Source organism: Aureibaculum luteum (assembly GCF_003449015.1).
In the GTDB taxonomy this organism is placed as follows: Bacteria; Bacteroidota; Bacteroidia; order Flavobacteriales; family Flavobacteriaceae; genus Aureibaculum; species Aureibaculum luteum.
In genome coordinates this window covers 115343-173013 of the sequence record NZ_QRGD01000003.1, presented here as the reverse complement: position 1 = coordinate 173013, position 57671 = coordinate 115343, and the positions used below count along the sequence as shown (strand labels likewise).

41 protein-coding genes (2 of these 41 running past the window's edge) are annotated in these 57671 nt (G+C 32.8%); 21 read left to right on the top strand and 20 right to left on the bottom strand.

The features are described from left to right. From D3P13_RS09075 to D3P13_RS09045, 7 genes are all read left to right on the top strand, one after another. Positions 1-879: the 3' portion of a glycoside hydrolase family 88 protein gene (locus tag D3P13_RS09075; RefSeq protein ID WP_117881573.1), read on the top strand. Its footprint begins 360 nt before the window's first position; the window shows 879 of its 1239 coding nt (coding positions 361-1239); its start codon lies off the left edge, out of view; the stop codon is at positions 877-879. Positions 880-1807: 928 nt separating this feature from the next. Continuing rightward, positions 1808-4960 carry a SusC/RagA family TonB-linked outer membrane protein gene (locus D3P13_RS09070; protein ID WP_117881571.1) on the top strand — a complete coding sequence of 1051 codons (3153 nt, stop codon included), beginning with the start codon at positions 1808-1810 and terminating at the stop codon, positions 4958-4960. A 9-nt stretch (positions 4961-4969) separates the two neighbouring features. After that, positions 4970-6769, top strand: coding sequence for a RagB/SusD family nutrient uptake outer membrane protein (locus D3P13_RS09065; protein WP_117881569.1), 1800 nt, complete (start codon positions 4970-4972; stop codon positions 6767-6769). Positions 6770-6809: 40 nt separating this feature from the next. Continuing rightward, entirely contained in the window at positions 6810-9659 is a 2850-nt protein-coding gene (locus tag D3P13_RS09060) for a SusC/RagA family TonB-linked outer membrane protein (protein WP_117881567.1), read from the top strand. A gap of 21 nt (positions 9660-9680) precedes the next feature. Then, a complete protein-coding gene (locus tag D3P13_RS09055) occupies positions 9681-11408 on the top strand; it encodes a RagB/SusD family nutrient uptake outer membrane protein (RefSeq protein WP_117881565.1) in 1728 nt (575 codons plus the stop codon). 67 nt (positions 11409-11475) lie between these two features. Beyond that, the gene (locus D3P13_RS09050) at positions 11476-12498 is read left to right on the top strand and encodes a DUF5627 domain-containing protein (protein ID WP_117881563.1); all 1023 of its coding nucleotides are present in this window, start codon (positions 11476-11478) and stop codon (positions 12496-12498) included. A gap of 129 nt (positions 12499-12627) precedes the next feature. After that, a complete protein-coding gene (locus D3P13_RS09045; RefSeq protein ID WP_117881561.1) occupies positions 12628-14214 on the top strand; it encodes a carbohydrate binding domain-containing protein in 1587 nt (528 codons plus the stop codon). A gap of 466 nt (positions 14215-14680) precedes the next feature. On the opposite strand, the gene D3P13_RS09040 is transcribed toward D3P13_RS09045, so the two are convergent. Beyond that, a complete protein-coding gene (locus tag D3P13_RS09040) occupies positions 14681-17044 on the bottom strand; it encodes a glycoside hydrolase family 3 N-terminal domain-containing protein (RefSeq protein ID WP_117881559.1) in 2364 nt (787 codons plus the stop codon). A 219-nt stretch (positions 17045-17263) separates the two neighbouring features. Between D3P13_RS09040 and D3P13_RS09035 the strand changes: the two genes are divergently transcribed. The 14 genes from D3P13_RS09035 (at position 17264) to D3P13_RS08970 (ending at position 41180) form a co-directional block, all read left to right on the top strand. Then, on the top strand, positions 17264-20995 hold the full coding sequence (locus D3P13_RS09035) for a beta-galactosidase small subunit-related protein (protein WP_117881557.1): 3732 nt from the start codon (positions 17264-17266) through the stop codon (positions 20993-20995). A 661-nt stretch (positions 20996-21656) separates the two neighbouring features. Next, entirely contained in the window at positions 21657-23828 is a 2172-nt protein-coding gene (locus D3P13_RS09030) for a T9SS type A sorting domain-containing protein (protein WP_117881555.1), read from the top strand. 286 nt (positions 23829-24114) lie between these two features. Beyond that, complete coding sequence (locus D3P13_RS09025) at positions 24115-27507, top strand: T9SS type A sorting domain-containing protein (protein ID WP_117881553.1); 3393 nt, start codon at positions 24115-24117, stop codon at positions 27505-27507. Between the two features lie 159 nt (positions 27508-27666). After that, positions 27667-28356, top strand: coding sequence for an NUDIX hydrolase (locus tag D3P13_RS09020; protein WP_117881551.1), 690 nt, complete (start codon positions 27667-27669; stop codon positions 28354-28356). Positions 28357-28434: 78 nt separating this feature from the next. Further along, complete coding sequence (locus D3P13_RS09015) at positions 28435-30105, top strand: ribulokinase (RefSeq protein ID WP_117881549.1); 1671 nt, start codon at positions 28435-28437, stop codon at positions 30103-30105. Between the two features lie 4 nt (positions 30106-30109). Next, positions 30110-30811 carry an L-ribulose-5-phosphate 4-epimerase gene (locus tag D3P13_RS09010; RefSeq protein WP_117881547.1) on the top strand — a complete coding sequence of 234 codons (702 nt, stop codon included), beginning with the start codon at positions 30110-30112 and terminating at the stop codon, positions 30809-30811. Between the two features lie 16 nt (positions 30812-30827). Then, on the top strand, positions 30828-32336 hold the full coding sequence (araA, locus tag D3P13_RS09005) for an L-arabinose isomerase (protein WP_117882234.1): 1509 nt from the start codon (positions 30828-30830) through the stop codon (positions 32334-32336). A gap of 33 nt (positions 32337-32369) precedes the next feature. After that, on the top strand, positions 32370-33935 hold the full coding sequence (locus D3P13_RS09000; RefSeq protein WP_117881544.1) for a solute:sodium symporter family transporter: 1566 nt from the start codon (positions 32370-32372) through the stop codon (positions 33933-33935). A 322-nt stretch (positions 33936-34257) separates the two neighbouring features. After that, the gene (locus D3P13_RS08995; protein WP_117881543.1) at positions 34258-35259 is read left to right on the top strand and encodes a GntR family transcriptional regulator; all 1002 of its coding nucleotides are present in this window, start codon (positions 34258-34260) and stop codon (positions 35257-35259) included. A gap of 4 nt (positions 35260-35263) precedes the next feature. Beyond that, on the top strand, positions 35264-36748 hold the full coding sequence (locus D3P13_RS08990; protein WP_117881540.1) for a xylulokinase: 1485 nt from the start codon (positions 35264-35266) through the stop codon (positions 36746-36748). A 30-nt stretch (positions 36749-36778) separates the two neighbouring features. After that, complete coding sequence (gene xylA / locus D3P13_RS08985) at positions 36779-38095, top strand: xylose isomerase (RefSeq protein ID WP_117881538.1); 1317 nt, start codon at positions 36779-36781, stop codon at positions 38093-38095. 10 nt (positions 38096-38105) lie between these two features. Beyond that, positions 38106-39533: a D-xylose transporter XylE gene (gene xylE / locus D3P13_RS08980; RefSeq protein WP_117881536.1), complete on the top strand. Its 1428-nt coding sequence runs from the start codon at positions 38106-38108 to the stop codon at positions 39531-39533. A 331-nt stretch (positions 39534-39864) separates the two neighbouring features. After that, positions 39865-40281, top strand: coding sequence for a CBS domain-containing protein (locus tag D3P13_RS08975; RefSeq protein WP_117881534.1), 417 nt, complete (start codon positions 39865-39867; stop codon positions 40279-40281). Positions 40282-40421: 140 nt separating this feature from the next. Continuing rightward, positions 40422-41180, top strand: a complete 759-nt coding sequence (locus D3P13_RS08970; RefSeq protein ID WP_157972874.1) for a zinc-dependent peptidase — start codon at positions 40422-40424, stop codon at positions 41178-41180. A 2-nt stretch (positions 41181-41182) separates the two neighbouring features. On the opposite strand, the gene D3P13_RS08965 is transcribed toward D3P13_RS08970, so the two are convergent. The 19 genes from D3P13_RS08965 to D3P13_RS08870 all read right to left on the bottom strand — a co-directional run. Then, entirely contained in the window at positions 41183-41947 is a 765-nt protein-coding gene (locus tag D3P13_RS08965) for a sulfite exporter TauE/SafE family protein (RefSeq protein ID WP_117881530.1), read from the bottom strand. 30 nt (positions 41948-41977) lie between these two features. Then, positions 41978-42364 (bottom strand): VOC family protein, encoded by a 387-nt coding sequence (locus tag D3P13_RS08960; protein WP_117881528.1) that lies wholly within the window; start codon positions 42362-42364, stop codon positions 41978-41980. A gap of 93 nt (positions 42365-42457) precedes the next feature. Beyond that, the gene (locus tag D3P13_RS08955) at positions 42458-42913 is read right to left on the bottom strand and encodes a DUF1801 domain-containing protein (RefSeq protein ID WP_117881525.1); all 456 of its coding nucleotides are present in this window, start codon (positions 42911-42913) and stop codon (positions 42458-42460) included. A 31-nt stretch (positions 42914-42944) separates the two neighbouring features. Beyond that, positions 42945-43889, bottom strand: coding sequence for a 2-hydroxyacid dehydrogenase (locus tag D3P13_RS08950; RefSeq protein ID WP_117881523.1), 945 nt, complete (start codon positions 43887-43889; stop codon positions 42945-42947). A 149-nt stretch (positions 43890-44038) separates the two neighbouring features. Beyond that, positions 44039-44899 carry an ATP synthase F1 subunit gamma gene (gene atpG, locus D3P13_RS08945; protein ID WP_117881521.1) on the bottom strand — a complete coding sequence of 287 codons (861 nt, stop codon included), beginning with the start codon at positions 44897-44899 and terminating at the stop codon, positions 44039-44041. Positions 44900-44973: 74 nt separating this feature from the next. Next, complete coding sequence (gene atpA / locus D3P13_RS08940) at positions 44974-46551, bottom strand: F0F1 ATP synthase subunit alpha (protein WP_117881519.1); 1578 nt, start codon at positions 46549-46551, stop codon at positions 44974-44976. Between the two features lie 14 nt (positions 46552-46565). Next, positions 46566-47120 (bottom strand): ATP synthase F1 subunit delta, encoded by a 555-nt coding sequence (gene atpH / locus D3P13_RS08935; protein ID WP_117881517.1) that lies wholly within the window; start codon positions 47118-47120, stop codon positions 46566-46568. Continuing rightward, positions 47121-47615, bottom strand: a complete 495-nt coding sequence (locus D3P13_RS08930; protein WP_117881515.1) for a F0F1 ATP synthase subunit B — start codon at positions 47613-47615, stop codon at positions 47121-47123. Between the two features lie 70 nt (positions 47616-47685). Continuing rightward, positions 47686-47892: an ATP synthase F0 subunit C gene (gene atpE, locus D3P13_RS08925; RefSeq protein WP_117882232.1), complete on the bottom strand. Its 207-nt coding sequence runs from the start codon at positions 47890-47892 to the stop codon at positions 47686-47688. A gap of 57 nt (positions 47893-47949) precedes the next feature. Then, positions 47950-49029, bottom strand: coding sequence for a F0F1 ATP synthase subunit A (gene atpB / locus D3P13_RS08920; RefSeq protein ID WP_117882230.1), 1080 nt, complete (start codon positions 49027-49029; stop codon positions 47950-47952). Between the two features lie 116 nt (positions 49030-49145). Further along, positions 49146-49541, bottom strand: a complete 396-nt coding sequence (locus tag D3P13_RS08915) for a hypothetical protein (protein WP_117881513.1) — start codon at positions 49539-49541, stop codon at positions 49146-49148. Continuing rightward, positions 49538-49783, bottom strand: a complete 246-nt coding sequence (locus tag D3P13_RS22435; protein ID WP_117881511.1) for an AtpZ/AtpI family protein — start codon at positions 49781-49783, stop codon at positions 49538-49540. Before D3P13_RS22435 ends, D3P13_RS08915 begins: the two co-directional genes overlap by 4 nt. Continuing rightward, complete coding sequence (locus tag D3P13_RS08905) at positions 49734-50150, bottom strand: bactofilin family protein (protein WP_117881509.1); 417 nt, start codon at positions 50148-50150, stop codon at positions 49734-49736. The genes D3P13_RS22435 and D3P13_RS08905 overlap by 50 nt, the downstream gene beginning before the upstream one ends. Before the next feature lie 80 nt (positions 50151-50230). Next, the gene (porW, locus tag D3P13_RS08900; protein ID WP_449374874.1) at positions 50231-52474 is read right to left on the bottom strand and encodes a type IX secretion system periplasmic lipoprotein PorW/SprE; all 2244 of its coding nucleotides are present in this window, start codon (positions 52472-52474) and stop codon (positions 50231-50233) included. A gap of 291 nt (positions 52475-52765) precedes the next feature. Next, the gene (locus D3P13_RS08890; RefSeq protein ID WP_117881504.1) at positions 52766-53245 is read right to left on the bottom strand and encodes a hypothetical protein; all 480 of its coding nucleotides are present in this window, start codon (positions 53243-53245) and stop codon (positions 52766-52768) included. Position 53246: 1 nt separating this feature from the next. Further along, a complete protein-coding gene (locus tag D3P13_RS08885; protein ID WP_117881502.1) occupies positions 53247-53579 on the bottom strand; it encodes a PadR family transcriptional regulator in 333 nt (110 codons plus the stop codon). A 222-nt stretch (positions 53580-53801) separates the two neighbouring features. Further along, positions 53802-54497: an ABC transporter ATP-binding protein gene (locus D3P13_RS08880; RefSeq protein WP_117881500.1), complete on the bottom strand. Its 696-nt coding sequence runs from the start codon at positions 54495-54497 to the stop codon at positions 53802-53804. Between the two features lie 77 nt (positions 54498-54574). Beyond that, positions 54575-56053: a DUF5687 family protein gene (locus D3P13_RS08875; RefSeq protein WP_117881498.1), complete on the bottom strand. Its 1479-nt coding sequence runs from the start codon at positions 56051-56053 to the stop codon at positions 54575-54577. Between the two features lie 238 nt (positions 56054-56291). After that, a protein-coding gene (locus D3P13_RS08870; protein WP_117881496.1) for a ThuA domain-containing protein crosses the window boundary here: on the bottom strand, positions 56292-57671 show its end. It continues 1968 nt past the right edge of the window; the window shows 1380 of its 3348 coding nt (coding positions 1969-3348); the start codon falls outside the window, past its right edge; the stop codon is at positions 56292-56294.

Here is a 57671-nt window from a genome sequence, read left to right as displayed (position 1 = left end):
ATTACAAATTCACATGATGTGGGCTTTATGTTAGACTGTAGCTATGGTAACGGTTATGTGGTCACTAAAGAAAAAAGGTTTGAAGAGGTATTGGTGAAAGGAGCTCGCTCCTTAATAACAAGGTATAGACCTGAAATCGGAGTAATACAATCTTGGGATACGACACCAGATATGGGGTGGATTTCAGAAAGAGGGTGGGATGTACCCGTAATCGTTGATAATATGATGAATCTTGAATTACTGTATAAAGCTTTTGAATTTACAAAAGATTCCACTTTTTACAATGTGGCTACAAAACATGCATTAACGACCTTGAAAAACCATTTTAGAGATGATTATAGCAGTTTTCATGTGGTTGATTATGATTCAAAAACAGGAGCGGTAAGAAGTAAGCAAACGGCTCAAGGATATTCAGATCCGTCATCATGGGCTAGGGGACAAGCTTGGGGGCTATATGGTTTCACACAAACTTATGAGAACACAAAGGATACCATATTTTTAAATCAAGCCAAAGGCATTGCTAATTATATTATGGAGAGTAAAAAAGTTCCAGAAGATTTAATTCCATATTGGGATTATGATGCTCCTAAGATTCCAAATGAACCAAGAGATGCTTCTGCGGCGGCGATAACAGCTTCTGCTTTACTTTCCTTACAACAATATGTGCCAGAGAAAAGTGTGGCAATGAAATCTTATGCAGAAAAGATTTTAAGAAGATTATCAACTGATAATTATTTAGCGAGCTATGGTAAGAACCAGGGCTTTTTACTAATGCATTCTGTAGGTAATATACATACTGGTGAAGAAAATGACAAGCCTTTGAATTATGCCGATTATTATTATTTAGAGGCATTGACAAAATGGAAAAAGGTTGATTAAGGTTTAATTATTTGAAAAAATTAACCAGAAGAGTTCATTATTATTCGCAATCAAGATACTTTTTTGCAGTAAATAATGATCTCTTTTATATTTTACATCCATAATTCTAAAATTTTACGATCCTTTAAGGCTACGGAATTAAAACCTCTCATTTTTTCTTCTTATCATAACGTGATTGAAATAAGATCAACCTCCCCAAATAATCAATTTTTTAGGTTTAGTTTTAATATTGTGGTTAAACATAAACTACCCGCAACAATATTTTAATCACAAATCCAATTATAATTTTTTTAATACTATGACATGCTCTTAATTATTTTAACTGGAGATATTCGTAAATGATTTATTAATATTTTTTAAGAATATTTTTTAAGAATATTTTTTATGTTTTTTTGATAATAACCATGAATAAAACAATCAAAGGTTAGTAAAATATGATTTTTATAAGGTAAAGTTATGTTTTTAAATTCAAAGCTTTCATATGAAGGTCTTAATTAGGTATTCTTCTTAATCACTGTATGGCTCTGTGTTATTTGTATTAAATGATTGCTAAAAATAATGTAATAAAGTGATAAATATCATTGTTTACAAAACATAAGTGTTATAAGTACATTTTTTTTGTGAAATATTTGTTAAATATAAATTTCTTTTCTTACATTTGTAAATGTAAAAACTACATTTAATATAAAAGAAGTGCTTTATGTCGACTTTTATTTCATTAAGATATTTTTTGACATTTAGTATCCAATTAATAAATTGATAGTTTTCTTGAGTTTCTATATCAAATTTATTTCTCGATATAATAACTGATTTAACTATTAAAATAAAGTAAAATAATGTAGTTGGAGATGGGTTAAGTTTAGAGCAGGGTGTTTAGCCTTTTGAACTCTAAGAACCAATTAAAAGAAGTATCAACCAGATTTTAGAGATGAAAAAACGAATTCCTTACACAAAACAGCCTAATTCTAGTTTTAAGTACGTTATCAATATAATACTGTTTGTATTGTTGATCTTTATTTCCCATTTGACCGTTTTAGCACAAACGGATTCTCAGGAAACTATTACGGTGCATGGCACTATAACCGAGGCTGAATTTGGTCCAGTAATCGGTGCTAATATTATTGAGCAAGGAACACTCAATGGAGTAATGTCTGATCTAGATGGTACATTCAACATAACGGTACCTAAAAATGCAAAATTAGAAGTAAGTTTTATAGGTTTTGGTACGCAAGTCATTAGTGTTAATGGTCGTACGGAAATAAATATTGTAATGGTAGCTGAAGCATCTGCTCTTGATGAGGTGGTTATCGTTGGGTATGGTAAACAGAAAAAGGAAAGTGTGGTAGGGTCTATTGTACAGGTTACCGGAGATGTTTTAATGCAATCTGGTGGTGTGTCTACGGTTGGGCAAGCACTTACTGGGCGTTTACCTGGTGTAGTAACTGTTTCTTCTTCCGGACGTCCTGGTGATGAGAATCCTGCTATATATATTCGTGGACAAAGTACGTGGAACGGTGGTGGACAGCCATTAGTTCTTGTTGATGGTATAGAAAGGAGTATGAGTGATGTAAATGCTAGCGATATTGAAAGCATGTCAATACTTAAAGATGCTTCGGCAACTGCGGTATTTGGTGTAAAAGGTGCTAACGGAGTTATCCTTATTACTACAAAACGTGGGAAGAAAGGAAAAGCAAGACTTTCTATTTCTGCAACTTCCACAATAAAAGTACCTTCAAAATTACCCCAAAAATACGATTCTTATGATGGCATTATGGTTACGAATGAGGCTATAGAAAGAGTATTGCCAATTAGAGATGATTTATGGGGACAGTATACCCCTGTTGATATAGCAGATAGGTATAGAAATCCTAGAAACGAAACAGATCGCTACATTTACCCTAATGTGGATTGGAATGATGTTACTCAAAAGGATTTTGCGATGGATCACAAAGTGAATCTTTCTGTAAGTGGAGGTACTGATGCTGTTAAATATTTTGGTGCACTTACGTATCAACATGTCGGAGATATATTTGATGGGTCTGCTTTTAACAACGGTAGAGACTACGAAGCAAATTTTAATTATGATCGTTTTAACTTTAGAAGTAATATAGATTTTGATGTTACCAAGAGTACGCGTTTGTCTGTAAACCTTTCTGGTTATTATGGTGTGCAAAATGGAAATGATGCAGATAGTCAATTGCTTTATAGCAGTATCTATAATTTGGCACCAAGTTTATTTTATCCAATTTATCCTGATGGAACCTATGGGAGAACTTTAGTAGAGAATTATGAGTTGGCTAATCCAGCAGTAATACTATCTGCCAAAGGAGCTACAAAAAACCACAGGGTTCAGGTGAATACGGATTTTATTCTTACACAAAAATTAGATTTTATTACAGAAGGCTTATCTTTTAGGGGGTCTTTGTCTTATGATAATAATTTTAGAGGTGAAGGTGGTATTAAGGAGACTGACCCTACAGGAACTGATAATGTAATTTATAGAGTTTACCTTTCAGATGGTACTGAGCAAATAGTTTCTCCTTCAGGTACTAATCAATTTGATTATGTGATACAACCTTGGAACAGAGATGCTCTTCAGATTCAAGATTGGCAAACCAGCAGAAGACTTTTCTATCAGTTTTCATTGAATTATGACAAAACTTTTGCAAAAAAACATAATGTAGGCGTATTGGCATTGATGAACAGAGAAGAGTATGCTATTGGTGATATGTTACCAAGATATAGAGAAGACTGGGTAGGTAGGCTAGTTTATAATTATGATAATCGCTATTTTATAGATTTAAATGGAGCATATAATGGTTCTGAAAAATATGGACCTGGGTATAAGTTTGACTTATTTCCTTCTGCTGCCTTAGGATGGATGATTAGCAACGAATCTTTTATGGATAACGTTTCATGGCTAAATAAACTAAAAATACGCGGTTCATATGGTGTTGTTGGTGATGATGCTGCAGGAAATAGATGGGCTTATTTATCTCAATGGTCTAGTGGCGGTAGTGCTTATATGAATAACTCTAATGTTTGGGGTGTCCAATCACCTTATACGTATTACAAAGAAAGCGTTCTTGGGAATCCAGATTTACAATGGGAAACTTCTGAAAAGGCCAATATTGGTTTTGAAATGGCAGTGTTAGAAAATAAACTTTCATTAGATGTAGACTTTTTTAAAGAAGATAGACATGATATTATCATTCCTGCGGATAACCGAAGCGTACCTAGTTTCTTTGGGTTTGATCCAGCTGATGTAAACCTTGGCGAAACCAGTGTAAAAGGATTGGAAATAGCATTAAACTTTAAACAAAGAATAACTGATGATTGGGATGTGTCGGCTAATTTTGCCTATACCACAGCCAGAGACGAGGTGATATTCAAAGAAGATCCTGAACTTAAAGAAGCTTATCAAAAAGAGGAAGGATTTCCTATTGGACAAAATAGCACAACAATACGTGGAGATATGATGCAATCATGGGATGATGTTTATGGTTCTTCTCCTGTGGAAAATAATCAAGGAGCAGTGCGACCAGGGTCTTACGACTTGATTGATTATAACGGAGATGGTGTAATAAATGCCAACGATAATGTACCTTATGGGTATCCTACTCGTCCTCAAAACACCTATAACTTAACTTTAGGAGCTGGATACAAGAATTTTACATTTATGATTCAGTTTTATGGTGTTAGTAATACAACCAAACAATATCAAGATCGAACATTTGCAGTTCAAACACCTTTGTTTTTTGATGATAAATCAGACTATTGGAGTGTAAGTAATCCTAATGGAACAGAAATTCTTCCTTCTTTTGGAGGGGCATCTGGAGCTACGGATCCATATAGAGATTGGTATGACGCTTCCTTTCTTAGATTACAGAACATGGAAATTGCATACACCTTTGGATCAAAAGATGGTAGTCAATACAGAATATTTTTAAGTGGTAATAATTTGGCATTTTGGTCTGATCTTCCTGATGATAGGGAGGAAAATGTAGGTAGTCAATCTGAGTTTAGAGGTAACTACCCTACGTTTAAAAGAATGAATTTAGGACTAACAATTAATTTTTAATAAAAGACAATGAGAAGTTTATACAAATTAATCGGTTTATTAAGTCTAATTGGAATGATGTATTCTTGCGAGGACTATTTAGATAAAACCATTGAAACAGATCTCACAGTAGAAGAAGTATTCAAAAATTTTGAAAATGCTCAAGGTTTTGTAGAAGAAATGTATGCCATGATTGTAGATTATTCTGCTCCGTTCTGGTCGTATTACTCTTATTATGGAGAAGATTCTATAGGCGTTGAGACATGGATATTTGATTACTCCTCTGATGAAGGGAGATATTGGGATTGGCAAAATGATTTTAATTATTTTAGTGGAAATCCAAATACTAGTTCTGGTCTTCCATTTGACAAAAGTGCTGTATGGCCAAGTAGTTGGGCAGGTATAAGAAAGGCTAATATTGTTATTGCTAGTGCAGATTCTTTGATGGTAGATGCAACGCAACAACAAAAAGATGCCATTTTGGGACAGGCTTATTTTTTTAGAGGCTTCTTTCATCATGAAATCATGAAATTTTGGGGGCCTATGCCTTACATTGACCATGTATTAAAAGATGATTGGAAGTTACAAAGACCTACAGAATGGTCTGAGACTGCACTTAAAATTGACAAAGACTTTGATAAGGCCATTGCCTTATTACCAGAAGATTGGGATGATTCAGATTGGCAACCAGGTGTAAAAACCAACGGGCAAAATATGTTTAGATTAACAAAAGGTGCCGCTTTAGCTTTAAAGGCTAAAAATTTATTATTCGCTGCGAGTCCTTTAATGCAAAATAGTAATGATACTTATGGGTACAATGTAGAACTTTGTAAACAAGCTGCGGACGCTTTTGCAAAAGTAATTGATATTCCTCGCTATCAACTTGTTCCATGGGATGATTACGAATCTGTTTTTTATTCTACGGACGGAAAATATTCTTATAATTCAGAATACATTTTTGGGCAATCTGGATTTGTAGGATGGTTTGGAGGCTATATGGGAGATGCTTGGCAATTGGGTGCAATTGGCAACTCTAATGCTATAAATTCTCCTACACACAACTATATTCACAATTATTTTGGAATGAAAGATGGACTGTCTTGTGATGAAAGTCCGCTTTATGATCCTAATGACCCATGGGCAAATAGAGATCCTCGTTTTTATAAATGGATTGTTGTAGATGGAGATCAATTAGTTGATAATTTAGGAGCTGCTACTGGTGCTGATGCCGTAAATAGATATGCAGAGTTTTACGATGGCGGTGCCCACCGATACCCAGGGAAAAGCAATGGTACAAGAACAGGATATGTAGCAAAAAAATGGTATCCAAGATCATTTAATAAATATGATAATCAAGGTTTATTTGCTTGGAGAGTTCATGTAAGACTAACTGATGTGTATTTAATGTATGCAGAAGCTGCTGTTATGGGTTATGGAGTTAATGGAAAACCGAGTGGATTTAATCTTTCTGCTGTTGATGCTATAAATAAAATAAGAGAACGGGCAATGCCTGATGGTAGCCTAAATGTAAGTGCAGTAAACTTAACAAGCCCTAATGTATTTATGGAAGAAATTCGTCGTGAACGTGCTATGGAAATGTCATGGGAAAATCATAGATGGATGGACATAAGAAGATGGAAACAGGGAACTAACATGAAATATAAACTAAAAACAGGATTACGTTTTAATCGAAATGCCTCAGGCAAGCCAATTAATATGGTAGAAGAAGTTTTAAGAACTCGAGTTTTTGACGAAAAACATTACTGGTTACCCCTTCCTAAAAACGATACTGAATTGTATGAAGGTTTTCCTCAAAATCCTGGATGGTAACACTTAACTGTTTTCTGTATTTGATAATAACAACCAATTTATGATACACTTTATAAAACATAATAAATCACTTTTGTGCTTAGGAAGCTATTTACTGTTTTCTTACGCATTAGCTGGGCAAAATATCCAACAAACGCAAACAGATACTATTGCTATTGATAGCACTAAATTGGTGTCTAACTTTGATAGGGAGGTAAATTTAGGTTTTCAAATTGAAAAGAATGGTAACATAGTAGGTTCAGTATCTTCTATAAACCCTGATAAATTTTTGAAATTTGACAATACACAATGGGTAAGAGATGCTTTAAACGGTAGAATTACTGGACTTAAATACAGTAGCAATATCCGTGGTTTAGGTGATGCTCTTATTGTTGTTGATGGTATTCCGGGAAGATCCATTGACTTGCTGAATATGGAAGAAATTCAAGAAATTACGGTATTAAAGGATGCAAGTGCAGCTGCGATGTATGGGTCTATGGCAAAAAATGGTGTAATTGTCGTTACAACAAAGCGAGGTTCCAATAAAAAAGAATTTAATGTCAGTGCCAGTTCTGGAATTAAAAACCCAGTGGCGATGCCTAAATATCTGGATTCAGGTGAGTACATGAAATATTATAATGAGGCTCGTGCAAATGACGGTTTAAGTCAGACGTATTCAGATGACGAAATAGCAAATTTTAATAGTGGAATAAATCCATATAGATATCCAAATATTGATCTATACTCAAGCGATTATTTCAAATCTCAGTCATCGTTTACTAACGTTCTTGCAGATTTTTCTGGTGCGATGGAAGACACAAAATATTATATAAATGTTGGTTTTAAATCGGATAGAAGCCTACAAGATGTTAGTGATAATGATAAAGGAACGACACGTTTTAACGTAAGGGGAAATATTGACTTTAGAATCAATAGTTGGATAACAAGTAGCTTAGATGCGGTTGCCATTATTGAAAGAAATAAAAGTTCGTTAACTAACCTATACAATGCAGGCCAAACTTTTAGACCCAATCTTTATGCTCCATTATTGCCTGTAAGCATGATAGATTTTACGGGTAATTCTAATTTAGAAGGTATTGTTGAAGCAGCCAATAAGTATGATGGATATATTTTGGGAGGTAACCAATCATATAGTGATAATGTTCCATTGGCAAATGTCATAGCAGGAGGAGAGCAAACGAACATGACACGAATTAGTCAAGTAAATAATTCTATAGATTTTGATCTTAGTTCCATTACAGAAGGCTTATCAGCGAAAACATATTTAAGTTTTGATTTTTATAATAGCTATAACTTAACTGTAAAAAACCAGTTTGCTATTTATCAGCCCACTTGGAATGATGACAACAAAATAATTGATTTGGTAAATGTAGGGAGTGCAGACCGCAGAGGGCAAGAAGAAACGGTGGAAACAAATTCATTTGTTATTAGATATGGTTTCTTTGGTTTGTTAAACTATGAAAAGAAAATTAAGGAAGATCATTTTATTAAAGCGTCATTAATAGGTTTTACAAATAACACGTATGTAAAGTCTGTAAAACAATCTGAAAAAAATAGTAACGTTGCTTTAAGTTTAAACTATAGTTACAAAAATAAATTTCTACTTGATTTAAACGCATCTTATATTCATTCTGTTAAATTAGCTGAAGGTAATAGAGGGAAATTAGCACCCACAGTTGGTCTTGCTTACATTTTAACAGAAGAGCCTGCATTAAAGGATGTATCTTGGTTAAATTATCTTAAAATACGCACCTCGATGGGTACAATATATTCAGATGTGGGTATTCCAGGATACTTTTTATATGACGCCATATACCAACAAAATGGAGGTAGTTATTATTGGGGAGACAGGTACGGTTCAACTTCTTCTAATGGTTATACAACAATTGAAAGAGGCCAAAATAATAGTTTAGGAATGGAGAAAAGAATGGACTTTAACTTTGGTTTTGAAGGGCTTATTTATGATAAATTTTCGATAGAAGCTAATTACTTTCGTTCAAGCTTAAAAGAGAAAGTAACAAGAGTATCTACATTATATCCACAATATTATAATTCATTTCGACCCTATTCAAATTTTAATGAAGAACTACGCTCTGGTTTTGAACTAGGGATTAGATATACTGACAAATTTGGAGATTTAGCTGTAGATCTTGGAGCAAGAGTTCTATATACAGATTCTGAATTGACCAAAGTAGATGAAGTATACGAAGATGATTATCAATATAGAAAAGGAACATCTATTGACGCCTATTGGGGGTTAGAATCTTTAGGTTTCTTTGGAGTTGATGATTTTAATGCAGATGGTTCTTTAAAGGACGGCGTTCCTGCCCAATTTGGTAATGTGCAAGCTGGAGACTTAAAATATAAGGACATAAATAATGATGGTGTTGTAAATGATCAAGATCAAGTTGTTATTGGTAGATGGGATGCTCCTTGGACTTTTGGAACAGACATTAAATTAAACTATAAGGCATTTACTTTGTTTGCACTTTTAACGGCTCAAGTAGGTAGTGATGCACTTATTTCAGACAGTTATTATCGTCCTCAAGCAGGTGATAAATATTCTGAAATTGTTCGAGGACGATGGACGGAAGCTACAGCAAATACTGCTACTTTTCCACGATTATCCTCTATTGAAAATACCAATAACTTTGGCAAAACATCTAGTTTTTGGATGTATGACAACAGTAATTTTAAAATTGAACGTGTCCAGCTAACATATGATCTCCCTAAAACATGGGTGTCCAACCTTAATATGGAAGATTTTAGTGTGTACGCTAGTGGATCCAACCTTTTAATGGTTGCCAATAACAAGGAAATAAAACAATTAAGTTTGGGGTATGCACCATCGTACCGTTATTACTCATTGGGACTTAGAGTAAAGTTTTAACTGAAAAAATTAGATCTAGATATGAAAACTTTTATCAAATATACATTCCTTTCATTAATGCTTTTATCCGTCGTAGGATGTGATACTTTTGAACCTCTAGATGAAAATCTAGCTGGAGATGATAGACTAACTTCTGACCCAGCAATGGCAGAAGGTTTATTGTTAGATGCGTACGGAAGTATGTCCAATCAAGTATTATTTAACGATTCGGCAACTGATGATGCTGTTAACAATTATTTAAGTGGATTTCGTAGAATGGCTACTGGAGAATGGAATGCACAAAATCCCTTTTCCAATAGATGGTCTCAATATGAAAAAGTGCTTTATGTAAATAAATTTCTTAGTATCATTGATGAGGTTGTTTGGAAAAGAGATGAAGAAACGAACAATCTTTTTAAACAACGTATGTATGGCGAGGCTATAGCCATGAGAGCCTTAAGACATTTTTGGATTCTACAAGAACATGCTGGGATGGGAACTTCTGGTGAACTTTTAGGTATACCTTACATTACAGAATTTTTAGATTATGACGCTGATTTTAATTTGCCTAGACTTGGATTTGAAGAAACTGTAGATCGAATAAATGAAGATTTTAATGAAGCATTAGAGTATTTACCTATGGATTGGGATGGAAACTTGTCCAATCAACCGTCTATTTATAATGGAACAGATGATGATAGATATCAGTTTGTTTTTGGTAAAAATCAAGACGGACGTATAAATGGTCGTATTATTAAGGCTTTTCAAGCAAAGTTGAATCTTTTGGCTGCAAGTCCTGCCTTTATGAATGGTTCTGGTGACTATTATCAAAAAACAGCAAACATTCTTGCTGACTTATTAAATGATAATGGAGGAATAACAGGCTTAGATCCTACAGGTTATTACGATTTTTATGATTTCTCTATAGGTACACGTAATTTTCCAGAAGTACTTTGGAGAGACAATGTTTCCCCTTCGTTCACATGGTTAGAAAAACAACATTATCCACCATCATTAAATGGAGAAGGTAAATTGAATCCGTCACAAAATTTAGTAGATGCTTTTCCAATGCTAGATGGAACTCCTTTTTCAACAACGCATCCAGATTATGATGCAGCAAACCCCTTTGCTAATAGAGATCCAAGATTAAAAAAATATGTTTTATATAATGGAAACGATTTAAATAATAGAATAATTAAAACAGGTGCCGGTGGTGGTAATGATGAGATTGATAAAGTGCAATTTCGATCTACACGATCTGGTTATTATCTTAAAAAGTTATTAGATCCTAAAGTAACTATTAGTAGTGACGGTAATGTTTCAGCATCTGAAAAGATGAACGTTTTTTTAAGATATACAGATCTTTATTTGATGCTAGCAGAGTCAGCCAATGAATTAGGTGGCCCAGACAATATGGTGGGCGGTATGTCTGCAAGAATAATCGTTGAAGCCATTAGACAAAGAGCAGGTATCGGACTTGATTCTGGAGATAGCTATTTGGCAGGTATCAGTACAAAGGAAGGTATGCGAAGTCTTATCCGTAATGAAAGAAGGTTAGAACTTTGTTTTGAAGGGCATCGTCTATTTGATTTACGAAGATGGAATATGTTAGATGATATACCAGATATTATCGGTTCTAAATATGATGGTAGCAGCTATAATGAATTTGTAGTTGAACCAAGATTATATTTAGAAAACGCTAATTATGCACCAATACCTCAAAGTGAGTTAGTAAAATTTGATGCTTTGGAACAAAACATGGGATGGTAAGACAGCTTATCAATTAAAGATAAAACCCATTGATCATTAAAATAAATAATTGTAAATTTTTTACTCGATGAATACAAGAAATATAATTTTATTAATAAGTGCACTCATCGCGATGTCGTGTAGTAATTCTGAACCAGAATTTGATGATTATGACTTTACGGCAACTTATTTTCCATACCAAACTCCTGCACGTACGCTCATATTGGGTAAGTATGATCAGGGTTTAAATGAAACTGACAATGACCATAACTTTGAAATTACCGCATTAATGACGGGGATAAGAGAAAATGGGCAAGAGCGAAGTATCTATTTTGAAATAGATAATAGTTTGTTGGATAATGTGACGAATGTAAAAGCACTTCCAGCTGAATATTATACAATGGAAAGAATAAGTCCTGTTTTAATTTCTTCTGGTGATACCAAAGCTCGCATAAAAGTCCAGTTGCATGATGCCTTTTTTCAAGATACGCTATCTTTTGGTCCTGTAAATACTACGAATTACGTAATTCCACTAAGAATGACAAAGGCCGATAATATTGATAGTTTGCTTACTGGAGTAAGTATTGTCAATAATCCGGATAGGTTAAACCCTGCGGATTGGGATATTTTACCAAAAGATTATACACTTTTTGGTATTAAGTATATGAATAAATTTCATGGAAAATATCTTAGAAGAGGTGAAGATTTGATTACAGCTCCTACTAGCAGTGTGGGGAGAACATACCATGGGGAATATGTAGAAAATGATGAGGTAATTCTTATTGAAACTACTGGTTTCAATAAAGTGAAGTTAGAAAATTTAATTGGCCGAGGTGATGCATCTAGTCCAGGTAATGTGGTTATGGAGCTTACTTTTAATGACGATGGTACGTGTTCAGTTACTAGCTTTAAAGGTGATGAATATGGGATTACTGGATCTGGAAAATACGTTGAAGATGGTGACGAATGGGGAGGGAAAACAAGAGATGTAATTTATTTAGATTATTCGTATGCTGATGCCGCAAATGCAGAAACACATGTGGTAAAAGACACCCTTGTAATTCGTGATAGAACAGCCATTTTTGAAGAATTTGAGGTTGAACTTAAATAAAGTACAAGAACTAAAAAACAAGAAATGAAATTTAATTTTATGCATTCCTAAATATCTAAAAATGTTTTTTTAAACATTAAGGTTTTTGAATGTATATGTAATTTTTGACCATTAAAAAATTTCAAATAGATGAAACAAACAACAAATAATTCACGCTTCAGATTTGCATCTTTAATTTTTACAATTGTATTTGTAGCTATTTTGAGTTCTTGTGATAACGACGATGAACCTTTATCTAATTTAAGCAGAGTTTCAATGAAAACACTGCCACAAGTAAATTATGTACTTGGAAGTGAACTTAATTTGTCTGATATGGTTATAACATTAGATAAAGGTGGTGAAAATATCGATATACCTTTTGACTCTTTTGAACAAGAAGGTATTATTACCGAACCTGAAAATGGTAAAGTTTTAGAATTCTCTGATAAATCTGTAACTATAAAACTAGGCACTTCAGGTAAAGGTTTAATACAGACTATTAGTGTTACTAACGATGTTACGGCAATAGAAATCAAAAATGAACCTAAAAAAGGCTATGTCAGCGGTCAAAAATTAGATTTATCTGATATGGTGGTTACCTTAGTCTATGAGAATGGAGATAGAAAAGATTTTGATTATGATGATATCAAAGAGGAAATTACGACAGTTCCTGAGAACGAAGCGGTACTTGGCAGAGACAATAAAGAATTATTGGTTACTTATGTTCTCACAGAAGTAACGGTAGAACAAGAAATAAATGTAAAACCGTTTGCTCCATTAAAAGGTGTGCTTGTTACTGCACCTTTAAAAAGTGAGTATGTTGTAGGAGAGCGATTAGATCTTTCTGGTACGCTTATTCGAGTAACACTGCTTGATAATAGTGAAGTAGAGGTTGGCTATGAAGAATTTGAAAATTTTAAACTTACAACCAATCCCGCAAATGATGAACAATTAAAAGCTAACATTACTGATGTTAAGGTTTTACATATAACAGGAGAAGTAGTAAAAATTCCTATTACGGTAATACCATTGGATATAGTGGGAATGGACATTGAAACCAATCCTGAAAAATTAGTCTATCAAGATGGTGAAACAATAGATTTAGAAGGGCTTAGTGTTAAACTATCTATAAGTGGTAGTGATGACTTAATTGTTTTATTTGATCAATTTGAATTTTATGGCATCTCAACGAATCCAGTAAATGGTGACGTTTATAGTAATGGAACCTCTGAAATTGTAATTTCATATCCAGGTTTAGCAGATACAATTTCTATACCTCTAGGCTCGGAAATATTGTATGAATCTGATTTTTCTAGTGGCTTTGACGGATGGGTTTTGAACCAAAATGGAGGTGGATCAGCAAATGCGTACGAAGAGAACAGAACGATGGTAATAAAAGATATCCTTCCAGGGGCTAATTATTGGGATGTTCAATTTTACAAGCCCAATTTAACGCTGGTTAATGGTGGTAATTATAAACTGACAGTGGTGTTAAAAGCATACCCATCACAAGGAGACTTCTCATTCACACTTTCCGTGGGAGATGGAGATGGTAGAGATGGTTATCAACCGTATGATGGTGGTGGTTCAATATTTCTTGTAGACTCGGAATATAGTACCTATGAGAAAACGTTTACAATGACAAAATCAGACACGCCAATGGCTAGAATACTATTAGACATCGGAAACCAAACCAATGGTATTATTATACAGTCTGTAAAATTTGAAAAGATCTAAAATTTACTGTTGAAATTATTTTAGTTTGATAGTTAAGTTTTAATTTATATCTCTTTCAGCATTGTTTTAAACTTTATGTGCTGATTTTAAAAGAGGATAACTTTCATAGCTTGTTAGTAATTAGTATTAAGTTAATGCTGAAATGGTGATAGGGGAATTGTCTATTATTTATCCCTTTTAGCTTAACTTAATACTTGTATTAAGTTGATTTGATTTCTTTATTGAGCTTTTATAAAAGGTATTCTTTAAGAAATGAAAATGAACTTAATTTCTAATGAAATCATCCACTTCCATATAGACATTATCGTTCATTAAATAAATTTAAATATTTTATACGATTGTTATATCGTAAACACCTTGTCTATTTTATAAAATAGACAAGGTGTTTTTTTATTGTTTAATGAATTATAGAATAATAAATCGCCATTGTTGCAACATAAAATCGCGTTACAAATTATAGTAATAACTATTTTATGGAAATTGTTTTTTGAAGTCTAATGTCGTCAGAAGAACTACCTACCATTATATCGAATTCACCTGGTTCAATAATATAATTCATATCCTTATCATATAAACCAAATTCGCTCATAGGAATAGAAAAACTGATCGTTTTAAGCTCTGATGGATTTAAAGTTACTTTTTTGAACTCTTTCAGCACTTTTACAGGTGTAGTAACTGAGCTCACTTTATCGTTAAAATAGACCTGAATAACTTCTTTTCCAGATACTTTTCCTGTGTTCTTTATGTTTAAAGAAAGTACTATCATTCCATTCATATCAACACTGGTATCTTCAACTATTAAATCGGAATACTCAAATTCTGTATAACTTAATCCGTGACCAAAAGGAAATAGAGGGTCAGGCGATGAAAAAACATAATCTCTACCTGGTTTTTCTAAACTACCAGGATTTCTGTAAAAACCTCTCCCTGATGGTTTGTAATTGTAAAAAACAGGAACATGTCCCACGCTTTTAGGAACACTCACTGTTAGTTTTCCAGAAGGATTTACATCTCCAAACAGAACACTAGCAACAGCATTACCACCTTGTTCACCAGGATACCAAGCTTCTACAATTGCAGGAATATGTTCTTTTTCCCATGCAATAGAATACGCTCTCCCATGTACCATTACCAACACAATGGGTTTACCTGTTTTATATATCGCTTGTATTAATTCTGGTTGTACTCCTGGAGGTGTTAATGTAGTTCTATCAAAACCTTCACCACTTGTAGGGTAATCACCTGGAATGTCTTTTCCCCATCCTATACCAGACAGCACACTACTTGTACCACCAATAACCAATACGACAACGTCACTATTCTGAGCAACTTCCACCGCCGCTTGAATTTTACTTTGATCATTCCCCGTAATATTACATCCTTTTGCATAATTAACCGTAAACTTATTATCGGCATATTTCTTTATTCCATCCAAAATAGTTACACCAGATTCATTATCTTTTGTATAGGAGTAATCGCCATATTGTACTTGATCTGCATTGGGACCAATAACCCCAATTGATTTTATTTTTGAAATGTCTAATGGTAATACATTATTCTCATTCTTTAGTAAAACAATCGATTCTTCCGCAATTTCTCGTGCAAGATTAACCGCCTCTTCTGTATGAATTAAACTTGAAACTTTCTTAGGAGCCTTATATGCATTATCAAATAAGCCGGCTTTAAATTTGGCAGTTAATATATTTTTTACGGCGTTATCAATTAATGCAACATTAACCTTACCAGACTTTACTAAGTTGTTCAATTCAGAATACGCAAAACTTTTGGGAGCTTCTAAATCAATTCCTGATTCCAATGCAACAACGGCCGTTTCAGCAGCATCTTTGGTGACTTTTTGAAAATAGTTAAGCATTGCAATGGCTTCATAATCGGAAAAAACATAACCATTAAACCCAAGTTCATCTCTAAGAACATCTTTCATTAAATATTTATTGGAGTGCATCGGAATACCATTTACATCATTATAAGCTGGCATAACTGAATAAATATTAGCTTCTTGAATTACCTTTTTAAAAGGATACATATGTAAATTTCTTAAATCTCTTGGGCCCAATTCATTTGGACCTAGATTAATACCAGCAAAAGGCGTGCTGTAGGCTACGTAATGCTTTGCTGTAGCCATTAATTTATTCGCTGGTATACCTGTTTTAGTAATTTCAGGATCACCTTGCATTCCAATAACAAAAGCTTTCCCCATTTCTGCGACAAGAAAAGGATCTTCACCAAATGATTCTTCGGCTCTACCAAATCTAGGATCTCTAGCTAAATCAAATATTGGAGACAACGCTTGGTCAACACCAGAAAAACTTGCTTCTTCGGCAATAGTTGCTCCCATTTTTTTAATTAAATCAGGATTCCATGTGCTACCTTGACCTATGGTTTGAGGAAAAATAGTAGCTCCGAAAGCCAATTGACCATGTAAACATTCAGCAATCTGAATAGCAGGAATACCCAGTCTGGTATGCTTACGTAAATATGTATCTGCCGCTTCAGAAAGTTGCGATATTTCGTCAACACCTATAAAAGGGCTTTCTAAGGTTCCAATACTTTTACCTTGAAATAGAGAGTCTAAAGATTGCTTACTTATCCGTCCTTTTTTATCAACCTTTAAATCACTAAGGCTTAGCATATTCATTTGAGAAATTTTTTCCTCTAAAGTCATTCTATCCAATAAATCGTTTACACGAACTTCTATAGATAAGTTACTATCTTTATACAGAAGATTTTTATTATTTGCTTTTTGAGCATGACTAGTTGCTAATATTAAAAAAAAGCTTACTACTGCTATTAGTGGTTTCTTAATTTTCATAAGTTTTTTGTTTTATGTATTGCGTCTTTATTTAGTGATCAGAATTTGATTTTTTTATCTATAATATATAAAGTGTATAAAATACATTATATTTGGTAAATATATGAAAATGAAAACATTTTTCTTAAAAATTATTAATAAATTCACCTCATTTTAATGAGTATTAATTTGTTTTTTCAACAATTGAGCTGAATAGTTAGAATTATAAAAATACAAAATATGAATACATTATACAGAAACTCTTTCTTTGTTTTTTGCTTTATTATACTAAGCAATTTTTCATTTTCACAAGCTAAAAATGATTGGGAGAATCCAGAAGTATTTCAACGTAATCAGATGTTGCCACATACCAATTTAATGCCTTTTAATACAATTGAAGAGGCAATTAGCTTGGAAAAGAAAGCATCACCAAATTTTACGAGTCTTAATGGTATTTGGAAATTTAACTTTTCAGAAAACTTAGAACAAGCACCAGTTGATTTTTATAAAAATAGTTTTAATCGAAAAAAATGGGATAATATAAAAGTTCCTTCAAACTGGGAAATGGAAGGGTTTGGATATCCAATGTTTAGAAATATTGGTCAACCTTACACTTCTACACCACCGTTAGTGCCGAAAGAATTTAATCCAATCGGATCTTATTATAGAACTTTTACGCTACCTAAAAACGGGAAGGATAAACAACATTTTCTGCACTTTGAAGGTGTACAGTCGGCATCGTATGTTTGGGTCAATGGGCAAGAGGTAGGTTATAATCAAGGAGCTATGGAGCCCGCTGAATACGATATTACACCTTATTTAAAAAAAGGTAAAAATAGTATAGCAGTTAAAGTGCTTCATTATAGTGATGGTTCGTATTTAGAAGATCAAGATACATGGCGTCTTGCGGGTATTTTTAGAGATGTATACATAATGTCAACACCAAAAACGCATCTAAACGATTTTTATGTTACTACAGATTTAGATGAAAATTATAAAGATGCAATCTTATATATAGAAGCGTTTGTAACTAATTTTAATGAAGAAAACACAGAAGGATATTCCATTCGAGCACGTTTGTTTGATGATAAAAAGAAGCAAATTTTATCAAAAACTCTAAAAGTTGAGTCAGCAAAATTTGCAGGTTCTTATGCGATTGAAAACCCTAAAAAATGGTCGGCAGAACATCCTAATTTATATACATTGACCTTAGAGTTACTGGATAGAAACAATACAATTATTGAGGTTTTTAGCCATAAAACAGGCTTTAGAGAAGTTGAAGTAAAAAATAAAGCCATATATGTTAATGGAATGCCTGTAAAATTGAATGCAGTAAATAGTCATATGATGCACCCAAAAACGGGACATGCTATGGATGTTGAAACCATGCGTAAGGATTTAACTTTGATGAAACAATTTAACGTTAATTGTGTTCGTACGAGTCACTATCCACCAAATGTGGAGTATCTTGATTTAGCAGATGAATTGGGTATCTACATCATAGATGAAACGGGTGATGAAGCTCACAGTAACATTTATTTATCTAGTCAACCTGAATGGAAAGAGCAATATTTGGATCGTATGCGTAAAATGGTGTATAGAGATAGAAACCATGCTTCTATTATCATTTGGAGTGCAGGAAATGAAAGTGGTCCGGGTGAAAATATTTGTGCATTAATTGCAGAAGGAAAGAAAATAGATCCAAGTCGTCCCGCATGGATGTATGGTGGAAATAGTGATGAAGATCCAAAAACGAATCCAATAAAATGTGAAGATATTGTTGGTCCAAGATACGTAACACCATTTATGTTAGAGAAGCGTTTTGCATTAGGAGATGATGACAGACCTTCATTTATGGATGAATATTTGTCTGTAGCAGGAAATGCTCTTGGTGGATTGGATGAGTATTGGGATCTTATTTACAAATATCCACGTCTAACGGGTGGGGCAATTTGGGATTGGGTGAGTCCTGGTATTGATACACAATGGAGAACTACACCAGATGCTTCCTCAAATAACTTAATGGCATCTTTAATGAACAAAGCTCTTTTAAAAGAAGGTAAGTTTGGTAAAGCCCTCTATTTGAGTGGCCATGATGATTGGTTAGAGGTGTATAGAGATACCGCGTTAGATATTTCTGATAATAAACTTACGTTATCATTTTGGGTTAAACCAGAAAAATATAATGGAGATACCTATTTTATAACCAAAGGAAATTATCAATATGGAATCGTACAATCGAGTGATACAAAACTTCAATTCTATGTGCATACTGGTGAAAAGGTATTTGTAGAAGCTGATCTTCCTCAAAATTGGGTTGGTAATTGGCATCAAGTATCCGGTATTTATGATGGAGAAAAAATAGTCCTTTATATAAATGGTGAATTAGTGGCTTCTGAAAGTTGTACTGGAAATATCATCAATGGTCCCTATCCTGTAAATGTGGGAAAAACGGCTGATATTATTGATAATCATTTAGGATATTTAACCCATACAACAATTGATAACATTAGAATTTTTAATAGTGTTGTTTCAATTGAAGCCTTAGAAGCTAATAATGGAGAATGGAAAAAGTTGGCAGCTCTTTGGCTCGATTTTGAATCGGAAAAAAGTGAATCTCACTATTACAGTATCGGATTGCCAGGACGAACTTATGGATTGGTTTGGCCAGATAGAAGTGTACAACCTGAATTATGGCAATTAAAAAAATCGCCACAACCAGTAGATGTAAAGGTATTAAATTTAGCAGCAGGTGAGGTTGAAATTTTTAACCGTCATACTTTTACTAATTTAAATATGTTAAAAGCCAATTGGTCTTTAACAGCTAATGGAGAAAAAATAGAAACAGGTACGCTTAAAATTGAGCTAGCCCCTTTAAAAAAGGAGCATGTTACTATTCCTTATAAAACCAAAAATTTCAAGGAAGCTACACATTATGTGTTAGAGTTAAGTTTTACACTTTCTGAAGATACAAATTGGGCAAAAAAAGGACATGAAGTAGCTTGGGAACAATTTGAGTTTCCGTTCATTGAACAGAGAAGTGAAATATCCAGTACTGATGGGGTAACTATTAATGATACTGCCAATACTATTTTATTTAAGGGTGCCGACTTTACCTATACATTTAATAAAGAAAATGGTTTACTCACTTCGTTAATCTATAAAGAGAAAGAATATTTAAAACAAGGTCCAAAATTCAATATTTGGAGAGCTCCAGTAGCGAATGAATTGGATGCTTGGGGAACATTTTTCACCTCAATAGGACACCAAAAGAAGGGTATGGCAGTGAACATGTCTAATGGATGGTATGCGTTAGGTTTAGATAATTTGGAGCATGAAGTGGTATCAATGGAAATTATCAAAAATGAACAAGAGGTAGGCTTAAAAATAATTACACTTGATTCAAGTAATAAAGATGCGACTGGTTTTTATAATATATTTAAGTATTCTATTTCTAAGGATGGGGAAATAACATTGAAAACAAAATCATCACCAGCAGGAGAATTTACACATTGGATTCCGAAAATGGGATTGCAATTGCAATTACCAGATACGTTCCAAAATGTAAAGTGGTATGGTAGAGGTCCATATGAAACATATCCTGATAGAAAAACGGGAGCAAAATTTGGACAATATGAAACTACAGTAAATGATGATTACGTACCGTATATCATCCCTCAAGATTACGGTAACAAAACTGATGTGTATTGGACATCAATTAGTGATAACAATGGCAGTGGATTACTTATTAAAGGAGATCAAACTTTTAACACCAGTGCCCAAGTTTATGATACTGATAATATGACAAGAGCATATTACCAACGTCAATTAAAAGAGGTTGATTATGTAACCTTAAACTTAGACCACAAAATGTCAGGGGTGGGTGGTACAGCTATTTCTATACTAAATAAATATAGAGTGCTTCCTAAAGAATATGAATTTACGTTTTACATTAAACCATTTAAAAACTAAAGTTATGTAACTTTTTACTCTAGATTTACAATAAGAGTCTTCTAATATTATTTTATTAGAAGGCTCTTTAATTTAAACACGCTAAATATCAATTGTTTTAATAGGTTCTCACTATTAAGAATAACACTGGTTTTTTATTCATTTAAAATTTATTTTTTTTATTGAATTTTATTTTTTGTTAAAATAAATAATGTAAATAGCACACTTATTAAAAATATTTTCATATATTTATCATTGTTAAGTAGTTAGCTAATTATTTTTTAAATATTTTTATTGTAAAAATATTTTTAGGATTGTGTATTATCTTATCTGCTCAAAAACTATTTTCGATCTACTTTAGATTATTTATTGTAATAGGGGATTACTGTAAATAGACTAAACTAACATTAGTAATGGCTAATGCTTAAGGTTTACATTTTATTAGGAGTATAAAGTGTGAATATTTATCTATAATAACATTTCAGTTACTTAAAAGCATGCTGCTTTCGGCAGTCCAAGAATTTTTGTTGCATTTTTTATAAGTGTATATACGACAGTTAATAATTGAAATGTGAAATATTTTGAATATAAGTAGCTTCAAAAAATAAATTTAAAATCGTCTGCCTATGGTATAAAAATAAAACTAACAATAAAATTAATCTCAAACACTAAAATTAAATTTATGAAAACAAAATACTTTTTATTTCTTATTGGAATATTTTTTTCAGTTGCAATACAAGGACAAAATAGCATTTCACTGTTAAATCGTCCGACCTCAGTTGTCGCGGGTGATTCAATTGATTTTACCGTAAATTATTCAAAAGTTTTTTCCACAGCAAAAGTGATGGTAAAGTTTTTTGATACCAATACAAATAGTCAATTAAATTTTGATATCGTTTCAAATATAACGGCAAATTCGGGTACTTTAAATTTTAAAGTTTTAGCACCTTCAACGGTTGGTACTCATTACGAAATTAGAGCACAACTTTTAGAAGGTTGGGCTGGAAGAGCCGATGATAATGGGTCAGTCTCAGTGGTTGCAAATATACCTCCTCCAACAGGAAATTCAATTACTATTTTAAATCGTCCTACCTCAGTTGTCGCCGGTAATAATTATACTTTTAACGTAAGTTATTCAAAAGATTTTCCCACTGCAAGAGTATTAATAAAATTTTACGATACGAATTCAAACAGTCAATTAAATTTTGATGTTGAATCTTCACTAACGGCAGATTCTGATGTGATCCCGTTGACGATCCAGGCACCTTCAAACATTGGCAGTAATTATGAAATTCATGCACAGCTTTTAGAAGGTTGGGCAGGAAGATCGAGTGAGATTGCTGGTGTAACCGTTACTGATGAAAGCACACCGCCAACTGGTGAAAATACTTTAGAAATTGTTAATACATCTACTAATGCCATTAACAATGGAAGTATAAAGCGAGTAAATGTTCAATACAATGTTCTTCAGGCAAGTAGAATATTAGTAGAAGTTCGTGATAGTGATGTAGCTGCAGGCAGTAATAAAATTGGACAGGTATGGGTAGACGTAGCTGCCGGTTCAGATATTGTAGGAGTTGATTTAGTTGTAAATAGTGGTAACCCAGGAAGTACAAACCTTATTCAAGCGGTATTGTTTGAAGGCAATTCGTGGACTCCAATTACAATAGCAGAAGTTCCTCAGATTTTAGTTAATAAAGGTGACGGCACAATTACATATAGAGGTCAACCTTACACTGGAGGAAATGAACAAAATACAAAATTTGCAGAATCCTTGGGGAGTGGTTATTATACCAATTGGTTTGTTAATAATGGTTGGAAAGGAGATATTCAAGCTAATTTTGGTTCCGCGGAACAGGCTGCATGGGTAGATTGGGACAATAACGGTTTCCAATCAGGTCAAAGTCATGCTGAATTTGATATAAAAATACAAAAATATTCTTGGCATAACTGGAAACAACCATCAGTTGATCGTGGCTATCCAACTAAAATTGCCCTATTGAATAATGATGTTACCTGCACTGCCAATGGACAATGGGCATCTAATAGTGAAGGCCGTACCTTTTTAAATATGACAGCTTGGTTGTATAATGGAGGAGGTGATTTAAATAATAATACTTACTCTAAAAGCGATGTAATAGTTCATACATGGGATAATTCAGGTAATCTAGCTCAAAAATATGCGGCTAATCCTAATGATAATTTAGAACCTCTGGATACAATTCATAGTGGAGGTGTCGCCTATCACGTATTAAAAAGAAATACAGGTGGATATGGTGAAGCAGCTACATACAATATAGTACCTTATAACAATCCTAGAGATGGTATCTGGCAAACCACATTTAATACGAATCCTTTCAGTGTTTCTTTAAATATGAAAGATATTCTAGAGAAGTTGATTTCAGTTGATGCAAATAGCAGTATTCCTGTTTTAGACAATCAATGGTATATTCACGGGTTAGAGTGGACCTTTATAGGATCATCGGGTGATACTGTGGGCGGAGTTTTTGTCCAAGATAGTAATGCTAAATTAACGTTGTCTTCATATACCATTCCAAATTTAAACGGAGGTTCATCATTAAAATCGTCTAAAATTAAGACGACAAGTGTTGAGGAATTAATATACCCAAATCCATTTTCAGATTCATTTACATATCAATACAATGCCGCTGAAAAAGAAGCTGTAGTCTTAGAGCTATATTCAATGGACGGGAGAAGAGTCAAAACCGTTAGAAATAGTAACAATGATACAAATAGTATTACAGTTAATACAGGTAATTTAAGTAAGGGGATGTATGTACTTAGAATTACTTCTGGTGATTTAACACAAACCAAAAAGTTAATAAAGAATTAGTATTTTAATTATTTGAGGAAAAGAGTCGCTTAATAAATTTAGGCGGCTTTTTTTATTTTAATGTTTTTTGAATTAAATAAAAAATACGATTAACATCGCAAGGTCATTTACATTAATAGGCCTTATTAAAAATGGATCTTTCTGAAAGTCAGCTAGTATATACCTCATTTTTTTTAAATGTAATAGTTACATTTATATTAAAAAAATTGCTATATTTATCCAATTAAATGCTTAAAAGCATACCCAAAATAACTTTTAAAACTAATACTCAATTAAAAATGTAATTATGAAAACAAAATTACTCTTACTATTTTCAGTACTTCTTTTTGTGATATCCGTGCAAGGGCAAAACACTATTACCATAGTGGATCCGCCGACTTCAGTAGAGGCTAATACTAACGTTGACATTACCTTTAATTACACAATAGTTGAAGAGGCATATGCGTATATAAGATTTAAAGATGCAGGTAACTTGACAGAGATTTCTGCAAAATTTTCTATTGGTACAGGAACTGCAACATTAAGTCTTCCAATACCAGATGTGCCGCCAGGTGACAATTATAGCTTTCAGGCACAGCTTTTCTCAACTGGTTGGTCTCACTTGGCTACTGAAGATATAACTGGTATCACTGTAAAAGGACCGTCAAACTCAATATCAATGATTGATCCGCCAACTACAGTAATGGCGGGTACAGACGTTGATATTACTTTTGACTATATAACAGATCAGGCTGAAGCACATGTTTATATACGATTAAAAGATGCCGACGGTAACGTGTCAGAGATTTCCGATAAGGTAACAGACAATTCAGGAACGTTAACATTAAGTCTTCCAATACCTGCGGATGAACTAGGTACGGGTTATAGTTATCAAGCACAGATTTTTACAACTGATTGGACTGAATTGGCTAAGCAAGATATAGGAGGGATAACCGTAGAAAAGCTCTCAGCAAATTCTATAACTATTGTGGATCCTCCAACAACCGTAATTGTTGGTGAAATGGTTGATATTACCTTAAGCTATACAAAAGATATAGCTGTTGCTTATGCATTGATACGTTTTAAAAATACTGCAGGTGACAACTTGGAGCAAAAATACGTTGAAGTAACTGATGATGCTGGAAGTGTGACCTTAAGTCTTGAAGCACCCGTAGATGTAGGTAACGATTATAGCTATCAAGCACAGCTTATTTCAGGAGATTTTGACGAAATTTTAGATGCTGAAGTTGTCGAAGGTATAATTGTAAAAGTTGAAGGTGAGTCGAATTCAATAACTATGGTTGATCCACCAACTACTGTAACCGCTGGTACTAACGTTGATATTACCTTTAACTATACAACAGATTTGTCTACCACATATGCGTTTATACGATTTAGAGATGCTAATGGTAACTTAACAGATATTAATGATAAGGTAGATTTAGGCTCTGGGTCTAAAACATTAAGTCTTCAAATACCAGCGAGTGCTTTAGGTACTGGTTATAGTTATCAAGCTCAACTTTTTTCATCGACTGACTGGGGTACGAGTATAGCTGCTGAAAATATAGAAGGAATTACCGTAGAAACAGGTGTAACTGCACCTAATTCAATAACTATGGTGAATCCACCAACTACAGTAATCGCTGGTACTAACGTCGATATTACCTTTAACTATTCGACAGATTTGTCCACAACATATGCGTTTATACGATTTAGAGATGCTAATGGCAACTTATCAGAGATTAATGATAAGGTAGATTTAGGCTCTGGGTCTAAAACATTCAGTCTTCCAATACCTGCGGATGAATTAGGTACTGGTTATAGCTATCAAGCTCAACTTTTTTCATCAACTGACTGGAGTTCGAGTATAGCCACTGAAAATATAGAAGGAATTACTGTAGAAACAGGTGTAACTGTAACTAATTCAATAACTATGGTTGATCCGCCAACTACCGTAACTGCTGGTACTAACGTTGACATAACCTTTAACTATACCTTAAATATAGATGGTTCAGCGTTTATACGATTTAAAGATGCCAATAACTTGACGGAGATTAGCAAAGTATTGAGTGCAGGCTCAGGGACTGAAACATTAAGTCTTAAAATACCAGCGAGTGCTTTAGGTACTGGCTATAGTTATCAGGCACAGTTATTTGATCATAATAACAATTATGCTCATTTAGCAACTGAAGATGTAACTGATATCACTGTAGAGGCTTATGTGCCAACGGGTGAAAATACCTTAGAAATTGTTGACACATCAACGGATCCTATAAATAATGGAACGTTGAGACGCGTTAACATAAAGTACAATTTATTGCAAACCAGTAAAATATTAGTTGAGGTTCGTGATAATGAAGTGGCCGCAGGCAGTAATAAAATTGGAGAAGTTTGGGTAGAACTTCCTCCGGGTAACGATACAGTAGGGCTCGATTTAATAGTGGATAATGGTTGGCCAGGTGAAACAAATCGAATTCAAGCGGTACTCTTTGAAGGTGGTACTACTTGGGGAACTATCGCTATACCAGAGATTCCTTATATAGTAGTTGGAAAAGGTGATGGTACAATTACCTATAGGGGACAGCCAAGTGCAGATGTTAACACTCTTTTTTCACAAGATTTAGGTGATGGTTATTGGACTAATTATTACATCGCTGATGGATGGAAAGGACCTATACAAATGAATTTTGGTACTGTTGGTTCACCTTCATGGATAGAATATGAAAATCAAAATGTAATTGCGGAAGGACATAAAGAATTTGATATAAAAATTCAAAAATTCTCATGGCATGATGCAAAGGACACCTCTGTAGATAGAGGGTATCCTAAAGCCTTGAAAGATATTGATTTTCCACTTAACACAGCTATGGAAGGGCAATGGAGTCCAGAAAGTGGAGGTAAAGGTCAGCTTAATATGACGGCCTGGGTTACCGAAAATGGAGATATGAGTGGCAATAGAGTTGATATTATAGTTCATACCTTTCATAATGGTGGGAAAACAAGAATTAAATATGATAATAATACGGAGGTCGACAATCATGTTTTTAATAATATTGGTGAGTTTACAGCAAATAACGGATTGACGTATCAAATTTTAAGAACCTTGCCAGGTTATTTAGGAGAAGTAGCTTCCTATAATTTGGTTCCTGATGCCATAGTGCAAGCGGATCCTACTGCTGATTATACAACCGATATAATAACTGCTAATGTAGACATGAAAGATATTATTGATAACTTGATTGCAAAAGAAGCTGCCTATACGGGTACAAAGGTGTCAATAAATGATACTTGGCAAATTAACGGGTTAGAGTGGACGGTAGTTGGACAATCAGAAAATACAGATTCTGATGGTCAACTTATTCCAAGTGGCCATGGTAAATTTACCTTTAATAGCTATTTAATACCAGATTTAGTGAAGTCGTTAGGTACTGATGATTTTGATTTAACCCTTCAAAACTTAACCATTTATCCTAATCCTTTTACAGATTCATTTACTTATGAATATGACTCAAACTTAAGTGATGAGGTAACCGTTGAGTTATTTACAGTTGATGGTAGAAAGGTTAAAATGATTAAAAATAATGATAGATCTTATGGTAATAATAGAACTATAAATACGGAGCACTTGAGTAACGGAATGTATATCGTTCGTATTACTTCAGGTGATGTGCAAGAAACGAGGAAGTTATTAAAAATCTAATACTTAGCATATAACAAGAAAGAGTCGCCTAAAATTAAATAGGCGACTTTTTTTTTAAAAAGATGATTATATTTGATTAATTTGCGGATTTTACATGTGTTTTTGTATGATGCGATTTCTTAATCCATGTAAATTTGCTTATTTGTAGAAATTTTTTATATGTTAAATAATTATAGTAAAGAGGATAAAGTATTGTTAGCGGTAGACTGTATTATTTTTGGTTTTGATGGTCAAGATCTAAAAATTTTACTAATTAAAAGAGACTTTGAACCGGAAAAAGGCAAGTGGTCTTTAATTGGTGGGTTTTTAAAGAAAGAAGAAAATTTAGATGAGTCAGCAATACGTATTCTAAATCACCTTACGGGCTTACATGATATTTACATGGAACAATTTTACGCCTTTAGTAAAGTTGATAGAGATCCAGCAGAACGTACAATTTCTGTAGCGTATTATGCTTTAATAGATATTGCAACGAGCGAAAAAGAGCTAATTCATTTAAATTCAGCAAAATGGTTTAGTTTAGAGGATGCTCCGAAACTTATTTTTGATCACGATAAAATGGTTAAACGTGCAGTAAGCAGGTTAAAATATAGAACAAAAACTAAGCCTATCGGATTTGAGCTTTTACCTGATAAATTTACAATGTTGCAACTGCAAAATTTATATGAATCGGTTTTAAATAAAAAATTAGATAAGCGAAATTTTACAAGTAAGATAAATACCTTAGACATACTTATTAAATTAGAAGAAAAGGATATGGAATCTTCAAAAAAAGGTTCTTTTCTATATCAGTTTGATTTAGATAAGTATAACGAAAAATTGAAAGAGGGTTTCGTTTTTAAAATTTAATAGGCACTAAAATTAAAAGTGTGTCTCAAACACTTATAAAAATAAATCACTATATTTGTTTGATTAAATAATTAAGTAGTGAGAAATTATGTTATTGGTTTAGATTATGGATCTGATTCTGTTCGTGCAGTATTAATTGATACAGCAACAGGACAGGAAATAAGTTCTAACGTCCATTTTTACCAGCGATGGAAGGAAAATAAGTATTGTGATGCTTCAATTAATCAATTTAGACAACACCCATCAGATCATATAGAGGGATTAGAAGATGTTATAAAATATGTTGTAACACAAAGTAATGTTGAACCAGAATCAATAAAAGGTATTTGTATTGATACCACAGGTTCTTCTCCAATTCCAATCGACAAATTTGGTACACCTTTAGCGTTAACTAAAGGTTTTGAAGAAAATCCTAATGCAATGATGGTCCTTTGGAAAGATCATACTGCAATTAAAGAAGCTAACGAAATAAATGAATTGGCCAAAACTTGGGGAGGTGAGAATTACACTAAATACGAAGGTGGTATCTATTCCTCAGAATGGTTTTGGGCAAAAATTTTACATATAATCCGTCAAGATGTTGCCGTAAAAAATGCGGCATATTCATGGATGGAACATTGCGATTTACTAACCTATTTACTTATTGAGAATAAAGATTTAAAATCATTTAAACGCAGCCGTTGTGCAGCTGGGCATAAAGCCATGTGGCATGAATCATGGGGTGGATTACCATCAGTATCATTTTTAGAAAAACTAGATCCATATTTGGCTAAACTTCGTGATAAACTATTTACGAAAACCTATACTTCAAATGAAATTGCAGGAACTCTAAGTACTGAGTGGTCGAAAAAATTAGGACTTACAACAGATACAGTAATTGCAGTGGGTACATTTGATGCCCATGCGGGAGCACTTGGAGCAAAAATTGAAGAACATACCTTGGTAAGAGTTATGGGAACTTCAACCTGTGATATAATGGTTTCTTCAAAAGAACTTTTAGGCTCCAAAACGGTAAAGGGTATTTGTGGTCAAGTTGATGGCTCTGTAATTCCTGGAATGGAAGGCTTAGAAGCTGGTCAATCTGCTTTTGGCGATTTATTAGCTTGGTTTAAAGATATGTTGTCTTGGCCAATTGATAATCTCGTTTTAACTTCAGATGTTTTAGGTGAAGCTCAGAAAAGTGAATTAAAGGAAGAAATAGAGGCTAATTTTATAAAGAAATTAAGTGAGCAAGCGGAAAATATACCGCTGTCTGAAAGTATACCAACTGCATTAGATTGGATAAATGGAAGAAGAACACCTGATGCTAATCAAGAATTAAAAGCAGCAATGTCTAACTTAACGTTAGGTACTAAAGCCCCACATATTTTTAAAGCATTAGTAAATGCAATATGTTTTGGCTCTAAAAAAATAGTGGAACGTTTTGAAGAAGAAGGCGTTGCCATAAATAGCGTAATTGGTATCGGTGGAGTAGCAAGAAAATCTCCTTTTATTATGCAAACACTAGCCAATGTTTTAGATAAGCCGATTAAAGTGGCAGCTTCTGATCAAGCACCTGCATTAGGTGCAGCTATATATGCCTCCGTTGCTTCAGGAATCTACTCTAATGTGATTGAAGCAAGCAAAAAAATGGGGAGTAATTTTGAAGCAATCTATTATCCTGAAAAAGAAAAAGTTCCTGTGTATAAAAAACGGATGCAATCTTATAATGAACTGAGTTCTTTTGTAGAAAATATCACTAAAAAATAAATAAATGAGTTCAATCTATAGTGCACTTAAGCAGGAATGTTACGAAGCAAACATGGAGTTAAACGCTCTGGGTTTAGTAATTTATACATTTGGAAATGTGAGTGCGGTTGATCGGAAAAATGGAGTTTTTGCAATTAAGCCAAGTGGTGTTCCTTATGAAATTTTAACACCTGAAGATATGGTAATCCTTGATTATGAGAATACCAAAATTGAGGGGAAATTAAGACCTTCTTCTGATACAAAAACCCATGCCTATCTTTATAAAAATTGGAATGATATCGGGGGTATTGCACATACACATGCTTTGTATTCAGTAGCTTGGGCTCAGGCTCAAAAAGATATTCCTATTTTTGGTACTACTCATGCTGATCATTTAACCTCAGATATTCCTTGTGCTCCACCAATGAGTGATGAACTCATTAAAGGGAATTACGAACATAATACCGGAATTCAAATAGTAGATTGTTTTAAAGATAAAGGTCTTTCACATACAGAAGTTGAAATGATATTGATTGGGAATCATGGCCCTTTTGCTTGGGGTAAAGATGCCGCTAAGGCGGTTTATAACAGTAAAGTGTTAGAGACAGTAGCTCAAATGGCAACTTTAACATTGCAGATAAACCCTAATGCACCAAAGCTGAAAGAATCATTAATTAAGAAGCATTACGAACGTAAGCATGGCAAAAACGCCTATTACGGACAGTAAAAATATAAAATATAGTATGATAGATAGTTCAAAAAAAGAAATTTGGTTTGTTACAGGGAGCCAACATTTGTACGGTGATGATACCTTAAAACAAGTAGCGGAAAATTCAAAGGAAATTGTAAAAGGTTTTAATGCATCCTCGCATTTACCTATTAAAATAATTTATAAACCAACCGTGAAAACGCCTGACGAAATTACTAACGTATGTCAGGAAGCTAACATTTCAAAAAGTTGTATTGGTATTATTACTTGGATGCACACTTTTTCGCCGGCTAAAATGTGGATAAATGGTTTAACGATTTTAAATAAACCATTGTGTCATTTGCATACACAATTCAATGCCGAAATTCCTTGGAAATCGATAGACATGGATTTTATGAATCTAAACCAATCTGCACATGGTGACAGAGAATTTGGTTTTATGATGACTAGAATGCGTAAAAAACGTAAAGTTGTAGTAGGACATTGGCAAGATGAACGCGTTCAGAATAAGTTAGGTGTATGGTCTAGAGTTGTTTTAGGATGGGATGAGTTGCAACATTTAAAAGTAGCTAGAATTGGTGATAATATGCGTGAAGTTGCTGTTACGGAAGGTGATAAGGTTGCTGCTCAAATGCGATTTGGTTTTTCGGTAAATGGTTTTGATTCATCAGACGTAGTAAAGTATATCAATGACGTTACTGATACCGATTTAAACAAATTATTAGCAATTTATGAAGATAGTTATGATTTAACTCCATCACTGAAAAAAGGAGGAGCTCAAAGAGGTTCACTAATTGAAGCTGCGAAAATTGAGTTAGGCTTACGAGCTTTTTTAGAAGAAGGAGGATTTAATGCATTTACAGATACTTTCGAAAATTTAGGTGAATTAAAACAGTTACCAGGCCTTGCCGTACAAAGATTAATGGCCGATGGTTATGGTTTTGGAGCAGAAGGTGATTGGAAAACAGCTGCAATGTTACGAGCTATTAAAGTTATGAATGTAGGCTTAGAAGGAGGCGTTTCATTTATGGAAGATTATACCTATCATTTTACACCTCAAAAATCGTATGTGTTGGGTTCTCATATGTTAGAAATTTGTCCAACTATCGCCGAAGGGAAACCATCTTGTGAAGTACATCCGTTGGGTATTGGAGGTAAAGAAGATCCAGCCAGATTAGTATTTAATTCCACTACTGGAGATGCCATAAATATATCGTTAGTTGATATGGGCACTAGATTTAGACTTATTGTAAATGAAGTAGAAGCGATTAAGCCTTTGGAGGATTTACCAAATTTACCAGTAGCTAGAGTGTTATGGGATGCAAAACCGAGTTTAGAAGTTGCCGCAACGGCATGGATTTTAGCGGGAGGTGCTCATCATACTGTTTTTAGTCAATCTATAACTTCAGAGTATATGGAAGATTTAGCTGACATAGCAGGAATAGAATTATTAGTTATTGATGAGAACACAACCGTGAGGGATTTTAAAGATAAAATTAATGCAAACGAAGCATATTATCATATGTTTCAACATGGTTTATAATACGCATCAAACGAACACTTAACGAATTAAATTATGGGAATAATAACGTTTTTGGCTTTTACATTATTGGTTGCTGCTATCGCATGGTGGTCCACAAAAACAACGGATGAAAAGTCCTCTGACGGTTATTTTTTAGGAGGAAGAAGTTTAACAGGGCCCGTTATTGCTGGTTCTTTGTTACTGACAAACTTATCAACCGAACAAATAGTGGGTATGAACGGTGTTTCGTTTAGAGACGGATTACCTATTATGGCTTACGAAGTTGTTGCCGCAATTGCCATGGTCTTTACCGCATTCGTTTTATTACCTAAATATCTAAAAAGTGGTATTGCAACCATTCCACAATTTTTAGAAAAAAGATATGGTAAATCCACAAAAACAATCGTTTCCTTATTATTTTTATTGGGGTACGCAATATCTATGTTGCCAACAGTATTATACTCTGGTGCATTGGCCATTAATACCATGTTCGATATTCCTGAGGCTTTAGGGATGGGGCCAGAACCCGCACTTTGGGTTACCGTTTGGTCCATAGGAATAATAGGAAGTATTTATGCAATTTTTGGAGGATTAAAAGCAGTTGCAGTGTCTGATTCTATCAATGCCGTGGGGTTAATTGTTGGAGGCTCATTAATACCCATTTTTGGGCTAATGAAAATTGGTGATGGCAATGTTTTTACCGGTTTAAATAGGTTAACAACGGCACTCCCTGAGAAATTTGATATTATTGGTGGTCCCGATTCTGATGTACCATTTTGGACACTTTTTACAGGAATGATAATTGTTAACTTTTATTATTGGGGAACCAACCAAGCAATCATACAAAGAGCTCTTGGAGCTAAAAATTTAAAAGAAGGTCAGAAAGGACTTTTACTTGCGGCATTTATTAAAATTCTGGGACCTTTTATTGTAGTTCTTCCCGGTATTATTGCATTCTATATTTTTAATGGTGATTTAGCCAATCCTGATGAAGCATACCCAATGGTTGTTAAGGCAGTGTTACCTGTTGCATTCATTGGTTTTTTTGCAGCAGTATTGTTTGGTGCCATTTTAAGTTCATTTAATAGTGCCTTAAATAGTTCGGTTACTTTATTTGGTCTTGATTTTTATAAAGAATATATCAATAAAGAGGCATCTGAATTACAAGTTGTACGTGCAGGTAAAATATTTGGTATTGTTTTAGCTCTATTTTCTATGGGAATAGCTCCGTTACTTTACGGTGTTGAAGGTGGTATATTTACATACCTTCAGCAGTTAAATGGTACGCATAGTGTACCTATTTTAGCGATTGTAATTGTGGGTATATTTTCAAAACGTGTTTCTGCAAAAGCTGCAAATATTGCTATTTTATTTAGTGCAATTACCTATTTAATAACATTGTATGTAATTAAACCAGATATTAGTTTCTTGCACTTAATGGGTATCTTGTTTGTGTTAACCATTATAATAATGTTTGTTGTGAGTAAATTTGTGCCAAGAGAAACAGATTATGTTCAAGTATATACGAAGCAAGTAGATATAACCAATTGGAAATATTTAAAACCAGTAGGTTATGCTGTAGTTGCTGCAGTAATTGGAATCTATATTTATTTGTCCTAAAATCGAAGCCCTTAAAAGATATAAGAGTTGTTGATAATAGATCGCATAAAGTACTAATAATACCTATTCCAGACTTTTTAATAGATACATTCTTGTGTTAGTATGAAATATTTACTACAAATAAAGAGCTGGGAATAAAATAAGTGGTTACCCTTCTTATATTAACTATTACAGGGGTTCTCCTTATGTTTTCAATGTTATTCGATCATGCATACTCTTAATTATTGCTTTACATTTTTATGTATTCAATAAAAAAGAGCTATAATTTCTGTTAATTAGAAAATATTTTATTATTTTTACATAACGGAACAGAACAGAACGCATGTTAAAAGAAAATTTTACATTTAAGTTACTTCAAAACAGTGATATTCCAAAATATAAGCAGTTGGTTAATGCTATTAATGATGCCATTGCTAAAAATGATATTACAATTGGAGATTCACTTCCTTCGGTAAATGTAATGTGTAAGACGTATGAATTGTCAAGAGATACTGTTTTTAAATCCTATTCATTATTGAAGGAACAAGGGGTCATAGATGCTGTTCCCAATAAAGGATATTATGTTGCTAGCGATACCAAAAGAGTGCTTTTGGTTTTAGATACTTTTAAGGCATATAAAGAAGTTTTATACCATTCGTTTATAAATAATATGCCTAATAACATTATAACCGATGTTCAATTTCATCATTATAATATTGACAACTTTGAAACTATTATCAACAATAGTAAAGGTAAATATTACAAGTATGTAATTATGCCTTTTGATCATAAGAAAGTAGCTTCGGTATTATCAGATATAGAGGAGCAAAATTTACTTTTAATCGATTGGAATATGCATTCTAATCCATCCAATAATTATGTTTTTCAAGATTTCGGAGCTTCTTTTGAGCAAGCTTTAATTGGTGCTGTTACATTGTTTAAAAAATACAATGAGCTTCATTTTATTTATCCAAATTACACAAATCACAGTAAAGAATCAATTACTTTTTTTAAGAGTTTTTGTGATAAATATGGATTTAAATATAAAATAATAACCAATCCGAACGAGTTTATTATAGAAAAAAATATTGCATATATAAGTGTTAGTGATCGAATTTTAGGCAGTTTTTTAGAACAGTGTCGCGAAAGAGATTTTGAACCTGGCGTAGATGTTGGCTTTTTATCGTACAACGAAACGCCTATGAAAAAATTTATTTACAAGGGTATTTCTGTGGTTTCCACTGATTTTAAAATGATGGGTACAAAAGCAGCTGAATTTATCACAAAAGAGAAACCTATGCAATGTTATATACCAACAAAATTAACCATTAGAGAATCATTATAAAATTATGTATTACATCGGATTTGATTTAGGAAGTTCATCTATCAAGGCTGCTCTTGTTGAAATTTCAACAGGAAAGAGTGTTGGAGTTGTACAAGAACCAGAAACAGAAATGACTATGCTAGCATTAAAGAATGGCTGGGCAGAGCAAAAACCAGAAGAATGGTGGCAATATATTTGCAAAGCCACTGAAAGGTTAAAAAAAACTTATAATATTTCGAGAACACAAATTAAAGGTATTGGTATTGCATACCAAATGCACGGTTTAGTTGTTGTAGATAAAGCAGGGAAACCTTTGCGTAAAAGCATTATTTGGTGCGATAGTAGAGCTGTTGAAATAGGTAATAAAGGATTTAAAGATATCGGAAAAGAAAAATGTACTTCTCATTTACTAAATTCTCCAGCTAACTTTACGGCTTCAAAATTAAAATGGGTGAAAGAAAATGAACCTGAAATTTATAAAAACATTTATAAATTTATGTTGCCAGGAGATTTTATTGCTTTTAAGTTTTCAAACAAAATGACAACTACAATTTCTGGTCTATCAGAAGGTATATTTTGGGATTTTAAAAAGGATGCTGTAGCTAGTTTTTTATTAGAAAATTATGGAATTGATAACGCTTTAGTTCCAGATATTGTACCAACGTTTGGAGAGCAATGTGTGGTAAGTGAAAAAGGAGAGTTAGAAAGTGGGTTAGCAGCCGGAACACCAATTTTTTATAGAGCAGGAGACCAACCAAATAATGCATTGGCGTTAAATGTATTTAATCCTGGTGAAATTGCTGCAACTGGAGGAACATCTGGTGTTGTATATGCAGTTACCGAAAAATTATCGGGTAAAGAAAGTACAAGAGTAAACAATTTTGCACACGTAAATTATACAAAATCTAAACCTCGTATTGGTAAATTGTTAAATATTAACGGTGCAGGAATTCAATATAGATGGTTGCTAAACAACTTGGACGTTAATTCTTATGAAGAAATGAATAATTTGGCTTCAGAAATTCCTGTAGGGTCAGATGGCGTTTGTATGCTTCCATTTGGAAACGGTGCAGAAAGAATGTTAAACAATTTGGAAATAGGAACCAGATTAGTCAATGTAAACTTAAATAATCATCACAAAGCTCATATTTGTAGAGCTGCTTTAGAAGGTATTGCATTCTCATTTGTATACGGAATGGAAATTTTAACATCAGACGGAATAGATGTAAATGTAATTCGTGCTGGAAACGATAATTTATTTCGTTCAGAAATTTTTACAAACACCGTGGCTACATTAATACAACACGAAATAGAAATTTATAATACAACCGGTGCTATTGGAGCAGCACGTGCTGCTGGCTTGCATAAAGGAGATTTTGAAAGCTACGGAAAACTAATTATGGAAAACGATCATGTAATGACGTTTATGCCCTTTAAAGACAAAGAACCTTATTTAAAAGCATACCAAAATTGGAAAAAAGAATTAGAACTAATATTAAGTACAAAATAAAATAATTTATAATCATAAAACACACAAAAAATGGCAACAAAAGAATATTACAAAGGAATAGGAAAAATAAAGTTTGAAGGAAAAGAATCAGACAATCCAATGGCGTTTAAATATTATAACCCTGAACAAGTTGTGGCCGGAAAAACGATGCGAGAGCACTTTAGATTCGCCATTGCTTATTGGCATAGCTTCTGTGGTCAAGGTGGAGATCCATTTGGACCTGGTACTCAAAATTTTCCTTGGGATCAATCTTCAGATCCAATTCAAGCTGCAAAAGACAAAGCAGATGCCGCTTTTGAATTTATCTCAAAAATGGGCTTCGATTATTTCTGTTTTCACGATTATGACCTTATTCAAGAAGGTGCCACTTTTGCTGAATCTGAAAAGCGTTTAGCAACGATTACAGATTATATCAAAGAAAAGCAAAAAGAAAATAGTGTTAAATTACTTTGGGGTACAGCCAACTGTTTTTCAAACCCTAGATATATGAATGGAGCTAGTACTAATCCAGATTTTGATGTAGTTGCCAGAGCTGGTGGACAAATAAAATTGGCTTTAGATGCGACTATAAAATTAAATGGTGAGAACTATGTTTTTTGGGGTGGTAGAGAAGGCTATATGTCTTTGTTAAACACAGACATGGGTAGAGAATTAGATCATATGGGTCAGTTTTTAACTATGGCTAGAGATTATGCTCGTAGTCAGGGTTTTAAAGGAAATTTCTTTATAGAACCTAAGCCTATGGAGCCTATGAAACATCAATATGATTTTGATTCAGCAACAGCTATTGGTTTCTTAAAAGAATACGGATTAGATAAAGATTTTAAAATCAATATAGAAGTAAACCACGCTACTTTAGCTCAACATACTTTCCAACACGAAATTGAAGTTGCTGCAAAAGCGGGAATGTTAGGTAGCTTAGATGCCAATAGAGGTGATTATCAAAACGGATGGGATACCGATCAGTTTCCAAATAATATTCAAGAAACTACTGAAGCCATGCTTGTATTTTTAAAAGCCGGAGGTTTACAAGGAGGTGGTATTAATTTTGATGCAAAAATTAGAAGAAACTCTACCGATTTAGAAGATGTTTTCCATGCACATATTGGTGGAGCAGATACATTTGCTAGAGCTTTATTAATTGCTGATAGGATCATGACATCTTCACCTTACGAAAAGTTGCGTAAAGAAAGATATAGTTCTTTCGATTCTGGTAAAGGAAAAGAATTTGAGCAAGGTAATTTAAGCCTGCAAGACTTGTACAAAATAGCACAAGAGAATGGAGAGTTAACCTTAAGAAGTGGTAAGCAAGAATTGTTCGAAAATATTATCAATCAATACATTTAACTGACAGGCCATGCAAAAATCAACCAATTCAGCATATTTATTAAAATTAACATTAGTAGCCACCTTAGGAGGATTACTTTTTGGTTACGATACCGCTGTAATTTCAGGTACCGTAAGCTCATTAGATAGTTTTTTTGTCAAACCTTTTGGGTTAAGTGAAGTAGCAGCAAATTCTCGATTAGGGATGGTAGTTTCAAGTGCACTGATTGGTTGTATTATTGGTGGGCTTTTTGGAGGTGTAGTGAGTAAGAATCTAGGGCGTAAAAAAGGATTATTTTTAGCGGGAATATTATTTTTATTTTCCGCTATAGGATCCTCCATGCCTGAGATCTTTATGAAGCCTATTGGAGAAGGAGATCACAACTTTATTTACATTTTTGTAGTATACAGAATTATTGGAGGTATTGGTGTTGGTTTAGCATCAATGTTATCACCGCTATATATTGCAGAAATTGCTCCTGCCAAGGTTAGAGGTAAATTAGTTTCAATGAATCAGTTTGCGATCATTTTTGGTATGTTAATAGTTTATTTTGTAAACTATTATATTGCGAAACAAGGAGATGATAGTTGGTTAAATACAATTGGATGGCGTTGGATGTTTGCATCAGAAACGATTCCAGCAAGTTTATTTTTATTGATGCTGTTTTTTGTTCCTGATACACCAAGATCACTGGTGTTAAAGAATCAAGATGAAAAGGCCTTGGATGTTTTGACTAAAGTAAATGGAGTAGAAGAAGCTAAAAAAATATTTGGAGATATTAAAAATACAGTTGTAAGTCATTCGGGAAAATTATTCTCTTTTGGAACTGCTGTCATTGTAATTGGAATTTTATTGTCCATATTTCAACAATTTGTAGGTATCAACGTGGTATTGTACTATGCTCCAGAAATATTTAAAACTATGGGGTCAGGAACGGATACCGCATTACTGCAAACAATAATAGTTGGAGCCGTAAACTTAGCGTTTACAGTACTGGCAATTATGACTGTAGACAGGTTTGGTAGAAAACCTTTAATGATTATAGGAGCATTGGGCATGGCAATCTCTATGTTTGCCTTAGGGGGAGCATTCTTCGGGAAGTCCGTTGGTGCATTTGCACTAATATGTATGTTAGTATATGTGGCAAGTTTTGCGATGAGTTGGGGGCCAGTAACATGGGTTTTATTATCTGAAATTTTCCCTAATAAAATACGTGGTCGTGCCATGGCAATAGCAGTAGCAGCACAATGGATTTCTAATTACTTGGTTTCTTGGACATTCCCAATGATGGATAAAAATAGTTATCTGTTAGAGAAATTCAATCACGGATTTGCCTATTGGATTTATGGAGGAATGGGACTGTTAGCGATGTTCTTTGTTTGGAAATTTGTACCTGAAACCAAAGGGAAAACCTTAGAAGAAATGGAAGGTCTCTGGAAGAAAGATAAAGACAAATAGCTTTTAAAGCTGATAATGTAGAATGTAAATATATTTTATAAAATCTTCATTGCGTATATTATAAATAATAAATCCTCCGCATTTTCTATGGAAAAGATTAGCGGAGGATTTATTTTTTAAAAGATTGTAGTCATTTCTGTCAGAATACTTAAAGAGTACATCGTTATTCATACAAATAACGAAATATGTTGTTTGTTAGATAATTTACTTGGTTTTCTTCTCAAACATAAATAATAATTAAATCTAATATTATTCATTACTGATATTTATCATATTAATTTGGCTTTATTTTTAAGATATTTAACTAATAAACAATAAAGGTTAAATCATTATGAAACATAAAGAACCTGTATCTAGAATTATGACACAAAATGTAGTTGTCATCAAACAAAATGCAAAATTACCAGAAGCTGATAAATTATTCAAAGAACATAAAATTAGACATGCACCTGTAGTAAAAAACAAAAAAATTGTTGGCATGTTAAGTTTGACTGATTTATCTCGAATTAGTTTTGCTGATAATTATGATGATAATGAATCTATTGATGATTCAATTTATAGCATGCTTTCTGTAGGTCAAATTATGGCTAATAATCCAGTAATAGTTTCTTCCGAAACCATAATTAAAGATGTGGCATCGTTATTAATTAACAAAGAATTTCATGCTCTGCCCGTGGTAGATAATGATCAATTAGTGGGCATAGTTACCACTACAGATTTGTTAAAATATTTGGTTGATAGATGCTAATAAGGATGTGAAACTTAGAAAAAAGCACTCTTTTTTGCTAAAATAGTCGTATTATAGCGGTAGAAAAGAAAGAATACTTTAAAAGTTAACGCTATGCTATGGGTTAATTTAGAAGAAATTGCTATTTAAAAACAACTATTTTGATAGAACTTGTAAGCCTTGTCTTTGGTGCAACTAATTTGAACCGTTTTGTGCTTTTTCCAAATTTTATGTTTGGAGCACAGAGGGCTATTATTGCCGATAATTTCCCTTTTTATAATAATTTATCTATTATTGATAAACGTTGTTTTGAACATAGAGTATTAAAATTTATTGAAGCTCACAATTTCATTGGACGCGATGGTATTAAAATAACAAAAAAAATGGAATTATTAATTGCCTCTACTGCGGTAATGTTAACTTTTGGAATGAGAAGATACTTGTTTTCTCAGTTTGATAATATAGTTATTTATCCTGAAAATTATGTTTCTAAAGTAACCAATAGACGTCATCAAGGAGAAACGAACCCAAGATTGGGTACAATTGTTTTTTCTTGGGATAATTTTATGGATGGAATAGAAATTGAAGAAAACAATTTAAATTTAGGTCTGCATGAATTAACCCATGCTATGCATTTTAGTTTTTTAAAAGAAAGTAGTTTTACTTCAGTTGTGTTTTTAGATCATTTTACTGCATTATTAGATAGAATGAAAGATAAAAAATTACAACGAAAAATTGTAAAGTCAGGTTATTTAAGACAATATGGTTTTAAGAATCAGTTTGAGTTTTTATCTGTAGTGGTTGAGCATTTCTTTGAAACACCACATGAGTTCAATCAAAAATTGCCAGAAGTGTACAAGATGGTGAAGCAAATGATGAATTTAGATACATTGAAAATGTCTTCTAGGCGTTCCGCTTAGGTTTATTTAAATAACATTACCAAAGCTCCTATTGTCGTTACAATGAGAATAAATTTTCTATAATTTAGGTTAGATATTTTTTTAACAATCATCACACCTATAAAAAATCCTAAAACTACAGCAGGTATAAGAATGGAGTTTAAAACCAGTGATTCTTTCGTAACCGTTTTCCATACAAAAAAGTGAAACGGTAATTTAAAAACATTTATTATAAAAAACAGCCAAGCTGCTGTACCTATAAATTCATTTTTAGGCAGTTTAATAGCTAGAAAATATATATTTGATATTGGTCCAGCTAAATTACCTATCATGGTTGTAAATCCCGCTAAAAAACCTGCAGAACTGGAAAAAGCAATATGTGTGGGGATTGTTGAAGACTTTCTTTTTTCATTATAAAATAAAATAAGCACAGAAGTTATAATAATGATAGCCATCAGTCTTTTAAAAAGCAATTCAGAAATATCATTTCCAACCCATACACCCACAAGAACTCCAACGACCATCCATGGTAATAGTTTTTTTATATATGTCCAATTGGCATGTCTATTATAATATATTACAGCGAATATATCAGCAAATATGAGCATTGGCAACAATACACCAGTCGAGGCTTTTTCGCCAAATACAAATGCTAGAATTACTACATTAAGAATACCAATACCTTTAATACCAGATTTAGATAAACCTAATAAAAATACGGCTAACAGTATAAAGATCCATTGTTGTGCGGACAGTTGATAAGCATTAATAATTTTGAGGTACGACATTAATTGAAAAAGTTCATTTTGGTAATCGATTTATAAAAATGCTGCATCTTTCGGTTCCCAAAGTTCAATTTTATTACCATCTAAATCGAGAATCCAACCAAACTTTCCATATTCAAATTCCTCTATTTTGTCAATGACTGTAACGCCTTCTTTTTTAAGTTCATCCAGTAATTCAACTAAGTTTTCTACCCTATAGTTAAGCATAAAGTCTTTTTTAGAAGGCTCAAAATAATTCGAGTCTTGCTTAAAAGGACTCCATTGTGTAGAGCATTTATTCCCAGCAGCATCTTTCCACCAAAATGTACAACCCCAATCATCTGTATTAAATCCTAAATGTTTGTTATACCAGTCTTTTGTCGCATTTGGGTCATCAGTTTTAAAGAATATACCGCCAATACCTGTTACTCTGTTTTTCATCTGTTGTGTTTTAATAGTATTAATTTGTCAGATGGAATGCCATAATTATCATTTCCTTAGTTTTCTAAACTTTGGTTATGGCATTTCATAATATTATTTATTTATTGTATTTTCATAAGTTTTTATCCACTCATCAACAGTCATTTTCTTAGCTAATTTTCCAATAAGTTCATAGGGAATTTCATTGGTGTTCTTAAACCGTATACAACTTTTACCCATATCTAATTTTCGTTTACAATAGTTGGGGTATTCAGAAACAAACCAATCAAGCAGCTCTTTTTTAGCATAAATACCACTATGATATAAGTTGATTGAATTTTTCTGTGATGCTAAATTTATAAAAGGTAAGGGCAATTTTGGGTCGCAATGATAACCATTGGGATAGATAGAATGTGGAATGTAATACCCAATCATTTTATAATTAATTCCTTCTTCAAACCCTTTTGGTAGATTTTTTAATAAAACTTGCCTTAATTTTTTAAGAGGTTCTTTTCTGTTTTCTGGTATTTGGTCGATATAATCTTCAACCGAATTGGCTTTATAATTCATAATAAGTTGTTAATCATAAATAGCGTACAAGTTATGAAAAATTTGCTTCGACCTTATCAACTATGGTTTGTGCTAACTTTTCATTACTTTCAAATGTCCAGCCGGCAACATGGGGTGATAGAATCACATTTTCTGCTTCAATCAAATATTGAAAGGCTTCGGGCATGTTTTTATCAGTAAATAAATTTTCAAAAGATGATTTTTCATATTCTAAGACATCTAATCCTGCTCCTAAAATTTTACCTGATTTTAAGGCATCTACCAAATCTTTAGTAACTACACTTTTCCCTCTGGCAGTATTTATAAACCAGACCGGCTTTTGAAAGGCGTTAATAAAATCTTTATTCACCATATTAAGAGTTAATGGCGTTTGTGGTGTGTGTAAACTAATAACGTCAGTTTTCGCTTGAAATTCAGCTAAGGTGACTTGTTTGCAATTGTTATCACCAACATTAGGTTTAATATCGTAGCAAAGGACTTCTATATCAAATCCTTGTAGTTTTTTAGCAAAAGCTTTGCCCATATTTCCATAACCTATAATGCCGACAGTTTTACCATCTAGTTCCAAACCACGGTTATCTTCACGAAGCCATTTTCCTTGTCTTACTTCTCTATCTGCTTTATTAAGTTTGTTAAATAAAGAAAGTAACATACCTAAAGCATGTTCACCAACGGCATTTCTATTGCCTTCTGGGGCGGCTACGAGTACAATGTTTTTTGATTTAGCATAGTTAACATCAATATTTTCCAATCCAGCACCAACTCTTGCTATAAACTTTAAATTTTCAGTGCTATCAATAAATTTTTTATCGATTGTAAAACGACTTCTAATAACCAAACCTTGGTACTCTTTTATTTTGGTTTCAATACTTTCTTTTGAGGAAGTAAAATCTTCGTCACAGATATAGCCTAAATTTTCTAGACCTTTTTTTAGTAGCGGATGGTTGCTATCAAGAAATAATACTTTTTGTGTCATGCTTATAAATAAAAACACCCAAAGATATTAAATCTTCGGGTGTTTGTAAAAGTTATTAATCAGTTTCCGCAGTAATAAAGAAATTTAGCTACGCTTAATTATTTAGTGCTTCTGCACTGTTTAAATATTTGACTTCGCTATCGCTTCGTCTAATTGTTCAACGCTTCGGCTCCACCAACAATTTCTAAAATTTCGTTAGTAATAGCTGCTTGACGTGCTTTATTATATGTCAATTTCAATTCGTCACGTAATTCAGTCGCATTATCAGTTGCTTTATGCATGGCTGTCATACGAGCACCATGTTCTGATGCATAAGAATCTCTTACGGATTTATACAATTGTGTTTTTAATGATTTAGGAATTAAACCTTCAACAATTTCAATTTTAGAAGGTTCAAAAATATAATCTAAATTCACATTTTCATTACTAACTTCAGAAACAATTGGTAAAAACTGTTCGTTAGTCGTAATTTGTGTTGCTGCGTTTTTAAATCTGTTGTAGACAATTTCTATACGGTCATAAGATCCGTCAGAATATTGCTCCATTAAAGATTCTGCAATTTTCGCAGTATTGTCAAATGTTAAGTCGTCAAATAAATCACTATGATTAGCAACTACATTATGTTTTTTTGACAATAAATCATTTGCTTTTTTACCAATAGTTATAACATCCACTTTTTGATTAGCATACGTAGTATGAATAATATCAAGAGCTTTTTTTATTACAGAAGTATTGAATGCACCACAAAGACCTCTATTGGAAGTTACCACAACTAAAAGCACCTTTTTCACCTCTCTTTTTTGAGCATAAACGCTTCCAACATCACCTTCTAAGGTAGCACTTAAACTTTGTAGCAATTCAGTTAATTTATTGGAATAAGGACGCATAGCAGTAATTGCATCTTGGGCTTTTTTCAATTTTGCAGCAGATACCATTTTCATGGCACTCGTAATTTGCATGGTTGAACCAATAGATGAAATTCTGTTTCGTATTTCTTTTAAATTTGCCATTTGTTTTTAGTACAAAGTATAAAGGTATTAAGTAGTAAGATGCTAGCATCTTACTACTTAATACACATCTCTAATTAAATGTATTTTTCTGATAATTCTTTAGCAGCATTTTCAATAACTGAAATTGCATCTTCAGTTAATTTACCTGCTTTTAAAGTATCTAAAGTATCTCTATGTTTAGTGTTTAAAAAGTATAAAAAATCTTTTTCAAATTCTTTTACTTTTTCAACGGGTACATTTCTTAATAAGTTTTTAGAACCAGCATAGATAATTGCAACTTGATCTTCAACAGTAAAAGGATCGTTTTGAGCTTGTTTTAAAATCTCAACATTACGTTTACCTTTTTCAATTACATTCATTGTTGCAGCATCTAAATCAGAACCAAATTTTGCAAAAGCTTCCAATTCACGATATTGTGCTTGATCTAGTTTTAAAGTACCTGCTACTTTTTTCATTGATTTAATCTGAGCATTACCACCCACACGAGATACAGAAATACCTACGTTTATTGCTGGTCTAACACCTGAATTAAATAAATCAGATTCTAAGAAAATTTGTCCATCCGTAATAGAAATTACGTTTGTTGGTATATAAGCAGAAACATCACCTGCTTGAGTTTCAATAATAGGTAATGCCGTTAAAGAACCACCACCTTTTACTAAATGTTTTATAGAATCAGGTATGTCATTCATTTGCTGTGCAATAGTATCATCATTGATCACTTTTGCAGCACGTTCTAATAATCTTGAGTGTAAATAAAATACATCACCAGGATAAGCTTCACGTCCCGGTGGTCTTCTTAATAATAAAGAAATCTCACGATACGCAACGGCTTGTTTAGATAAATCATCAAAAACAATTAATGCAGGACGACCAGTATCTCTAAAAAATTCACCAATTGCAGCACCTGCCATTGGAGCATATACTTGCATAGGTGCAGGGTCAGAAGCATTTGCAGCTACAATAGTTGTATACGCTAATGCACCACGTTCTTCTAACATATTTGCAATAGCCGCTACGTTAGATCCTTTTTGACCTATAGCAACATAAATACAATATACTGGCTCACCAGCGTCAAAAAATTCTTTTTGATTTAAGATCGTATCTAAAGCAACAGTTGATTTTCCTGTTTGACGGTCACCAATAATAAGTTCTCGTTGACCTCTACCAACAGGAATCATAGCATCAATAGCTTTAATACCAGATTGCATAGGCTCAGTAACAGGCTCACGGAAAATTACACCAGGAGCTTTACGCTCTAATGGCATTTCGTAAGTCTCACCTGTAATAGGTCCTTTACCATCAATTGGTTCACCTAAAGTGTTTACAACTCTACCTACAATACCTTCACCAACTCTTAACGAAGAAATTCTTTCTGTACGTTTTACTGTAGCTCCTTCTCTAATATCAGTTGAGTCTCCTAATAATACAACACCAACATTATCTTCTTCAAGGTTAAGTACCATACCTTCCAATCCGTTTTCGAATTCTACGAGTTCACCGTATTGTACATTGGCTAGACCGTAAACACGAGCAATACCATCACCTATCTGTAAAACAGTACCTACTTCATCTAAAGAAGCGTTACCATCAAAACCTGCTAATTGTTGTTTTAAAATTGCTGATACTTCAGCTGGATTAATTGTTGCCATTTATTTAATTTTTATTATAACTTTGGTACGTAATGATTATGTTCAAATTCTCTACGTAAATTATTCATTTTTCCTGTAATACTAGCGTCAAATTGTTTATCGCCAACACGTAAAATAAATCCCCCAATGATTGATGGATCAATAATATTTACGATACTAACTTTTTTACCTACAATTTCTTTAACCTTAATGAGTATTTTTTCTTCTAAAGCTTTAGTTAAAGGAATCGCCGTAGTAACTTTTGCTACTTCAGAACCTTTATGAAGGTCGTAAATTAGTATGTATTGTTTTGCGATTTGCGATAATATAGGTAATCTTTTATTCTCAATAAGTTGATCAATTAAACTGATTGATATTTTATCAAGATTTTTAAATACTGCTAACAAAGCAGATTTTTTAATTTTTGATTTTATTACAGGACTGCTCAACATAATTTGCAATTCTTTACTACCCTCCATAGTAGAAGCAATAGATTGCATATCTTCATTAATAGTGTCGGCTTTTTTTAATTCTAACGATAGACTTAAAACAGCTTTGGCGTATCTTATGGCAGCTCTTGAATGCTTCATCTAGTTCAATTTTACATCGTTTAACATACTTTCAACCAGCTTTTCCTGTTTGTCTTTGTTTGAAAGTTGTTCTTTTAAGACTTTTTCTGCAATGCCTATTGAAAGATCAGCTACTTGATTTTTTAAATCAGTAATAGCTGCTAATTTTTCGTTTTGGATACTAGTTTTAGCCTGTTCTATAATTTTATTAGCTTGAGTTTTCGCTTCTTCTTTAGCTTCAGAGATTACATTATTTTTCATCTCACGAGCATCTTTAAGCATAGCATCTCTTTCTGCACGGGCTTCTTTTAAAATCTTTTCATTATCAGATTTTAAATTTTCCATTTCTTGACGAGCTTTATCAGCTTCTAACAAAGCATTTTTTATAGAGTCTTCTCTTTCGCCTACTGCACCTAAAATAGGTTTCCAAGCAAATTTTCTAAGAATAATCAATAAAATAATAAAGGTGATACCAGTCCAAACAACAAGTCCTAATCCAGGAGTTACTAAATCCATTTTATATTTTTTATATATTAATTTTAAACAAAAATAAAAGTGCAACCAACCGTTACACTTTTATTTCTTTTTACTTAAGAAATGATACTACCACTGCAAACAATGCAACCGCCTCAACGAAGGCAGCTAAAATTAAAGCAGATGATTGAATCTTTCCATGCATTTCAGGTTGACGTGCCATAGCTTCCATAGCTTGTCCTCCAATTTTACCAATACCGATACCAGCTCCAATAGCTGCTAAACCAGCTCCAATAGCTGCAATAGATCCTACGTCCATGGCCTCAGTGGCTTGTAATAATGCTAAACTCATAGTTTAAATATTTAAAATTAATTATTAATGTTCTTCTTCTTCAGTTGCCATACCAAAATAAAGGGCAGACAATACTGTAAATATGTAGGCTTGAATAGCCGTTACTATAATCTCAATAACCGTAATAAATAATGCAAAAGCAATTGATACAGGTGCAACAGCAACTGATTTAAATACGAATATTAAAGACATTAATGCTAATATAATAATGTGACCTGCTGTAATGTTAGCAAACAAACGAATCATTAATGAGATTGGTTTCACCATCATTCCTATTAGTTCAATAGGCATTAAGAAAATTTTCATGGGTACAGGAACTCCCGGCATCCAGAAAATATGTTTCCAATAATTTTTATTACCTACCAAAGTTGTAATAATAAACGTGAATAGTGCAAGGGTAAAGGTAAATGCAATATTACCACTTACGTTAGCTCCGTTTATAATAGGTATTAAACCAAATATATTATTAATCCAAACAAAGAAGAAAATGGTTAATAAATAAGGCATATACCTTTTATATGTTTTTTCGCCAATCATTGGTACGGCAATCTCATCTCTTACAAAAACGATTAAAGGTTCTACAAAACTTGCAATACCTTTAGGTACAAAATTTTCAGATTTTTTATAACGTCTAGCAGCACCAATAAAAATAAATAATAGTACCAATACAGAAACCCACATCATAAATACATTTCTAGTAATGGAAAAATCATAAGGTTTTACGGCGTTAGTCGGATGGTGTTCAGCATCAAATGCAACAGTTGTTTCACCATCATTTAGCTGATATACTTTTTCATGTAGATTAACAAATTTACCGCCATTCTTCTCAACAATATGCGTTCCTGAGTTATCATGATGAAATTCAGATGACATAAAAGTAGTCAATCCATTATCCGTCCATAATATAACAGGAAGGGAAATAGAAACTGGGTGTCCGTCCCAATCCCAAAGATGAAAACTATGAGCATCCTTTACGTGATGCATAATCATTTCTTTAGGGTCGAACTTTTCGTCCCCAGTTTTTTCTTCGCCTGAGGCGAATCCGCTAAGGGAAATGGAGAATAACAATCCTAATAAAAAAAATCTAAAGGTGTTGATTTGCATTACGTATTCAATTAAAAATATATCTCTTAAAATTCCGTGCAAATGTAAGGACATTTAATTAAATGGCAAATATTATTTTATTATAAATTTTAAGTAAAAGTTTTGTATATGAAAGGTTATTTTCCTTTCAATAAATCACTTATATATAAGACTTCAAATGCTAAAAATAAAAAATACGGAATAAAGAAATTAAAAACATCTGGTTTTTTATTTTCAAAATCAGAAAGTAGTAATGGTAACAAAAAAACAATTGCGATTATCATTTTGAGCAATGTGCTAACCATAAATATATTAAAAACTTGAGTATTACCTTCTGAATGTTTGTAATTAATAATGCCATAAATAGCAAAGGTTACTAAACAATGAAAAGCATATATTTGCCATAGTGGGAAGAAAAGATTTCCATCATAAAAATAATGGATTAAATAACTATGTACCGCAAAAAGGACTATTGTAAAAAATAATAGTTTTAATAAAAAAGAACCTTGTCTTTTCTTAAAAATTGTATTCATTTATCTTTAGATGAGTGCGTTATCTGTCTAATAACGATATATATCGAAATTAAAACAGACGCCAAAGATAATACAATTGTATAGATATTGTGTGTGTTTGGAAAATGTTCGTCCAACTTTACCCCAGCATACGAACCAATACCTATGATAGCAAACATTTGAATGGCTATACCAGAAAATTTAGCGTAAGTATTAAGCTGTTTTTTCGGCTTTTCTTTGTTGTTGGCTTTGTTGCTGCTCATTTCGTAGTGCTTTTACGTTACCTTTCATATTACAAGAAGCATTGAAATTTGCACCAGGTTCTACAGAAAGTTTTCCTAATACAACTTCTCCGTTAATAGTAGCGGTTGATTTTAATGATAACAATTCGTCAACATTTAAATTGCCAGAAAATTTACCTTCAATATCAGCATTACTGCAATCAATAGTTCCATCAACAGAACCTTCTTTACCAATAACAACTCTACCTGATGTTTTAATAGTACCTTTAACGTTACCATCAATTCTAAAATCGCCATCAGATTTTATATCACCTACAAATGAAGAATTTTTACCAATAATATTTCTCTCTAATACTTGTCCTGGATTTGTCTTTTTTTCAGAAAACATAATTTAATTTTTAAATTTAAACTTCATTTAACTTTTTATTACTTGTAGGGGAGCAATAAAATTCTCTTTCTTGTTACTACTTACTGACCTGAATTTGCTGAGTCACTATCAAAATTCTCTAAAATTTCAACAGCACGTTTACCTTCTTCAGTATTCGGATAACTTAAAGCAACAAAACTTAATGCTTCTTTAAATGCTTCAGTACCTATAGTTTTCATTAATATATGAGCTTTTAACAACTCTAGCTTCGGAATAATAGGTTCGTCCTTGAAACGTTCTATAGCTTTTTTCGTTTTTTGATAAGCTTCAACATAATGCTGAAAATCATAATTACAATAAATGTCGTTATATATTGCTTCTGGTGAATTAGCATCATCATAAGCTAATACTTTTTCTGGGTTTAGAATGATTTTCGCATATCTAGACTCCGGATAATTAGAAACTACAACGTTTTTGTATTTATTGCTTTTCGTTTCATCAAAATTAGCATAAATTTTATATAAATGATAATTTATAGGAAGAATTAATTTTTCAACAGGATTAAATGTTAATAGTTTTTCTAACCGTTCTGCAGCCAAAGGGTATTCTTTAAATTGTTCTTTATAAATTATTCCTAAATTATAATAAGCATCATTTCGTAAAAAGGTAATACTGTCCAACTCGCTTTTTTTAGAAGGAATTCTACTGATATAATAATCTAATTCGTACTTTTTAGAGGTGTCAAAATTATCTTCAACAGCTAACAGTTCGGTTTTCTTAGTGTTATCCCTCGTAGCTTTCTTCGCAGATATTCTCCAATTGTCTTCTAAAGCTCTATTACCCCAAGATCGCTTAAATTCTTGTTTTCCAAAACCTGCAACATTGTTATTGTAAAAGTAAAATTTACCACCTTTAGTACTACTTTTAGAAGAATCGTCTGATAGATTTCCAAAACCAGTGGTGCTCACTAAAGCATTTTCTAGTTTTATTTTAGCCAATTCATCAACTTTTTTAATACTGTCTATGTATCCTTGATAAAAAGCTTCTTGCTCTGCTTTAGGTAGTGCGGCTATTTTTAGAATACTATCATTTGTGTTTGCCAGAGCTTCATAGGTAATTACTTCTTCAAGGCTTTCACGTTTTCTAACCAAACGTCTAATACGTTTTTCATTTTTATTTTTGGTAATACCTATAATACTATCATAGTAGGCACCAGCCAATTCAAATTTAGCTTTATCAAAATAAATATTACCAATGGCTTCATAGGTCAATTCCCTTTGGTATTCTATTCCGTTTACTGCTCTTAATGATTTTTCAAAATCTTCTAAACCAATTTTTATACTATCATTTTGAGATTCTATGAGTCCCTTGTGATAATACAATTCATCTAGAAAAGGTCTATTATCTCTATTTTTAATTAGTTTTTTAAATCGTGCTAAAAACAAAGCCGTACTGTCTTCTTTTGTATAGTTTTTAGCTCTATCAATCTCTGCATGTACTTGATAGCGTAGCGGAGCTTTTTTGAAATTCATCAATTTCTCAAAATAGAGATTTGAAGAATCAATTTTTTGCTCGTTTCTGTAAACTTGACCCAGAATGAATAGGTTTCGGGATTTTTGCTTAGGATCTACAGAAAATAATACAGCACTATCTAAATGCTTTATTACTAAGTCAGTACTGTCTAAAGCTTGATATGCCATTGCCATTGTGGTATGACCATCTTCAACAAGCTCTAACGGTAAGTTTAAGTTTTTTAATAAGTATTGCAGGGTTTCAATTGCCAGTTCTTCATTTTGCAAACGCACTAATGTTTTCGCTTGCCAAACTCGAGTTTGGTCTTTTAGGTCGTTTTCAGTATAGTTTTCTAGTACAAAATTAAATGCTTCTAAAGCAGGAACAAAACGTTGTGAGTAATATCTCGACTTTCCTAGCAATAAATAAGCATCGTCAATTTGTCTATTTCGTTCCTTACCATGAATGTCCATTCCATGTTTTTGAATGGCTTTTACAGATTTTTCTTCTGCACGTTCAAAACCAGTTGCTGTACTTTCTGTATCGCCATTGTTGTCTTTAGGTGGTGATGAAGGATTAATTAAAATGTCCTTATCATCCTCTTCAATTTTTAGTGGCTCAATTGGAAGTAACTCCCAAAAGTTATCATCATATTTATCGTCTAATTGTAATTTGGCTTGATCATAAGCAACTTGCCCATTGTATAGCACATTATACTTGGTAGATAGTGCATGCATGTTTCTACTTACCAGATTATTCTTTTTAGTTGAGCAACTAATGAGAATAAGTAAAAATGCACTAATGAAAAGCCAGAGGGGAAACTTTTTAATCAAAATTCGAATTTGTCTAGTAGTGTAACTACAAATTTAAGGGATTATTGTCCTTTGGCATTGAAAAATTCAAATTTTATGAAATTGGTTGATATTCTGGATAATTTTTAACCATATATGTTGACATTTTTTTTGGAATAATTTTTATGGCAATAAATAGAAAAATACCAAAACAAACAATGACCGTTGCTGTTACCCATTGTCCCCAGTAATTGATAGTAATATTATCGTTAATATAATTGAAGATTTGTAAGGGAAATATACTGAAGGCAAAGCCTATGCCTCCCAAGGAAACTAATGTGTTCTCAAAAAGCCATTTTTTTTAGTGATTTTTTGTTTACTTTTAATTTTTTTGTAACTGTAAAAAACAAATATTAATTCAATAAGAGCTAACAATACTAAGGAAATTACTATAAAGGTTTCTTTGTCATGTAAATAATCAAGAATAGAAAAGTAAGAAACTATTAAAAAGGCGGTAAGGATTATTTTAGGGAGACTAAAAAATAATTTAAACTCTTTTAGAATTAACTTCCAATATTTAAGATTAAGAGCCTTTTGTCGTTTTTCAACCACACTAGAAAAACCCATTACCCCAAACTTTTTAAAAGATTTGTTTCGAGCTTCTGTAAATGTTAAGTTAGGTTCTTCTTTCCATATTTGTTCTATATCATTCGCTAAGTGATCTACCAATTCGGTTTGCAGGTCATACCATTCTACATAATGCTTTTCTGTGAAAGTAAAGAGTGATTCTATATGTTCTTTGGTTAACTCCATATTAAGCCAATTTAGGATTAATAATAGTTTGCATGGTCTTTAAAAAAGTCTCTAATTCGGCCAAACGATTTACCGTTTCTTTAGTGCCTTGTTCCGTAAGCTTGTAGTATTTGCGAAGTCGATTGCCAATATTAATGATTTCAACATCTAACAAGCCTTCAGCTTCTAATTTGTGAAGAGCAGGGTAGAGGGCACCTTCCGTAATTTTTAATTCACCTTTGGTTATTTCTTTTACCTTTTGGGTAATTTCATAACCATACATTTTATCCTGTTGTTCTAATAGTTGTAGGATAATGGTTTGTAGTGTACCTTTATATAATTTCTGATTTCCCATATATCAATTATACATAAATATTTTATATACATAAGAAAATTAGGTATTAAAATAAAGATTAATTTTTATTTAAAAACAGGAAACCTATTTGAATGTCTTTTGTAATGTAAACACCCCTAAAGTCCCCTCAAGGGGACAATTATATGTTTAATATTAGATGAGGGACTAAATTAGTTTCTAGAATAAGCTCCGTTTCCTTCGGAGAGGGCTGGGGATAGAATTTTATACTGAAAAATGACCTTCTAATTCTTTTAAAGTAGCTTCTGAAGTTTCAATATCCTTGATCAATTCACCTTTTTCCAACACCACAATACGTTCACAAACTTCAGTAACATGACCAAGGTCGTGACTAGAAATTAAAATTGTAGCTTTATTTTCTTCTGTTAAAGACTTTAGTAGCTTTTTAAGACGAATTTGTGTAGTTGGATCTAAATTAGCAAAGGGTTCATCTAAAATTATAACTTCAGGGTTTCCAATTAAGGCAGCTACAATACCGGCTTTTTTCTGATTTCCTTTAGATAAATCACGTAAATATTTACGTTTACCTATAATTTCACCATTAAATAATTCTTCAAAGGGTTCTAAAAAAGTATCTACATCGGCTTTATTCATACCACGTAATTCACCAATAAAGTAAAAATATTCTTCAGGGGTTAGGTAACCAATTAAAAAGCTTTCGTCAATAAAAGCTGCTGTAAAAGGTTTCCAATCTTCACTTTTGTCAACTTGAATTTCATTATTTGTAATAGCACCTGTAGTAGGTTGTATTAAGTCTAACAATAGATTAAAAAAAGTAGTTTTTCCAGCACCGTTATTGCCAACTAATCCAAACGATTGTCCTTTCGGGATTTCTAAATTCTCTAATTGTAAAACCGTGGTTTGTACGTATTTTTTTGAAATATTTGTTACTTGTATCATGTCGTGTAAATTTTAATATGCCTTAATTTTGCTACTGCTACTGCTACTGCTACTGCTACTGTTACTGCTACTATCTGCTAGTTATCTTGATCAAAGGCATTAATCATTTTATATTTTGTGTCTATATATCTTTTGGTAATACCTTTCATTATTTTTTCATGAAAAACAATTCCAATAATTCCTAAAATGATAAGGGTTGCAATACCTGCTTCAAAATTGATAAACTTATAAGGAATGTAAAAGAAAATCATCGGAATAATCATTAAAGGAAATCCGATAATCCATTGAACAGCTCCTGTACCTTGGTAATTAAAAGCAGCTCGTTGGGTTAAATCAATTTTTTTACGATTAAAAGAACCTCCATATAAAAGCACATGCGTGTTAACTCCAATGTTATAGATCATAGCAGCAAAATGAACCACTAATACTTTCCAACCAAAATAAACATAAGGTATGCTGATTACAAACATTAAAATGGCACTCATCATCATTAACGTATATTTTGAATTGAGGTATTCTTTGTATTTAATGTTTTGACTCATCAGTAATTTGTAATAACCACTATCCCAGGCAGGAATGAATTGACCAAAATTGATCATAAAAATTCCAGTTACAAAAATCCCTACAAAAACATAAAAACTAACCATATTTTGATATACAGGGTTCGGGTAAAAAATCAATCCATAAAGCAAACCAATGGCCACAATAAAAACTGAAGAACGGGGTCTTTTGTTACGCCATAGCAATTTTAAATCAAGTTGTAAAAAGGGAGCTACAGAGCCAAATCTTCGGGTCCAAGCCATGTCTGTTGTGGTGGCTATTTCCGTTTTCGCCTTTAGCGATCGGTCTATATATAATTTCTGTTTTAAAGATATGAAGTTGGTATAATATAATAAGATTAACATCCCTATTGGAATAATTAATAAGAACGGATTTGCAGTGATGGCATTTACAGCACTACCCACTAAGTCATTAAATGAAACAATATTAAAATAGGTAAGTCCAAATAAGATTCCTGAAAAAGCTAAGATTGGTAAAAATGACAATTCCGTTTCTGCAGATTTACTTTCAATAATAAAATTTAAAAAGTTAGTAATCAGTGTTAGGGTAATTATCAAAAGCATCCAAGTAAAAACTACTGTAGCTCCATATCCGTTTATTAGTAATATAACACCAAAAGGGATAACCGTAAATAATGGTAAAAAATTGAAAAATGAAATGGCTGATTTACCCAAAACATAATGTATAATACTGCTTCTTTTTATAGGTAAAGTTAGCAACGGTTTTATGTTCATTACCGGCAATTTCTGAAAGAAAAATCGCATTAATAAATCGCCCAATAACCAATAGAATAAAAATCCATTAACAATTAGCAATGGGTCTTGATTCGGAAATTTATCTTTTAATATAGGGTAAAGACCAAAGCCAAGTCCTAAAAACATGAGTATAAAGTACAATGCAAAAAATACCATTACAATATTTAATGCCATGCTTTTTTGCCAATATGAAGAGCGGAAAAACTGTTTCCATTGTAAGCTGAAAAATCTTGAGATCATGTTGTTGATTTGGTATTATTAGTAGTTCTAAATGTTATTTTGTTACATTATATCATTATTTCTATGTCATTTTATTAAAAAAAAGTACTGTGTCGGTTCGATCGTCTCGAGATATTCGGGAGAGAACTCATCATTAACACATAAAGTTAGGTTTCGACTCCGCTCAACCTGACATCATAATGTGAAAATTAATTAAAAACAAGCCCCTTGTCCCTCTCAAGAAGGGAACTATGACAATCTAATAATTTAACTGTATTGCATTTGCATTACAAATAAATTGCTGTTTATCAGCTCCGTTTTTAAAGACTAGAAAGAAGTCTGTAACTTCATTTGTAGGCATAATTTTTATGTTATATGCTTTTAATTCACCTTTACCCTTACTAAAATAATCTAATTTTGTTGTACCAATTAATTGACCAGTTTTTGAACCAATTCTTATTTCTAATATTCCTTTATAATCATAATTTTCGCCAAAATATGCTGTAAAATCGATACTTTTCAACCCGTTCAAATCTATTTTGTTGAATTTTAGAAATGAATTATCCTTAATGGAGCCCACCAAAGAATAACCTTTAGCCTTCCAATTGTTTAGTCCTTCGCTTTTTTTATTTGCTTTTTGAGCTTCTAGGTAAGGTGGTTTAAAAATGAGTTGTTTACGCCCGGTTAATTCAGCACTTTCTAAACCTTCTTTTCCTTTATCGGTATATGAAGCTGTTAGAATATAAATACCATTTTTGTCATTTGTATCATGTTCATTAAAAGCTAAGGTTCCTTTTAACGGTAATAATTTGGTGTCATCACTTTCTAATTTTAATGATAAAACATACTCAACAATTTTGTTTGCATCACTTGTGCTTAAGGTAGGGTGTGCTACCATCATGGTTTCACCCCAAACTCCTGAACCTCCATTTAAAATTTTGTTAATCAGATATCCAATATCCTTTTTACTATATTTATTAGCAATATCCTTATAACTTGGTCCGTTCACTTTTTTATCAATAGCATGACAAGCCTTACAATCAGCATTGTCAATGATTGTTTTACCTTCAGGATCTATGATTTGTTGATGACCTATGGTAGCCTTTACCATATCTCTACCTTGCGGAATGTAGTTTAAAGAGACCTTAACATCTTTTTGGTCTATACCATTATTTGTGGTGGTACCATCTTGTTTATCTGCTACTAAAATATCATAAGCAACAGTTTTTCCTTTCCAATAAAAAGGATTGGATTCATCTGTTGTAATGGTAATTTCAGGAATGTCATTACCAACAAGTATTTTTTGACTAGCCGTTGCACTTTCGCCTGACTTATCTGTAACTTTTAGTTCAATAGTATAGGTGCCAATCTTGTCAAAAGTAATTGTTGGGTTTATTTCCGTAGATTGAATATCGCCATTATAAGACCACTCATAAGTTAGTTCATCATTGTCGTAATCTTCAGACAAATCACCTTTAAAATTTATAGTGAGTGGCTCACCTCCAATCGTATGATCATTTTTAATCGTAGCGATAGGTTTTCTATTCCCTTTAATGTATTCAATACGGTCTAAACGAGCATCCATATTTCTTGAATTCCAAGATTGACCATATTCTAAAACATACATATTACCATCAGA

Coding starts and splice junctions, on each gene's coding strand:
- D3P13_RS08930 (WP_117881515.1), bottom strand. CDS start 47,615: ATGGATTTAGTAACTCCTGGATTAGGACTTGTTGTTTGGACTGGTATC.
- atpA (WP_117881519.1), bottom strand. CDS start 46,551: ATGGCAACAATTAATCCAGCTGAAGTATCAGCAATTTTAAAACAACAA.
- D3P13_RS08965 (WP_117881530.1), bottom strand. CDS start 41,947: ATGTCGTACCTCAAAATTATTAATGCTTATCAACTGTCCGCACAACAA.
- D3P13_RS08960 (WP_117881528.1), bottom strand. CDS start 42,364: ATGAAAAACAGAGTAACAGGTATTGGCGGTATATTCTTTAAAACTGAT.
- D3P13_RS09010 (WP_117881547.1), top strand. CDS start 30,110: ATGAGTTCAATCTATAGTGCACTTAAGCAGGAATGTTACGAAGCAAAC.
- atpE (WP_117882232.1), bottom strand. CDS start 47,892: ATGGACGTAGGATCTATTGCAGCTATTGGAGCTGGTTTAGCAGCTATT.
- D3P13_RS08990 (WP_117881540.1), top strand. CDS start 35,264: ATGTATTACATCGGATTTGATTTAGGAAGTTCATCTATCAAGGCTGCT.
- D3P13_RS09065 (WP_117881569.1), top strand. CDS start 4,970: ATGAGAAGTTTATACAAATTAATCGGTTTATTAAGTCTAATTGGAATG.
- D3P13_RS09035 (WP_117881557.1), top strand. CDS start 17,264: ATGAATACATTATACAGAAACTCTTTCTTTGTTTTTTGCTTTATTATA.
- D3P13_RS08995 (WP_117881543.1), top strand. CDS start 34,258: ATGTTAAAAGAAAATTTTACATTTAAGTTACTTCAAAACAGTGATATT.
- araA (WP_117882234.1), top strand. CDS start 30,828: ATGATAGATAGTTCAAAAAAAGAAATTTGGTTTGTTACAGGGAGCCAA.
- xylE (WP_117881536.1), top strand. CDS start 38,106: ATGCAAAAATCAACCAATTCAGCATATTTATTAAAATTAACATTAGTA.
- D3P13_RS09070 (WP_117881571.1), top strand. CDS start 1,808: ATGAAAAAACGAATTCCTTACACAAAACAGCCTAATTCTAGTTTTAAG.
- D3P13_RS09020 (WP_117881551.1), top strand. CDS start 27,667: ATGTTAAATAATTATAGTAAAGAGGATAAAGTATTGTTAGCGGTAGAC.
- D3P13_RS09050 (WP_117881563.1), top strand. CDS start 11,476: ATGAATACAAGAAATATAATTTTATTAATAAGTGCACTCATCGCGATG.
- D3P13_RS09045 (WP_117881561.1), top strand. CDS start 12,628: ATGAAACAAACAACAAATAATTCACGCTTCAGATTTGCATCTTTAATT.
- D3P13_RS08885 (WP_117881502.1), bottom strand. CDS start 53,579: ATGGGAAATCAGAAATTATATAAAGGTACACTACAAACCATTATCCTA.
- D3P13_RS08955 (WP_117881525.1), bottom strand. CDS start 42,913: ATGAATTATAAAGCCAATTCGGTTGAAGATTATATCGACCAAATACCA.
- D3P13_RS09060 (WP_117881567.1), top strand. CDS start 6,810: ATGATACACTTTATAAAACATAATAAATCACTTTTGTGCTTAGGAAGC.
- xylA (WP_117881538.1), top strand. CDS start 36,779: ATGGCAACAAAAGAATATTACAAAGGAATAGGAAAAATAAAGTTTGAA.
- D3P13_RS08890 (WP_117881504.1), bottom strand. CDS start 53,245: ATGGAGTTAACCAAAGAACATATAGAATCACTCTTTACTTTCACAGAA.
- D3P13_RS22435 (WP_117881511.1), bottom strand. CDS start 49,783: ATGAGCAGCAACAAAGCCAACAACAAAGAAAAGCCGAAAAAACAGCTT.
- D3P13_RS09040 (WP_117881559.1), bottom strand. CDS start 17,044: ATGAAAATTAAGAAACCACTAATAGCAGTAGTAAGCTTTTTTTTAATA.
- D3P13_RS08915 (WP_117881513.1), bottom strand. CDS start 49,541: ATGAATACAATTTTTAAGAAAAGACAAGGTTCTTTTTTATTAAAACTA.
- atpG (WP_117881521.1), bottom strand. CDS start 44,899: ATGGCAAATTTAAAAGAAATACGAAACAGAATTTCATCTATTGGTTCA.
- D3P13_RS08905 (WP_117881509.1), bottom strand. CDS start 50,150: ATGTTTTCTGAAAAAAAGACAAATCCAGGACAAGTATTAGAGAGAAAT.
- D3P13_RS08875 (WP_117881498.1), bottom strand. CDS start 56,053: ATGATCTCAAGATTTTTCAGCTTACAATGGAAACAGTTTTTCCGCTCT.
- D3P13_RS08950 (WP_117881523.1), bottom strand. CDS start 43,889: ATGACACAAAAAGTATTATTTCTTGATAGCAACCATCCGCTACTAAAA.
- D3P13_RS09055 (WP_117881565.1), top strand. CDS start 9,681: ATGAAAACTTTTATCAAATATACATTCCTTTCATTAATGCTTTTATCC.
- atpH (WP_117881517.1), bottom strand. CDS start 47,120: ATGAAGCATTCAAGAGCTGCCATAAGATACGCCAAAGCTGTTTTAAGT.
- D3P13_RS08975 (WP_117881534.1), top strand. CDS start 39,865: ATGAAACATAAAGAACCTGTATCTAGAATTATGACACAAAATGTAGTT.
- D3P13_RS08880 (WP_117881500.1), bottom strand. CDS start 54,497: ATGATACAAGTAACAAATATTTCAAAAAAATACGTACAAACCACGGTT.
- D3P13_RS09030 (WP_117881555.1), top strand. CDS start 21,657: ATGAAAACAAAATACTTTTTATTTCTTATTGGAATATTTTTTTCAGTT.
- D3P13_RS09000 (WP_117881544.1), top strand. CDS start 32,370: ATGGGAATAATAACGTTTTTGGCTTTTACATTATTGGTTGCTGCTATC.
- atpB (WP_117882230.1), bottom strand. CDS start 49,029: ATGCAAATCAACACCTTTAGATTTTTTTTATTAGGATTGTTATTCTCC.
- D3P13_RS09025 (WP_117881553.1), top strand. CDS start 24,115: ATGAAAACAAAATTACTCTTACTATTTTCAGTACTTCTTTTTGTGATA.